The 55810-nt window shown below is 62.8% G+C and carries 57 protein-coding genes and 1 pseudogene (1 of these 58 only partly in view); 25 read left to right on the top strand and 33 right to left on the bottom strand.

The window, feature by feature from the left end; all coding sequences use genetic code 11:
- Nucleotides 1-141: 141 nt before the first annotated feature.
- Nucleotides 142-363 (top strand): hypothetical protein, encoded by a 222-nt coding sequence (locus CQ13_RS29985; RefSeq protein ID WP_057846422.1) that lies wholly within the window; start codon nt 142-144, stop codon nt 361-363.
- A gap of 178 nt (nt 364-541) precedes the next feature.
- Here the strand turns inward: CQ13_RS29985 and CQ13_RS29980 are convergent, their stop codons facing one another.
- The 3 genes and pseudogenes from CQ13_RS29980 to CQ13_RS29970 all read right to left on the bottom strand — a co-directional run bounded on the left by CQ13_RS29980 (nt 542) and on the right by CQ13_RS29970 (nt 2834).
- Nucleotides 542-895: a hypothetical protein gene (locus CQ13_RS29980; RefSeq protein ID WP_156433986.1), complete on the bottom strand. Its 354-nt coding sequence runs from the start codon at nt 893-895 to the stop codon at nt 542-544.
- Between the two features lie 215 nt (nt 896-1110).
- A pseudogene (locus CQ13_RS29975) lies at nt 1111-1835 on the bottom strand (class I SAM-dependent methyltransferase).
- A 93-nt stretch (nt 1836-1928) separates the two neighbouring features.
- Complete coding sequence (locus CQ13_RS29970) at nt 1929-2834, bottom strand: LysR family transcriptional regulator (protein ID WP_057846420.1); 906 nt, start codon at nt 2832-2834, stop codon at nt 1929-1931.
- A 222-nt stretch (nt 2835-3056) separates the two neighbouring features.
- Between CQ13_RS29970 and CQ13_RS29965 the strand changes: the two genes are divergently transcribed.
- The 3 genes from CQ13_RS29965 to CQ13_RS29955 all read left to right on the top strand — a co-directional run bounded on the left by CQ13_RS29965 (nt 3057) and on the right by CQ13_RS29955 (nt 4928).
- Nucleotides 3057-3839, top strand: coding sequence for a carboxymuconolactone decarboxylase family protein (locus tag CQ13_RS29965; RefSeq protein WP_057846419.1), 783 nt, complete (start codon nt 3057-3059; stop codon nt 3837-3839).
- A 123-nt stretch (nt 3840-3962) separates the two neighbouring features.
- Nucleotides 3963-4358: a (R)-mandelonitrile lyase gene (locus tag CQ13_RS29960; RefSeq protein WP_057846534.1), complete on the top strand. Its 396-nt coding sequence runs from the start codon at nt 3963-3965 to the stop codon at nt 4356-4358.
- 180 nt (nt 4359-4538) lie between these two features.
- Entirely contained in the window at nt 4539-4928 is a 390-nt protein-coding gene (locus CQ13_RS29955; protein ID WP_057846533.1) for a putative quinol monooxygenase, read from the top strand.
- A 97-nt stretch (nt 4929-5025) separates the two neighbouring features.
- Here the strand turns inward: CQ13_RS29955 and CQ13_RS29950 are convergent, their stop codons facing one another.
- Nucleotides 5026-5775 carry an SGNH/GDSL hydrolase family protein gene (locus CQ13_RS29950; RefSeq protein WP_057846418.1) on the bottom strand — a complete coding sequence of 250 codons (750 nt, stop codon included), beginning with the start codon at nt 5773-5775 and terminating at the stop codon, nt 5026-5028.
- A 1030-nt stretch (nt 5776-6805) separates the two neighbouring features.
- Here CQ13_RS29950 and CQ13_RS29945 point away from each other — a divergent pair.
- Nucleotides 6806-7906: a hypothetical protein gene (locus tag CQ13_RS29945; RefSeq protein ID WP_197427483.1), complete on the top strand. Its 1101-nt coding sequence runs from the start codon at nt 6806-6808 to the stop codon at nt 7904-7906.
- A gap of 18 nt (nt 7907-7924) precedes the next feature.
- On the opposite strand, the gene gmk is transcribed toward CQ13_RS29945, so the two are convergent.
- The 10 genes from gmk to CQ13_RS29895 all read right to left on the bottom strand — a co-directional run bounded on the left by gmk (nt 7925) and on the right by CQ13_RS29895 (nt 17142).
- On the bottom strand, nt 7925-8578 hold the full coding sequence (gmk, locus tag CQ13_RS29940; RefSeq protein WP_057846416.1) for a guanylate kinase: 654 nt from the start codon (nt 8576-8578) through the stop codon (nt 7925-7927).
- A gap of 3 nt (nt 8579-8581) precedes the next feature.
- Nucleotides 8582-9469, bottom strand: coding sequence for a YicC/YloC family endoribonuclease (locus tag CQ13_RS29935; protein WP_057846415.1), 888 nt, complete (start codon nt 9467-9469; stop codon nt 8582-8584).
- 127 nt (nt 9470-9596) lie between these two features.
- Nucleotides 9597-10880 (bottom strand): endolytic transglycosylase MltG, encoded by a 1284-nt coding sequence (gene mltG / locus CQ13_RS29930; RefSeq protein ID WP_057846414.1) that lies wholly within the window; start codon nt 10878-10880, stop codon nt 9597-9599.
- Nucleotides 10881-11006: 126 nt separating this feature from the next.
- The gene (fabF, locus tag CQ13_RS29925; protein ID WP_057846413.1) at nt 11007-12272 is read right to left on the bottom strand and encodes a beta-ketoacyl-ACP synthase II; all 1266 of its coding nucleotides are present in this window, start codon (nt 12270-12272) and stop codon (nt 11007-11009) included.
- Nucleotides 12273-12368: 96 nt separating this feature from the next.
- A complete protein-coding gene (locus CQ13_RS29920) occupies nt 12369-12608 on the bottom strand; it encodes an acyl carrier protein (protein WP_008969609.1) in 240 nt (79 codons plus the stop codon).
- A gap of 302 nt (nt 12609-12910) precedes the next feature.
- Nucleotides 12911-13648 (bottom strand): 3-oxoacyl-[acyl-carrier-protein] reductase, encoded by a 738-nt coding sequence (fabG, locus tag CQ13_RS29915; RefSeq protein ID WP_057846412.1) that lies wholly within the window; start codon nt 13646-13648, stop codon nt 12911-12913.
- 22 nt (nt 13649-13670) lie between these two features.
- Complete coding sequence (gene fabD / locus CQ13_RS29910; protein ID WP_057846411.1) at nt 13671-14624, bottom strand: ACP S-malonyltransferase; 954 nt, start codon at nt 14622-14624, stop codon at nt 13671-13673.
- A gap of 111 nt (nt 14625-14735) precedes the next feature.
- Nucleotides 14736-15362 (bottom strand): LysE family translocator, encoded by a 627-nt coding sequence (locus tag CQ13_RS29905; protein ID WP_057846410.1) that lies wholly within the window; start codon nt 15360-15362, stop codon nt 14736-14738.
- Nucleotides 15363-15415: 53 nt separating this feature from the next.
- Complete coding sequence (locus CQ13_RS29900) at nt 15416-16441, bottom strand: fatty acid desaturase family protein (RefSeq protein WP_057846409.1); 1026 nt, start codon at nt 16439-16441, stop codon at nt 15416-15418.
- Entirely contained in the window at nt 16438-17142 is a 705-nt protein-coding gene (locus CQ13_RS29895) for a TetR/AcrR family transcriptional regulator C-terminal domain-containing protein (protein WP_057846408.1), read from the bottom strand. The genes CQ13_RS29900 and CQ13_RS29895 overlap by 4 nt, the downstream gene beginning before the upstream one ends.
- 341 nt (nt 17143-17483) lie before the next feature.
- Between CQ13_RS29895 and rpsF the strand changes: the two genes are divergently transcribed.
- The 6 genes from rpsF (at nt 17484) to rplI (ending at nt 23420) form a co-directional block, all read left to right on the top strand.
- Nucleotides 17484-17954 (top strand): 30S ribosomal protein S6, encoded by a 471-nt coding sequence (gene rpsF / locus CQ13_RS29890; protein WP_028346501.1) that lies wholly within the window; start codon nt 17484-17486, stop codon nt 17952-17954.
- Nucleotides 17955-17959: 5 nt separating this feature from the next.
- Entirely contained in the window at nt 17960-18199 is a 240-nt protein-coding gene (gene rpsR, locus CQ13_RS29885; RefSeq protein WP_002711478.1) for a 30S ribosomal protein S18, read from the top strand.
- Between the two features lie 363 nt (nt 18200-18562).
- A complete protein-coding gene (locus tag CQ13_RS29880; RefSeq protein WP_057846407.1) occupies nt 18563-19552 on the top strand; it encodes a TAXI family TRAP transporter solute-binding subunit in 990 nt (329 codons plus the stop codon).
- Nucleotides 19553-19561: 9 nt separating this feature from the next.
- Nucleotides 19562-21448 carry a TRAP transporter permease gene (locus tag CQ13_RS29875; protein WP_057846406.1) on the top strand — a complete coding sequence of 629 codons (1887 nt, stop codon included), beginning with the start codon at nt 19562-19564 and terminating at the stop codon, nt 21446-21448.
- A gap of 348 nt (nt 21449-21796) precedes the next feature.
- Nucleotides 21797-22768, top strand: coding sequence for a hypothetical protein (locus tag CQ13_RS29870; RefSeq protein ID WP_057846405.1), 972 nt, complete (start codon nt 21797-21799; stop codon nt 22766-22768).
- A 52-nt stretch (nt 22769-22820) separates the two neighbouring features.
- Nucleotides 22821-23420, top strand: coding sequence for a 50S ribosomal protein L9 (gene rplI / locus CQ13_RS29865; protein WP_057846404.1), 600 nt, complete (start codon nt 22821-22823; stop codon nt 23418-23420).
- A gap of 46 nt (nt 23421-23466) precedes the next feature.
- Here the strand turns inward: rplI and CQ13_RS29860 are convergent, their stop codons facing one another.
- From CQ13_RS29860 to CQ13_RS29850, 3 genes are all read right to left on the bottom strand, one after another.
- Nucleotides 23467-23931, bottom strand: a complete 465-nt coding sequence (locus CQ13_RS29860; protein ID WP_057846403.1) for a PaaI family thioesterase — start codon at nt 23929-23931, stop codon at nt 23467-23469.
- Complete coding sequence (locus CQ13_RS29855; protein WP_057846402.1) at nt 23928-24533, bottom strand: TetR/AcrR family transcriptional regulator; 606 nt, start codon at nt 24531-24533, stop codon at nt 23928-23930. The genes CQ13_RS29860 and CQ13_RS29855 overlap by 4 nt, the downstream gene beginning before the upstream one ends.
- A gap of 94 nt (nt 24534-24627) precedes the next feature.
- A complete protein-coding gene (locus CQ13_RS29850; RefSeq protein WP_057846401.1) occupies nt 24628-25728 on the bottom strand; it encodes a hypothetical protein in 1101 nt (366 codons plus the stop codon).
- A gap of 268 nt (nt 25729-25996) precedes the next feature.
- On the opposite strand from CQ13_RS29850, the gene CQ13_RS29845 reads away from it, so the two are divergent.
- Nucleotides 25997-27247: a cyclopropane fatty acid synthase gene (locus CQ13_RS29845; protein WP_057846400.1), complete on the top strand. Its 1251-nt coding sequence runs from the start codon at nt 25997-25999 to the stop codon at nt 27245-27247.
- 18 nt (nt 27248-27265) lie between these two features.
- On the opposite strand, the gene CQ13_RS29840 is transcribed toward CQ13_RS29845, so the two are convergent.
- Entirely contained in the window at nt 27266-27466 is a 201-nt protein-coding gene (locus tag CQ13_RS29840; RefSeq protein WP_063800186.1) for a hypothetical protein, read from the bottom strand.
- 578 nt (nt 27467-28044) lie between these two features.
- Between CQ13_RS29840 and CQ13_RS29835 the strand changes: the two genes are divergently transcribed.
- Nucleotides 28045-29544 (top strand): replicative DNA helicase, encoded by a 1500-nt coding sequence (locus CQ13_RS29835; RefSeq protein ID WP_057846398.1) that lies wholly within the window; start codon nt 28045-28047, stop codon nt 29542-29544.
- 48 nt (nt 29545-29592) lie between these two features.
- Nucleotides 29593-30828, top strand: a complete 1236-nt coding sequence (alr, locus tag CQ13_RS29830) for an alanine racemase (RefSeq protein WP_156433984.1) — start codon at nt 29593-29595, stop codon at nt 30826-30828.
- Nucleotides 30829-31038: 210 nt separating this feature from the next.
- On the opposite strand, the gene CQ13_RS29825 is transcribed toward alr, so the two are convergent.
- Entirely contained in the window at nt 31039-31257 is a 219-nt protein-coding gene (locus CQ13_RS29825; RefSeq protein WP_057846397.1) for a cysteine rich repeat-containing protein, read from the bottom strand.
- A 48-nt stretch (nt 31258-31305) separates the two neighbouring features.
- On the opposite strand from CQ13_RS29825, the gene CQ13_RS29820 reads away from it, so the two are divergent.
- On the top strand, nt 31306-32073 hold the full coding sequence (locus tag CQ13_RS29820; RefSeq protein WP_057846396.1) for an exodeoxyribonuclease III: 768 nt from the start codon (nt 31306-31308) through the stop codon (nt 32071-32073).
- A 16-nt stretch (nt 32074-32089) separates the two neighbouring features.
- Here the strand turns inward: CQ13_RS29820 and CQ13_RS43550 are convergent, their stop codons facing one another.
- From CQ13_RS43550 to CQ13_RS29805, 3 genes are all read right to left on the bottom strand, one after another.
- Entirely contained in the window at nt 32090-32872 is a 783-nt protein-coding gene (locus CQ13_RS43550) for a spermidine synthase (RefSeq protein WP_057846395.1), read from the bottom strand.
- A gap of 81 nt (nt 32873-32953) precedes the next feature.
- Nucleotides 32954-33424 (bottom strand): hypothetical protein, encoded by a 471-nt coding sequence (locus CQ13_RS47295; RefSeq protein WP_057846394.1) that lies wholly within the window; start codon nt 33422-33424, stop codon nt 32954-32956.
- Nucleotides 33425-33542: 118 nt separating this feature from the next.
- Complete coding sequence (locus CQ13_RS29805) at nt 33543-33992, bottom strand: cupin domain-containing protein (RefSeq protein ID WP_057846393.1); 450 nt, start codon at nt 33990-33992, stop codon at nt 33543-33545.
- Between the two features lie 160 nt (nt 33993-34152).
- Here CQ13_RS29805 and CQ13_RS29800 point away from each other — a divergent pair, with 160 nt between their 5' ends.
- The 9 genes from CQ13_RS29800 (at nt 34153) to CQ13_RS29760 (ending at nt 44895) form a co-directional block, all read left to right on the top strand.
- Nucleotides 34153-34881 (top strand): adenylate/guanylate cyclase domain-containing protein, encoded by a 729-nt coding sequence (locus CQ13_RS29800; protein WP_057846531.1) that lies wholly within the window; start codon nt 34153-34155, stop codon nt 34879-34881.
- Between the two features lie 145 nt (nt 34882-35026).
- On the top strand, nt 35027-35749 hold the full coding sequence (locus CQ13_RS29795; protein WP_057846392.1) for a sulfite exporter TauE/SafE family protein: 723 nt from the start codon (nt 35027-35029) through the stop codon (nt 35747-35749).
- 133 nt (nt 35750-35882) lie between these two features.
- A complete protein-coding gene (locus tag CQ13_RS29790; protein ID WP_057846391.1) occupies nt 35883-36767 on the top strand; it encodes a prohibitin family protein in 885 nt (294 codons plus the stop codon).
- Between the two features lie 236 nt (nt 36768-37003).
- Nucleotides 37004-38401 (top strand): adenylate/guanylate cyclase domain-containing protein, encoded by a 1398-nt coding sequence (locus CQ13_RS29785; RefSeq protein WP_057846390.1) that lies wholly within the window; start codon nt 37004-37006, stop codon nt 38399-38401.
- A 94-nt stretch (nt 38402-38495) separates the two neighbouring features.
- Complete coding sequence (gene radA, locus CQ13_RS29780) at nt 38496-39959, top strand: DNA repair protein RadA (protein ID WP_057846389.1); 1464 nt, start codon at nt 38496-38498, stop codon at nt 39957-39959.
- 165 nt (nt 39960-40124) lie between these two features.
- Nucleotides 40125-40754, top strand: coding sequence for a CvpA family protein (locus tag CQ13_RS29775; RefSeq protein ID WP_057846388.1), 630 nt, complete (start codon nt 40125-40127; stop codon nt 40752-40754).
- Nucleotides 40755-40785: 31 nt separating this feature from the next.
- Nucleotides 40786-42291 (top strand): amidophosphoribosyltransferase, encoded by a 1506-nt coding sequence (gene purF, locus CQ13_RS29770; RefSeq protein WP_057846530.1) that lies wholly within the window; start codon nt 40786-40788, stop codon nt 42289-42291.
- Nucleotides 42292-42537: 246 nt separating this feature from the next.
- Nucleotides 42538-43278, top strand: coding sequence for an SDR family NAD(P)-dependent oxidoreductase (locus CQ13_RS29765; protein WP_057846387.1), 741 nt, complete (start codon nt 42538-42540; stop codon nt 43276-43278).
- Nucleotides 43279-43668: 390 nt separating this feature from the next.
- Entirely contained in the window at nt 43669-44895 is a 1227-nt protein-coding gene (locus CQ13_RS29760) for an ABC transporter substrate-binding protein (RefSeq protein WP_057846386.1), read from the top strand.
- An 83-nt stretch (nt 44896-44978) separates the two neighbouring features.
- Here the strand turns inward: CQ13_RS29760 and CQ13_RS29755 are convergent, their stop codons facing one another.
- The 4 genes from CQ13_RS29755 to CQ13_RS29740 are packed head-to-tail and all read right to left on the bottom strand — an operon-like array spanning nt 44979 to nt 48849.
- Entirely contained in the window at nt 44979-46220 is a 1242-nt protein-coding gene (locus CQ13_RS29755; protein WP_057846385.1) for a TCR/Tet family MFS transporter, read from the bottom strand.
- A complete protein-coding gene (der, locus tag CQ13_RS29750) occupies nt 46217-47599 on the bottom strand; it encodes a ribosome biogenesis GTPase Der (RefSeq protein ID WP_057846384.1) in 1383 nt (460 codons plus the stop codon). The genes CQ13_RS29755 and der overlap by 4 nt, the downstream gene beginning before the upstream one ends.
- 55 nt (nt 47600-47654) lie before the next feature.
- The gene (locus CQ13_RS29745) at nt 47655-48167 is read right to left on the bottom strand and encodes a hypothetical protein (RefSeq protein ID WP_057846383.1); all 513 of its coding nucleotides are present in this window, start codon (nt 48165-48167) and stop codon (nt 47655-47657) included.
- Between the two features lie 28 nt (nt 48168-48195).
- Nucleotides 48196-48849: a tetratricopeptide repeat protein gene (locus CQ13_RS29740; protein WP_057846382.1), complete on the bottom strand. Its 654-nt coding sequence runs from the start codon at nt 48847-48849 to the stop codon at nt 48196-48198.
- Between the two features lie 242 nt (nt 48850-49091).
- On the opposite strand from CQ13_RS29740, the gene CQ13_RS29735 reads away from it, so the two are divergent.
- The gene (locus tag CQ13_RS29735; RefSeq protein WP_057846381.1) at nt 49092-49949 is read left to right on the top strand and encodes a hypothetical protein; all 858 of its coding nucleotides are present in this window, start codon (nt 49092-49094) and stop codon (nt 49947-49949) included.
- Here the strand turns inward: CQ13_RS29735 and CQ13_RS29730 are convergent.
- From CQ13_RS29730 to CQ13_RS29700, 7 genes are all read right to left on the bottom strand, one after another.
- Nucleotides 49946-51541, bottom strand: a complete 1596-nt coding sequence (locus CQ13_RS29730; protein ID WP_057846380.1) for a class I adenylate-forming enzyme family protein — start codon at nt 51539-51541, stop codon at nt 49946-49948. The two genes, CQ13_RS29735 and CQ13_RS29730, sit on opposite strands and share 4 nt — an antisense overlap.
- Nucleotides 51542-51556: 15 nt before the next feature.
- A complete protein-coding gene (panB, locus tag CQ13_RS29725; RefSeq protein WP_057846379.1) occupies nt 51557-52378 on the bottom strand; it encodes a 3-methyl-2-oxobutanoate hydroxymethyltransferase in 822 nt (273 codons plus the stop codon).
- 1 nt (nt 52379) lies between these two features.
- On the bottom strand, nt 52380-52964 hold the full coding sequence (locus tag CQ13_RS29720; RefSeq protein ID WP_057846378.1) for an NnrU family protein: 585 nt from the start codon (nt 52962-52964) through the stop codon (nt 52380-52382).
- A gap of 84 nt (nt 52965-53048) precedes the next feature.
- Entirely contained in the window at nt 53049-53651 is a 603-nt protein-coding gene (locus CQ13_RS29715; protein WP_057846377.1) for a hypothetical protein, read from the bottom strand.
- A 72-nt stretch (nt 53652-53723) separates the two neighbouring features.
- Nucleotides 53724-54281 carry a TetR/AcrR family transcriptional regulator gene (locus CQ13_RS29710; protein ID WP_197427482.1) on the bottom strand — a complete coding sequence of 186 codons (558 nt, stop codon included), beginning with the start codon at nt 54279-54281 and terminating at the stop codon, nt 53724-53726.
- A 59-nt stretch (nt 54282-54340) separates the two neighbouring features.
- A complete protein-coding gene (locus CQ13_RS29705) occupies nt 54341-55066 on the bottom strand; it encodes a crotonase/enoyl-CoA hydratase family protein (RefSeq protein ID WP_057846375.1) in 726 nt (241 codons plus the stop codon).
- A 277-nt stretch (nt 55067-55343) separates the two neighbouring features.
- On the bottom strand, nt 55344-55810 hold the 3' portion of the coding sequence (locus CQ13_RS29700) for a peptide chain release factor 3 (protein ID WP_057846374.1). The gene runs 1153 nt beyond the window's last position; only the last 467 of its 1620 coding nucleotides appear in the window; the start codon falls outside the window, past its right edge; its stop codon occupies nt 55344-55346.

Here is a 55810-nt window from a genome sequence, read left to right as displayed (position 1 = left end):
GTGCACTGCCACCATAATGACGAGATGGCTCGCTGCGATGTTCCTTGGCGGAACCCAGGATGAGCGCGCTATCAAAATCGCCGCAGAGCGGAACGAATGGCTTCCGAAGCCTTTGGTTTTGATCGACAAGAGGAGGTAACTATGAGGCTATCTGTCTTGGCGATTGCGACACTGCTTACGGTCGGAAGCATCGCTTCGGCCAACGCTATCGAGTTCGGCGTCGGCCCGGGCGGCGTCTACGTTGGTCCCGGCTATGATCGCCCCTATTACCGTGATTACAGAGATGACTGCCGGATCGTTATCCGCGAACGCACCAACCGCTTTGGTGAACGCGTCAGGATCCGCGAGCGCATCTGCGACTAAACACGCGATCGACGGTTAGCGACGATCAGATCGGGGTCCGGCTGGGACGCTGGGCCGATCGGTAGGTCAGAAATTGGTGCGATGTCGCACCTCCCCTGCGACACCGTTCCCGCAAAGGAAGGGCATCAGCGCCGCTGGAGCCCTTCTCGCGTTTCTTGGATGCTGCCAGTCGGGGTAATCAATCAATTCGCTGCGCGTGGACGCGCTGCCGCGCCCGTGAATTGTCGTAGCGCGCCTGGTCGCGCGTCGCCGGCGTGACGCAGACCTTGTCGTCCGTCGTTGCTTCGCGCCATACGTAACCTTGCTTGCAAGTCTCGTATCCGTATTGTCCGCGCCCTGCCCGCCGAGCGTCCTGCCGCGCATTGTCGTTCCAGGCCTGCCGGCGGGTTTGGGGCGTGACGCACACGTAATCGCCGCGAGCAGCCTCCCTCCAAACATAACCTTGAGTGCATTTCGCCTGGGCGTAAGCTTGGGGCGCGTAGAGAATGATGCCGAACAGTAATGCCGGAAGCGAGAAAGAAAGCTGCTTCATCAAACCCTCCATTGACCAGAGATATCGCGTGAGATCTTCTCTGCACTAGCTAAACTTTAGCGTGTATGAACTGGTTCACACTGGGACGTCACGCTAACGTGACGGAGGGACTCCACTGTCATTGGCTTACACAAAACTTCGACCCATGTGCGCTATTTGGGCCTTCGGAATTACGGTGCCAGTGCTGGACTGCAATTGAAGGCCACGGCACCGGGTCAGCGCCGTTCTGTCTTTCGCGCTGAGATCAGGAGCATCATCGGCCGCTCCAGCTCTTCGGCCAGTTCGGGCAAGTGCTCGATCTGTTCGAGCGTCGGGGCGAACTCCTCAACCCGGCATCAATCAGCGTGTTGAGCGTCGTGCCGAGGGTCCGGTGATACTTCATCACGCCCTTGGCGAACCAGTCCGTGCGGCGCTCGCCCTCGACCGAGTAACCGTTGATCGGCCAGGTCTTGCGGCCGTCTTCATCGGCGATCCAGCGCGGATGCGCCGCGGCCATGAAGATCGGATGCTCAATCGTGAAGACCAGATCTCCGCCTGGGACCAGCGCCTCGTGGATCATGCGCGCGAGGTGCCGAAAATCCTCGACATAGTGAAAGGTCAAGGCGCTGTAGACGAGGTCGAATGCCGCTTCGGGCAGTTCCAGTGTCTCGAGATCGGCGAGCAGATATTCGATGGCCGGGTCCGAGGTATCGAGCTTGGCGCGCGCGATCATGTTCTGCGACAGATCGAGGCCAAGCACCGAGGCCGCGCCCTGTGCGCGCATCCAGCGCGCGGCCCAGCCGAAGCCGCAGCCCAGATCGGCCACGCGCTTGCCAGTTAGCGCGGGCAGCATGGCCTGGACAGCCGGCCATTCGGGCGCACCGTCCAGCCCATGCACTTGGCGAGGCAATTGGCTGTAGCTAGCGAAGAAATCGGGATTGTCGTAGATATTCTGTGCCACGTTTGTCTCTATGATGAAGGTCGGCCTTGGCGATGACGTCCGGCCTGTAGACCATCTCGGTCCAGTCCAAGGAGCGCTCCAACGTCTTTCGTCCTATCCGACTTGGCCTCGGAAGCGAAGCGCATCCACAATCAATGAGAACGCCGGGGAAACTTGTCGCCGGCTGGGATAGTACAGGTGATACCCGGAGAATGGTGGGCACCAATCCGAAAGAACGCGGACAAGTTGCCCCCTCGAAACGTACGGCTGCACGTGGCCTTCGGTGAGGTAGGCTAGTCCGAAGCCCCGCAGAGCTCCTTCCAGGAGGAGGCCCGCGCTGTTGAACACAAGCTGGCCTTCAACACGAACGTTGACCTCTCGCCCGTTCTTTTCGAATTCCCAAGCGTAAAGGCTGCCGCCGTGGGTCGGCAGGCGAAGGTTGAGGCAGTTGTGGTCTGTCAGGTCCTGTGGTGTCCGGGGCCGCTTGCGACCAGCGAAATAAGACGGCGAGCCGATGACGGCCATTCGCAAGTCGGGACTGACCCGAACAGCGATCATATCCTTTGCAACAAGTTCGCCTGGCCGGATACCTGCATCTACCTGCTGCGCCACGATGTTGGTGAGCCCGTAGTCAATAATCACCTCGACGTGAATCTCAGGGTACTGCGGTAGGATCTTGCGCAAGGCAGGCAACAAGATTTCCGTGGCAGCATACTCTGTCGCGGTGAAGCGGATGGTCCCGGCCGGCCTTTCGCGGAGTTCGCTCAGTGCAGCAAGCTCTGCGTCCATCTCGTTGAACTTGGGACCGATACTTAGGAACAGCCGTTCTCCGGCCTGCGTTGGTGTCACGCTGCGCGTCGTCCGGTTCAACAGCCTGAGGCCAATCCGGTCCTCCAGGCTGCGGATGATCTGGCTGAGCGCCGACTGAGTCATTCCGAGCTTCGCGGCAGCCCGGGTGAAACTGCGCTCCCGCGCCACTGCAAGGAAGGCGAGGAGGTCGCTCGCGTCTTCGCGTTTCATTGATAAGCCTGCCTAATGATTACAAGTAGCTTCTATCACCTAATCATCGGACGGCGAAAGGCTTAGGTTCGGATCAGCAATCGAGGCGCGGCACGCCTCGGCAAGCAGACAGGATCAATCTGGACTTCACTGAAATCCTCAATCCGCCTGCGCGCCAGGAGCTGTGAACGCGTTCGTATCGCCCGAGTCTCTGGGGCGCGCCCACTAACGAGGAGAGTCTCCATGAGAGTGCTTGCCGCCGCCGCCTTCTCATTCTGCCTGTTAGCTCAAGCGAATGCGCAGGCACCGACAACCCCTGAAGGAGCAAAGCCGATGCTCACATCCCAGGACATCCGGGCGATCGCGCCGGCCCTCGAAAGGTACGCGCAAGGTGTCATGCTTGGCGATCTCTGGAAGCGGCCCGGTCTTTCTCCCCGGGATCGTAGTATCGTCACCCTCGCCGCGCTCATTGCCCGCGACCAGACGATCGAGCTGCCGTACTATCTCAACCTTGCGATCGACAACGGCGTAAAGCCGGCGGAGATATCGGAGATCATCACACACCTGGCGTTCTATACCGGCTGGGCGAACGCAATGAATGCGATTCCGGCCGCCAGCGAGGTCTTCAGGAGCCGCAACATCGGGGCGGACCAAATCCCACAGGCATCAGGACCAAACCTTCCTCTGGACGAGGCGGCGGAGTCGCAGCGCGCGTCGCGCGTCGAACAGCAATTCGGCCAGATCACTCCAAGCCTCGTCCAATACACGACCGACGTGCTGTTTCGGGATCTCTGGCTGAGGCCGGGCCTGGCTCCGCGGGACCGCAGCCTGGTCACTGTCAGCGCCCTCGTCGCAACGGGACAGGTGGCTCAAATCACGTATCACTTGAACCGGGCGATGGATAACGGATTGAAACGGGAAGAAGCGGGAGAGCTGCTCGGCCATCTCGCCTTCTATACCGGCTGGCCTAACGCGTTCTCCGCCGCTCCCGTCGTCAAGGACGTGATCGACAAGCGGCTCCGATAGGAGACTTGGATGTACTCGCGCCGGGGAGTAGTTGCCGCTGTCGCGTGTGGTATTGCCGCCTTGACAACGCCGCGCCGGCTTGCGGCGCAAACGTCGGCTGAGCCAAGGAACAGGGACATGGATATAGACATCAAGCGAAACGGCTCGCGTCCCTCGGCCAAGGGTTCGCCGGATTGGTTCACCGGGTCCGTCCGCGTGGACCCATTGTTTCAGGCACCCGATCCGGCGCGGGCCGGCGCCGGCCAAGTCACGTTCGAGCCGGGCGCTCGCACCAACTGGCACACCCACCCGCTCGGCCAGACTTTGATCATCACCGCGGGGCTGGGATGGGTCCAGCGTGAAGGCGGACCGATCGAGGAGGTGCGCCCGGGCGATGTCGTGTGGTTTCCGGCAGGCCTCAAGCATTGGCATGGCGCGACGCCGACGACGGCAATGACACACATTGCCATTCAGGAGTCGCTTGACGGCAAGAACGTCGACTGGATGGAGAAGGTTGCGGACGAGCAGTACCGCAAGTGATGCCGAGGTCGCACGAGCCGTATGTCAACTATCAATGGCCGTCAGCGTGGATGGCACACTGATGAGCCGTTGGCGCGGAACGCGCTCCCATATTTCGCTCCCATGATCAGCGAACGCGCAAGGTCGGCGACAGTAAAGATCATTTTTCGCGCTCGGGGCGCGCGGGCGAAGGAGAGTGAAATGGAGATCAGGCAGCTTCTCGTCCTCGGTGCCACCATACTGGCGATGGGATGTGCGCCAGCTATCGCTCGGGATAGCAAAGAACCTTACGTGCGAGTGGCGGAAATCGAGATCGATCCGGCTCGACTCGAGGCCTACAAGGCGGCAGTGAAAGAGCAGATTGAAGCGGCTCTCCGGCTCGAACCCGGAGTGCTGGCTTTGTATGCTGTGACCGACAAGGAGAATCCAGCTCGCGTCTTTGTCTTCGAGATGTACGCCGATGTGGAAGCGTACAAAGCACACCTCGAAACTGATCATTTCAAGAAATACAAGGGCACCACTCAGGACATCGTGAAGTCACTCAAGCTTCGCGACACGGTGCCGATCCTGCTCGGCGCCAAGCCCAGATGAGGTCAACGTGGCTATGGCCTTCATCGGCACGTTTCAACGCCGAGCTAATGCTACCAATTTGCCCGACAGGCAAATCACTTGCGTGTTTTCCGTGCACTTAATTTATCGGTGGTGGTCGCGAAGGCACAGTTACCGATGACCGTGCCTTGTCGACGCCGTCGACGATCGCGAGCTTCATCGCCCACGCCACACGATGCGTGGTCCAGTCGCTGTCGTGCAGCCTGTGCTCATCCGTCCGGTCAACTATCCGATCGAACGAGACCTGTTCGACTTCATACAAGCTCTTCATGAATGCGAATCGGCGGAACACATTGACGCCAGCCTTCCGCGCCAGTTCGCTGATCGCCTCGACCATCGCGATCGCTTTGTCCTTCTTGGCCGGGGTCAGCACCGCCGGCACATATTGGGGGTCCATCAGGATGACGTCGGCCTGCGTCTGTTTGCGCAGTTTGACTAATCCATCGCGGATGGCGCTGGTGGTTTCGTCGAAGGAGGGAGGTGGAGGATTCAGGTCCGGCCTTTGCCAGATTGCATTCGTTCCGACCTGCCAGATTACCAGATCGGGCTTCTCGGCGATGACGTCGGTATCGAATCGCTGAAGCTCGATCGGCGCTTCCTGGCCGCCGATTCCCTGGTTGACCATTATGATCCTGGCGTTCGGATATACGGCCTGGAGAAACGGCAGCAACCGTTCCGGATAGGGCTTGATATTGCCGTGGCCCACCGTCGACGACGAGCCAATCGCGACGATCTTGGCCCGTCCTATGGTGAGCCTCTGCGCAAAGTGGGTCAGCCCGTGCACGAAGGGGATCGGCAAAACCGGTATCTGTGAGGGATCGCTGTCCATGGGTCACCAGTTTGTTGCGTGCCAGTGCACTCACCAGCCGCTTCGCGCTCGCGCGATTTTCGCTGAGCGGCCTCAGCACTGATTTGCCCGACATGACAAGAAGCTTATTTCACGCCTCGTGAAAATTTTTCGCTTAACGCGACACCCAAATCAATCCTACAACTCCCGCTGCCCGTCCCGCCAGAGGGGCGTTGGCCAGCGTCACTAACGTTGGGACGGGTTGCGGTGGACGCGGCAGCGTCAGGTGCGAGAAGTGTTCGCAGGGCGGTCTTTCCGTGAGCGGGCACGACCTACGCAGACGACCGGCGCTTAAACGCCTCGGCGAGGAACTTCTTCCGGCAGCATACGGGCCGGTCGAAGTGCTTCCGTCCGGGGAAGCTGCGGACGGCAAAACCGCGCGGTCCTGGCACCCGTTGCTGGTGTCAAGCCGATGGAGATTGTCGGGCCCAACCGGGACTTCGATCAATCGCCAATCCGTCGGCGACGGAGGCCAGAGGAATTCGGCTCCGGGGAGAACGCGGCATAAGCCGTTAAAACCACTGCGCAAGGAAAGCCGGGTGTTCCGGCGCACCTGCGGTCCACCGTGTGCATTCTTGCGCACGGCTGCGGGTGCGATGGGCACCCGGCTTTCCCTGCGCCCTCGTTTCCTGAGGGCTTCGTCGATGCACAACTTCGGGCGCACCCCGCGCCGCGAGATCGCAATGTCCTATCCGGCGCCGGCCACATCTGTTGAAACAACCATGCGTATCAGAGCACCGGCATAAGGCTGCCCCCCCCCCGCACCGGCTCATTCGTGCGATCCGATGGATGCACCGGACGCTGGACCGCTTCTAAACAGTAGCGCTTTCAACCCAAAGAAAGGCCGCTGTTTTCCACCGCTTTTTCATGAGCTTAGCCCGCCACATATGAGGCGGCGCGCGAGCCGCAATTATACCCCATCCGCTCCGAAATTGCGGCTCATTGCGACCCAAGTCTCTGACCAGATTGGGCGCATCAAGCGTCGTGTAGCGTAGCGTTGCCGGGGATGTAGATGTCGTACCGTTCCATGAAATTCGTCCCGGCTCTCCTTGCCTGCATTGTGGCAGGTACAAATCTGGCCACCGTGACGGATCTCCGGGCGCAGTCGGCCGAGCAGCAGGTAGCGGAAGCCAGAACGCGAGCGAGCCAGGCCGCAGCCGACAACTGCCTGTCCGCGCCGAAGGGGGCCACACCCTCGGGCAGCCATTGGTATTATCGCATCGACCGCACGACGAGACGTCAATGCTGGTATCTGCGCGAGGAGAACGAGAAGGCCGACGACAAGTTCGCGCGTGCCGCGCCGCCGCAGTCGGTGCCGGCGGCGTCTTCGGCCGAAGTGCCGCCGCAAATGGAGACGCGCAAGTCGTTCGACGACGCGCGCGCCGAATGGGTTGCCCAGCAAGCCCGCGCCGAGCAAAATCCGCCCGCCAAAGCCGAGCCGCAAACGGCTGGCGCTGCGCCCACCGATCAAAACGGCCCACGCGCAAACATGCCGAACGTGCTGGCGCCGGCGCCGCTGGCGACGATGCGGTGGAACGACGCGCCCGCCGCGAGCGCTTCGACAAATCCTACCAATCTCCAAGTCGCTGCCGCCGCCACGCCCGCAAACCAGCCGGTGCAGGCGGAGGAAGTGCAACAGCCCGCTGCGGATCAGACTGCGCCTCTCGCGGCAGAACCGGCAAAGCCAACCGCCTCACTGCAGAAGCTGCTTTTGGTGATGGCGGCAGCACTGGCGCTCGCCGGCCTCACGGTCAGCGCGATCGTCAGGATCGGGCGCATGCGGGCGCGCCGCGCCATGCGCCGCAAGCGACATGCGATGTGGGATGCCGCCCGCACCAAACGTCCCGCGCCGCCGGTGTTCCACGATGAAGACGCCCGGCTGCGGCGCACCGGCGCTGTGCAGCATACCCGCGTGCCCAAGGAGCGGCCCCGCGTGCCGCAGGAGCGCGCCCGCGCACCCCAGGAACGAGTACGCGTACCGCAAGAACGAGCGCGCATACCTCAGGAGCGAGTGCGGGCACCGCAGGAACGAGCGCGCGTCCCTCAGGAGCGAGAGCGTGATCAGCAGGTTACGGAAATGCTGGCCCGGCTCGCCCGCAGCGCGCAGACGTAACCGAAGTCCAAGCGGCAGTTATTTTTCCAACTGGCGCTGCAGTTTGCGAACGAACTCGGTCAGGCCGGTGCGGCGCTCGCGCTTGAGCCGCTCGGCCTTGAGGATCGACTGCACTTCGGCGAAGGCGTCATCGACGTTCTGGTTGACGACGATATAGTCGTATTCCGCCCAGTGACTGAGTTCATGGGTGGCGCGGCTCATGCGACCGCGAATGACCTCGTCGGAATCCTGCGCCCGCGTGTGCAGCCGTTTCTCGAGGTCGGCTGCCGAGGGCGGCAGGATGAATACGCTGACGACGTCGGCGCGGGCCTTTTCCCGCAATTGCTGCGTACCCTGCCAGTCGATGTCGAACAGCACGTCCTGCCCGGCCGACAAGGCGGTCTCGACCGGCGCACGCGGCGTGCCATAGCGGTTGTCGAACACGGTCGCCCACTCGAGCAATTCGCCCTGCGCGACCATCGCTTCGAACCTGAGCTTGTCGACGAAGAAATAGTCGCGGCCATCGACTTCGCCCGGCCGCATCGGCCGCGTGGTGGCGGATACCGACATCTTCAAACCCGGCATCCGCTCGATCAGGAGGCGCGACAGCGTGGTCTTGCCCGCGCCCGAGGGCGAGGAGAGCACGAACATCAGCCCGCGCCGTTCAACTCCGTCGAAACCACCAGCCGTCATCGGTCACTCCAGATTCTGGACCTGCTCGCGGAATTGCTCGACCACGTTTTTCATCTCGAGCCCGGTCTGGGTCAATTCCAGATCGTTCGATTTGGAGCAGCAGGTGTTGACCTCGCGATTGAATTCCTGGGCGAGGAAATCGAGCCGCCGCCCGACCGGGCCACCCTTGCCGATCATCTCGCGGGCCTGCGCGACGTGCGAGGCAATGCGGTCGAGCTCTTCGCGAATGTCGGCCTTGGTCGCAATCAGGATCGCTTCCTGATTGAGCCGGTCAGGATCGAAGCGTTCGGAAGTCTCCAGCAGCGCCGCCACCTGCTCGGCCAGGCGGGCCCTGATCGCCTCCGGCTTGCGGCCGGGCGCAGCCTCGGCCTTTTTCGCCAATCTTTCGATTTCATCCATGCGCTGGATCAGGATTTTCCCGAGCGTCACGCCCTCGCGGCGGCGCATCTCGACGAGATGGCCAAGCGCCTGCTCGAAGGCGGCCGCCGCCGCATCCTTTGCCGCCTTGTCCTCCGCCTCATCGCTTTCGGGTTCGACCACCTCGATGACACCCTTGATGCCGAGCAGTCCGTCGATGCTGGGCGCCACCGCGTCGATCTTGCCGGCGAGCACGCCTGCGACCTTCACGATCGAGGCGAGCACGTCTTCATTGATGCGCACGGTCGAAACCGCGTTGGCGCGCTTGACGTTGAGGTTGGCATACACCGTGCCCCGCGACAGCACCTCGCCGGCGCGTTTCTTGGCAAAGGCCTCCAGTTCGTCCCAGCCGGGCGGCAGGCGCAGGCGCAAATCAAAGCCCTTGGCGTTGACGGACTTCAGTTCCCATTCGAACGTATAGGGGCCGCTGGCGCCGTGGCTCCGGGCAAAACCGGTCATGCTCGATAGCGCCATCGCGTAACACTTTCCAAAAGACAGGGATTTCGAGACTCGAAATGAATGGCGGGACCATAAGCCGATTTCCGCCAAAGTGGAATTGCGTTTCGGCTGCGGCCTGGAACGCCTTCGCGACTGGCGGGCGTCAGCGCTGAACCACCGGCGGCGTCGTGGTCGATTGCGCGGCGCCCTGGCGGGCCGGCGCGGTTGCAGGTGCCGGAGGACGAGCGGGCGGCTTTTTAGCCGGCGCTGCCGGCCGCGGCGTCGTCGCTGTTGGATTGGTATCGGCCGGTGCTCCGGCCGCCGTCGGCGGCGGCGCGTCCTCCGATGGTTCGACAGTGTCGTTCTGAATCTGCTTTTCCAGCGACCGCAGCTTGGCAACGTTCTTCTGGTGCTGGTCGTAGGTCTCGGTAAAGGCGTGCCCACCCGTTCCATCAGCCACGAAGAACAGGTCGCGCGTGCGTGCCGGGTTGGCGGCGGCTTCGAGCGAGGCGCGGCCCGGATTGGCGATCGGCCCGGGCGGCAAACCGTCAATCACATAGGTGTTGTAGGGCGACGGCTGCGTAATCTCGGAGCGCTTGATCGGCCGGCCCAGCGTTCCCTTACCGCCGACGAGGCCATAGATGATCGTCGGATCCGACTGCAGCTTGATCCTTTGCCGCAGGCGATTGGCGAATACCGCCGCCACGCGGCTGCGCTCGTCGGCCCGGCCGGTTTCCTTCTCGATGATCGAGGCCAGCGTGATGAGTTGATCCAGCGACCTGACCGGAACGTCCGGGTTGCGGCGCTCCCAGATTTCCGTGAGCACCCGCTTCTGGGTCTGCTGCATGCGCTGGATCACCTGCTCGCGCGTGGTGCCGCGCGGAAACTTGTAGGTTTCGGGCAGCAACGTGCCTTCGCGGGGTATTTCCCGAACGGAGCCGGCGAAGATGTCGTTGTCGAGGAGCCGCGTCACGATCTGTTCGGAGGTCAGACCTTCCGGAATGGTGACGGCATGCTGCACCACCTTGCCTTCGACGATGGTGGCGATGACGTCGCGCAGGCTGGCGTTCTTCTGGAAGGAATATTCGCCGGGCTTGAGGTCGGAGCTCGCCTTCAGCGCAAACACGCCGCCGATGAATACCCAGGGATTGACGTTGATCACGCCTTCGCGCAGCAGCGCGTCGGCGATGTCGCGCTTTCCGGCACGCGAGGGAATGTTGACGATCTTGTCTTCCTTCAGCGGGCCGGGCGTTTCCAGGATTTGTCTGCCGTAATAGTACACCGCTCCCACCCCAATCATCAGAATGATCAGGAGAGTGAAGATGGCATTGCCGACCACCACGAATGGATTGCGGGCACGCTCCGACCGCTTCGGCGGCGGCGGCACCTGCTCGGGCTCCAACGCAGCGCGCGGGCTTCGTGGTGAAATGGGCGGCCTCTCACTCATCGATGCAACCTGAATCCTGTCGGTTCAATCGCGACTCGGCAATCCCTGCCCAGCCGATAGCATACGCCCGCATGTAGAAGTCATCGCCGAATACGGCAAAACGGTGGAGTCGCTCTAAACACTTTGCTAGTCGGCCACGCGCCGAATGATCACGGAGGCGTTGGTCCCCCCGAAACCGAAGGAATTCGACAGCGCGACGTTAATCTCGCGCTTGCGCGCGGTCTGCGGCACCAGATCGATCGCCGTTTGCACCGACGGATTTTCCAAATTGATGGTCGGTGGAGCAATGTTATCGCGAATCGCAAGGATACTGAAAATGGCCTCGATCGCACCGGCAGCGCCGAGCAGATGCCCGGTCGACGACTTGGTCGATGACATCGACACCTTGGAGGCGGCGTTGCCGAGCAGACGCTCCACCGCGCCGAGTTCGATCTCGTCGCCGATCTGCGTCGAAGTTCCGTGGGCGTTGATGTAGTCGATATCCGATACGGCTATGCCGGCGCGCTTGATCGCCGCGCTCATGCTGCGGAAGCCACCATCGCCATCCGGCGACGGCGAGGTGATGTGATAGGCGTCGCCCGACAGGCCATAGCCGATCACTTCGCAATAGATTCGCGCACCGCGCTTTTTCGCGTGCTCATATTCCTCGAGCACCACGACGCCGGCGCCCTCGCCCATGACGAATCCGTCGCGGTCCTTGTCGTAGGGCCGCGAGGCCTTTTGCGGGGCGTCGTTGAAGCCGGTCGAGAGCGCGCGCGCCGCGCAGAATCCGGCCATCCCCAGCCGGCAGATCGGCGATTCCGTGCCGCCCGCGACCATCACGTCGGCATCGCCGAGCGCAATGAGGCGGGCACCATCGCCGATCGCATGCGCGCCGGTCGAACAGGCCGTGACCACGGAATGATTGGGGCCCTTGAGGCCGTGCTCGATCGATACATAACCGGAAGCGAGATTGATCAGCCGCCCCGGAATGAAGAACGGCGAAACCCTGCGCGGCCCGCGTTCCTTTAACAGCAGCGACGTCTCGGCGATGCCGGACAGGCCGCCGATCCCCGAACCGATCAGGGTGCCGCTGGCGCATTTGTCTTCTTCGGTCGCCGGATGCCAGTTGGCGTCGTCGAGCGCCTGGCGCGCCGCAGCCATCGCAAAGATGATGAAGTCGTCGACCTTGCGCTGTTCCTTCGGCTCCATCCACTGATCGGGATTGAAAGTACCATCAGAGCCGTCGCCACGCGGAATCACGCAGGCGATCTGGCTGGCGAGGTCGGCGACTTCGAACGTGTCGATCTTCTTGGCGCCGCTCTGGCCGTTGAGGATACGCGTCCACGTTGTGTCAACGCCGCAGCCGAGCGGCGTAACCATGCCCAGCCCCGTGACGACAACCCGCCTCATGTCAAAACTCCAGCCCGAAACCGATGGCCCAAAACAAGAAACCGGGGGACCGTTTGATGACGGCCCGTCCGGCTCTGTCTCTACCCGCCCGGGACGTCAGCTCTTAGCGTTCTTCTCGAGAAACTTCGTCGCGTCGCCGACGGTCAAAATCGTCTCGGCGGCGTCATCGGGGATTTCACAGCCGAACTCTTCTTCAAATGCCATCACAAGCTCGACGGTGTCGAGGCTGTCGGCGCCGAGGTCGTCGATGAAACTTGCGTTGTCGACAACCTTATCGGGTTCAACACCGAGGTGCTCGACCACAATCTTCTTAACCCGCTCGCCAATCTCACTCATCTTTAACCTCGTGCTTGTTCCATTGGACCCGACCCCAAGACGCTACAGAGACGCTACGAGCTATCGTGGTCGTTAAACTTCCTTCGCTATCGCGCATAGTCTTGATTCGGCCCGGTGGTAGCCGACAAAGCCCCGGCGAACGGCAGGCGTCGCCACGCCAATATACAGGGTTTCAAAATCCTGCAATGGCCTTGTTGCCCATCCGTCGGGGGTTCGGTTACCATACTTCCCTAGCCTTGACTACAAGCCTCACCAGCCCCGGACCACGGCCTTTGGCCGCATAGATCAGGGCAACAACTCGCTCAAATCATGGCCATTCCGCCGTTGACGTGAATCGTCTGGCCGGTGACGTAGGCCGCCTCGTTGGAGGCGAGATAGACGGCTGCCGCCGCGATGTCCTCCGGTGTCCCCAGCCGCGCCGCAGGAACCTTCGCCAGGATGGTCTCGCGCTGCTTGTCGTTGAGCGCGTCGGTCATCGGCGTCTTGATGAATCCCGGCGCGATGCAATTGGCGGTCACGTTGCGCTTGGCGTACTCCGCACCCAGCGTCTTGATCAGGCCGATGATTCCGGCCTTCGACGCAGTGTAGTTGGCCTGGCCGGGGTTGCCGGTCACGCCGACGATCGAGGTGATCGCTATGATCCGGCCGAAGCGCTTGCGCATCATCAGCTTGGTTGCAGCGCGGGCAAGACGGAAGGTCGCAGTCAGGTTGACGTTGATGACGTCGTCCCAATCCTCGTCACGCAACTGAACAAACAGATTGTCGCGCGTGATACCAGCATTGGCGATCAGGATATCGACCTGCCCCATCGCAGCTTCCGCCGCGGGCACCAGCGCCTCGACCTCCGCGCTGTCGGAAAGGTTGCACGGCAGCACGTGGACGCGTTCGCCAAGCTTGGCGGCAAACGAATCCAGCACCTCGCGACGCGTGCCGGAGATCGCCACCGTCGCGCCTTGACCATGCAACGCCTGCGCGATCGCACCGCCGATGCCGCCGGTCGCGCCGGTCACCAGCGCCGTCCTGCCAGTTAAATCGAACATCAATGTCTCCTTCCGGGAGCTTTTAGGCCGACGCCGCCAATGCGTCCTTCGCGGCGGCAATATCGTTGGGTCCCCCGATCGCCACGCCGACCGCGCCGTCGGCGATCCGCTTGACCAGCCCGCTCAGCACCTTGCCGGCACCGATTTCGAAGAACCGCGTGACGCCATGTGCTGCCATATAGGCCACCGACTCGCGCCAGCGCACGGTGCCGGTGACCTGCTCGATCAGGCGGCGGCGAATCTCGTCGGGATCGGTGATCGGCGCCGCCAGCACGTTCGCCACCAGCGGCGAGGCCGGCGTCTTGATCGTTACACCTGCAAGCGCCTCTGCCATCGCATCGGCGGCGGGCTGCATCAGCTTGCAATGGAATGGCGCGGACACCGGCAGCAGCATTGCACGCTTGGCGCCTTTGGTTTTGGCGATTTCCACGGCGCGGTCGACAGCCGCCTTGTCGCCGGACACCACCACCTGCCCGCCGCCATTGTCGTTGGCGGCCTGACAGACCTGCCCTTGCGCGGCTTCTTTGGCGACGGCCATCGCCGCCTCATAGTCGAGCCCAAGCAGTGCCGCCATCGCGCCGGCGCCGACCGGCACCGCCTTTTGCATTGCAAGACCACGGGTGCGCAGCAGGCGGGCGGTATCGCTGATGCTGAGGCTGCCGGCCGCGGACAGCGCGGAATATTCGCCGAGCGAATGGCCGGCGACAAAAGCCGCATCCCGTCCGACGGAAAAGCCCGCATCGGTCTCCAGCACGCGCAGCGTGGCGATCGAAACCGCCATCAGAGCCGGCTGGGCATTTTCAGTGAGCTGGAGGGTTTCGGCCGGGCCATCCCAGATGATTGCGGTCAGCCTTTCGCCGAGCGCCGAATCAACCTCGTCGAACACAGCCCGCGCGGCCGGAAAGGCTTCCGCCAGGGCCTTGCCCATGCCGACCGCCTGGGACCCCTGCCCCGGAAATGTAAATGCAGCCGTCATCCGGTGCTCCCTCGTAAGATTGGGGCCGTAAGACACTGACGCGGGCCGGGATGTCAAGCCGCGGTGCGGTATCGCCGGGCCGTTTCCGGGTCATCAATGGGCCGGATCAGATCAGCGTTCTTGTAGCGCCAGCCGGATACCCAGAGCGCAGTAGAGACCGCCGATTGCCTTCCCCTGCCATTTCAGCACCGTAGGATTGCGGCGGAGGAAGGTCCCGAGACCTCCGGCGCCTACTGCAAAAACCGTCGTACTGACGAACCCCAATAAAACAAAGATGATCCCCAGAATCGTGAGCTGGAGCATGACCGAACCATTCTCGGGCCGTACGAACTGGGGGAGAAACGCGAGGAAGAAAAGCGCCGTCTTCGGGTTTAGCACCTCGGCCAAAATCGCTTGCCGAAATGCCTTTCCTGCTGAAATCGGCATTGCGCCGGCCGCGAGATTTGCTGGCGTCCTTTCGAGGACGGCACGAATGCCGAAGTAAACCAGATAGGCCGCGCCGAGGTACTTGATGATGCTGAACAGCATGGCCGAAGCGGCAATGATCGCCGAGATACCGACGATCGCCATAAAGGTGTGAATCATGTCGCCGGCCGCGATTCCGGCGCCCGTGGCGATGCCAACCGGGGTGCCTGAAGTCGTTGCCCGCGCAACCGTGAGAAGCGTCGCGGGGCCTGGAATGAACACAAAGCCAAGCACAACCGCGACATACGTAATCAATGTGGCCGGATCAATCATGCGTTGGCTCCGCTTGGTCGCCGACGGAAGCTACACCACCGTCAATCACCGCACTAGAAGCCGCCCGCCGCCTGGTCGCCACCAACTTCGGCGCCGGCCCGCGCGCGGCGTACGCTGCTTACAAGCTTGCCGGGCCGGTCCTTGTGGTCGGGCTTGGCGGTCGCAAGCCGCAGCACGGCGGCATAGCCCGGCTGTACCTCCATCCGGTCCGCATATCGGCTTTCAGAAAGGATGCGGTGGACGCGCGGCAGGTTGTAGCAGGGCACGTAGAACAACAGATGATGCTCGAGATGGTAGTTGACGTAATACGGTGCAATGAACAACCGCTCGAAAAAGCCCGCGCGCGTGGTGCGGGTGTTGCGCAAGGGATCGCTCGAATCGGGAACGACGGCGTGTTCGGCGATGTTGCGAATGCGGGTGATGACCATCTGCCAGGTGAGCAGCGGCAATAGCCACAATAGCGGATAGGCCCACCATATGCCGGCGGCGGTGAGGCCAGCAAACAACACCGCGTTGGCTGCAAATTGCGGGCCGAGCTTTTCCCAGAAATGCGCGGCGCGCCGCGCAAGCGGCCATTCCTTTGGGCCAAGCGCATTCAACAATTGCGCCTTGCGCTGCTGATAGCCGGTCTGCCCAGTGATATCGCGGAAGAATTTGCGGCGGTAGCTCATCTTGGTGATCGGGAACGGCGCCGACAAAATCAGATCGGGATCGTCGTCCTGCTGGGTGCGCGCATGATGCTGGAGATGGTAGCGCCGATAGGCGCGGGTCTCGGCGAAGATCGGATAGGCGCAGAACCACTGGCTGAGCGTCAGGTTGATTTTCTCATCTGCCGACAGGCATCCATGCGCCCCGTCATGCATCAGGATCGCAAGCCCGAGCTGGCGCGAGCCGATGATGCCGACCGCGAGCAGAAAGGTCAGCGGATTGGGCCACCACGCTACCAGCGCAATCGATCCCAATATCAGCGCCCACGCATGTGCGATCAGGGCTGCACCCTTCCATGTCACGCGCTGGCGTACGGCGACCAGTTGATCTTCGGTCAGAAAGTCGCGGGCACGCATGCGAAGCGCGGTCATGCTGATGTCTCCCTGTCGGGTTCATCGTTGTCGCCAACCAGGCGCAACCTGGCGCTGTCGGCCGCGGATGTTGTCGTGGCCTGATCGCCCAGCACGCGCAGCATCTCGCTGCACAATTCCTCGGCCGAACGACCCATGGCGTAGCCCTCCACCATCACGCCGATGGCCAGCGCCCAGAATCGCCGTGAGCTGGCGTCGGGATCGCGGAGGCTTTTCCAGCCGTGCCGCTCAATCTGACCGGCATAGGCGCGCATCCCCTCGCCGTGCAGCCGCTCGATGGTGCGTTCGACCAGCGGCGCGAGATCCTGGCGGCGGCGGGTGAGCGTCAGGGCTTCGGTAAAGAAGGCGACCGAATCCGTTGCCGTGACGGTCTCGACCAGCGCGCGCGTGTAGTCGCGCGGCGTACAGGCCTGCAACGCGGCCTCCTCGGCCGCGCGCGCCACGTACAGCATGTCGCGGCAGGCAGCTTCGACGAACAGGGCTTCCTTGGTGCGGAAGTAGTAGGTGATCTGACTCGGAAAGGCGTCGGCCGCCGCCGCGATGTCCGAGATTGACGCTCCGGCGAGGCCCCGCTCCTTGAACAGCCGGCTGGCGCCATCGAGCAGCCGCGACCGCATCTGGCGCCCGGCCGTACGCGTGGCGCGGGCGGCGTGCTTGGGATCGCTGGCTTTTGGCGCTGTCTGGACGGACTTTGGAGCCATCGCTTGCCCTCCGATCGTTATTTGTATGCTATACAAACAAATACGTCAACCATCCTCCATTGGGCCTACCGCCGCGCGTGCTGACGCCAGGACCCTTTCAGGCCTGCTCAAGAAGCCTTGCCAGCACGCTGAAAATCCTTATAAACCGCGCATCCGTGGATCCCGGCCGGGAGCTGAACGGACGGTCTCAGCAATCTCACCTTTGCAGGCGTTATTGATGTGGCAGGGCCAGTCGGCCCGTCGTCCCGTGCTTCCGCCTTCTGAGCTTATCCCCGAGTCCTTTCCGAAGGCCTCGAAGGGCTTGCCGCCGGGAACCGCGCCAACACTAGGAAAGGACACCCATGCCTCTTTACGAGCATGTTTTTCTCGCGCGCCAGGATGCGAGCACCCAGCAGGTCGAAGAGCTGACCACCCAGATGACGGGCATCGTCGAAGGGCTCGGCGGCAAGGTCACCAAGACCGAGAACTGGGGCGTACGCTCCCTCACCTATCGCATGAACAAGAATCGCAAAGCACATTTCGTGCTGATGAACATCGATGCGCCGTCTGCCGCGGTCACCGAGATCGAGCGGCAGGAGCGGATCTCTGAAGACGTCATCCGCTATCTCACCGTCCGCGTCGAAGAGCACGAGGAAGGTCCCTCGGCGATGATGCGCAAGGCCGATCGTGACCGCGAGCGCGACGATCGCGGCGGCGGTTTCCGCGGCGACCGCGAAGGCGGCTTCCGTGGCGATCGTGAAGGCGGTGGCTTCCGCGGCGACCGTGGCCCGCGCCGTCCGCGTGAAGACGAAGCTGCAGCGGTAGAGGAGTAAGAATTATGGCTGAAGCTGGTGCACGCCGTCCGTTTTTCCGTCGCCGCAAGACCTGCCCGTTCACGGGTCCAAATGCGCCGAAGATCGACTACAAGGATTCCAAGCTGTTGATGCGTTACGTCTCCGAGCGCGGCAAGATCGTGCCGAGCCGCATCACCGCCGTCTCCGCCAAGAAGCAGCGTGAGCTCGCCCGCGCCATCAAGCGCTCGCGTTTCCTCGGCCTGCTGCCCTACGTCATACGCTAATATCTTCGACCGGCGGCGTCCGCGCCGCCGGTCGCGGCTCTGCATTTCCAGGCGGTCCGACCGCCGATGGTTGGTCGAAGCGACCTCCGACCGCTCGTCAAACTCGTAAATTTTCCTCGTCTTGCAGTGCATCCTACGCCGGCTGTGGCGTCGGGTCTGAATGCCCGCGCTCCGCCAGCCGCGGTGCGGTAGCCGGAAGCACACCTCGTTGACAATCGCTGCGGCGGGCACGTACGCTGCCGACAGCAGAGCGGATGCCAAATTCCCGCGTGCTACGGGTGTCGAAGTTGCCGCCGATCACGTGCGAACACGAGCCCCAATAAGCGGCGCCAACGAGCGCAATCGCCAAAGGGAGTGCAAACGATGTCCGTCCACATCCGTGGTCTGCGGCCAGTCGTACGCTTGGCCGCTATTTTCACACTGACCGTGGCTGCAGCAGGCGCTGCACAAGCTCAACAGAAAACCGATGTCATCTTCAGCGCCGGCCCGACGGGCGGCAGTTGGACACCAATGGCGGCAGCAGCGTCGCAGGTAGTGAACAAGCGATATCCCGAGCTGAACGTGCAGGTCGAGCCGGGTGCCGCCCTCGTCAACATGGAGAAAATTCGCAACGACAAGGCCGATATCGGCTGGTCGATGACGACCGTCATGGCCGATGCGCAAAAGGGCGAAGGTCAGTTCGCCGGCAAGGCGACCGACAAGGGCCTGTTCGTGGCCAATTTCTATCCCAACGTCTGGCAGTTGGTGGTGCCCGCGAACAGCGACATCAAAAGCGTCAAGGATCTGAAGGGCCAGCCAGTGGCGCTGCCGGCACGTGGCAACACCAGCCTGGCGGCCGGCTGGGAGTACCTGCTCAAGGTGAACGGCATGACGCTGAACGACTTGGGCGCGAAGAGTTACGGCCCGGTGTCGTCCAATGCGGAGGCCGTGAAGAACCGGCAGGCGATGGCGGCCGGATGGTTCACCGTGGTGCCGGCATCCTTCGTCCTGGACCTTGGCTCGGCGATGCCGCTGCGCGTGCTTCCGGTCAGCGACGAGGAGTTCGCCGCACTCCGCAAGCTCAATTCGGGCTTTGTGCGCTACACCATCAAGGCCGGCACCTACAAGGACCAGGGCGTGACCGACGCTGTTCAAACCTTCCAGTCGCCGACCGTGCTGATTGCATCGTCCAACACGTCTCCCGAGGTGATCTACAAGATCACCAAGGCCATTGTCGAAGGGCGGGACGAGTTCGGTAACGTCACCAGCGAAATGAAGGGCGTGAAGGCGTCCGACATGGCTGAGAGCCTGGGCATGCCGTATCACCCCGGCGCGGAGAAATACTACCGCGAAGCTGGATTGCTCAAGCAGTAGAGGCGTGCCGTGCGCAAACTCTCCGGCTACGCGGGCCTGGTCGTCGGAGTGGTTGCGGTCGCAATGTCCGTGTACCACGTTTACGCGCGACTGACGGTATACGCTCCCGATCAGCAGGCCCTGCTCTACATAACGCTGGCCTTCAGCCTGGTGCTGTCGTTCCTGCTGTGGCCTCGCAGCAAGAACGCAACACTGGGTCGCGTGCCGTGGGAGGATCTCGCTTTGGCAGGTCTTTCGCTCGCGTGCATTGGCTACATGTTCGCGAACTACGACTACATCGTGAACCGTTTTCCCACCGCCGAGTCCCTCACCCGAATGGACATGGCGGTTGGAATTACCGCCACCCTGCTGGTTCTGGAGGCGACGCGACGCACAATCGGCGCCTCGCTGCCGATCGTGGCAATCGTCTTCCTGCTCTACGGGTTCACGGGCCCCTGGCTGTATGGCTGGCTTTACCATAGAGGTCTCAGCCTCGAGCTCACCATCGATCAGACCTATTTCACCACGGAGGGCATTTTCGGGGTGCCGATGACGGTGGCCGCGACCTACGTCATTCTTTTCATCATCTTCGGCACGTTCCTCGAGAAATCCGGGGCAGGTCAGTTCTTCATGAACTTCGCAAACGCGATCGCCGGCGGCGCCCGCGGCGGTCCCGGCAAGGTTTCGGTCGTCTCCTCCAGCCTGTTCGGCACGATCTCCGGCTCCGCGGTCGCCAACGTCATGGTCGACGGCTGGCTGACCATTCCGATGATGAAGAAGAGCGGCTTCAAGCCGGAGGCGGCAGCCGCCATCGAGGCGGTCGCCTCCACGGGCGGGCAGATCATGCCGCCGATCATGGGCGCGGCGGCGTTCGTGATGGCCGAGTTTCAGGGCGTCAGCTACACGCAGGTGATGATCGCGGCGGCGATACCTGCGCTCTTCTACTATGGGGCGCTGTTTGCTGCGATCCATTTTAACGCCGTGCGCTCGGGGCTCAAGGGCTTGCCGCGCGAAGAATTACCCGTCCTGGGCCACATCATGCTGCGCCAAGGGCACCTGTTCCTGCCGGTCATCGTGCTTCTGGCGCTGCTTCTATTCGGCTTCACGCCGACCTATGGCGCGATCATCGCCACTTTCGCACTGGTCGCTATCTCGTGGCTTCGTCCTTCCACGGCGTTGGGTTGGCGCGCGTGCCTTGAGGGCTTGCGCGACGGGGCGGTGCAAACCGTGCCGGTGGCGATGGCCTGTGCGTCCGCCGGTATCGTGATCGGAATCGTGCTGCAAACCGGGCTGGCGCTGCGGTTCACGGCTTTTCTCATCGACTTCACATACGGCTCTCTGCTGCCTGCACTGCTCATCACGATGGTCGCCGGCGTCATTCTCGGCATGGGCATGCCGACCACTCCCGCCTACATCATGCAGGCGGCGCTGCTCGTGCCCGCGATCATGAAGCTCGGTGTGGAGCCCATGGCGGCGCACATGTTCGCGTTCTACTTCTCCTGCCTGTCGGCCGTGACGCCGCCCGTGGCGCTGGCCGTGTATGCTGCGGCGTCGATCGGCGGGGCCGGCTTGTGGGCCTCGGGCGTGCAGGCGATGAAGTTCGCTGCCGCCGGCTTCATCGTGCCGTTTTTCTTCATCTACAACCCGGCACTCCTGTTCGAGGGACCGTGGCCCGAAATCCTTCGTGCGGTGCTGACCGGCACGATTGGCGTGATTGCGCTCGCAGCCAGTCTCGAGGGCTACTTCCTGCGCGTCGCCAACTGGTTCGAGCGGGGGCTTTTCTTTGTGGCCGCAATGCTGCTGATCGACCCCAATGCCATCACCGATGTCATCGGCTTGGGCCTGCTCGCCATCGGTTTGTTGGTGCAGAAGGTACGGACGACACGACCAACGATAGCGCCGGAAACCAGCACGTGACCCGCACACAGTTCGCCGCACTGACGCTTATCGCAGCCGCCCTCCTCGTCGGCACCGTGGCTTTCGGTGTTTTGCGTATCTACGCCTAAGCCAGGCGGGGCGTCACATCGCGCCCTGGCATGGAACGCCGGGAACTTGTGCTGGCAGGTTCGGCCAACACCCTTGATCGGGTAAGGCTCCTGATCTAAAAGGCCGCCAATCACGGCCCCCGGCGGGGCCCGTAAACGTTTGCGGGCCCAACTGCGCTCGGTACCGAGGTACCGATAAGCCCTCGGACCTCTAACTAGTTGGTAAAGGCGGCGTTTTTGCTGACCTCTATCTAACCGCTCGAAAGGGGCGGGACAGCTTATGATCGCGATTATCCTCATTGGTCTTGCGGCCGGCTGCGCGTCGGCGCTGATGTTCGTCTCGGTCGTCTCGGGCGCGCCGGTCTCGTTGCTGCTCTCTTTGCTGGCGCCGCTACCGCTGATGGTGACGGCGCTCAGCTGGGGACCACTCAGCGCAACCATCGGCGGCATCGCGGCGGCTTCCGCCTTCGGTGCAATTTTCGGTCTGCGCTTCTGCCTCGCCTTTGCGGTTGCCGTGGCGCTGCCGGCCTGGTGGCTTGGCCATCTCGCGTTGCTGGGACGGCCAACGGCTGCGGTCGAAACCGACAACAGCACGAGTCCTAAGGCAGAGAATCTCGAGTGGTATCCGACCGGGCGGATCCTGCTTTGGATCGCCGGCTTTGCCATCCTGTCCTCCTTCGCGTCGTGGCTGGTCTTCGGCAAGGATGCCGATGCCATCGCTGCGGCCCTGCGAAGCGGGCTGACGAAAGTTCTTTCTGACCGTGAAGGGTTATCGTCTGGCGACATCGAGCGGTTGGCTGACGCGCTTGTAACGATATTTCGCGGCTTGTCGGCAATGCTCGTCGTGACGACGCTTACGCTCAACCTCTGGCTTGCCGCGAAGATTTCAGCGATGTCGGGCCGGCTGCGCCGCCCCTGGCCAGACTTGAAGAGCACAGCGTTGCCGCCGATGACGCTCGTAGCACTCTGCGCGACACTGGCATTTTGCTTTGCCGGTGGAGCGTTTTCGATAGCGGCGCAGATCATGACAGCCGCGCTCTTCATGGCTTACGCGCTCGTCGGCCTTGCCGCCGTTCACACGCTCACGCTGGCGTTGAAGAGCCGCGCGTTTGTGCTGAGTTGCACCTACGGGATGCTGGTGCTGTTGCCATGGACGGTCGCTCTGATGATCGCCTTGGGTCTTACGGACGCAATTTTCGGATTGCGCCAACGTTATCTGGGCGGAAAGCCTCCGCCTTTGCCCACAGCCTGAAATCCAACCATTCACCTAAACCCGAGATCGAACACGAATAAGGAGAACGAAAATGGAAGTCATCTTGCTGGAACGCGTCGCCAAGCTTGGTCAGATGGGCGAAGTCGTCCGCGTCAGGGACGGGTATGCCCGCAACTTTCTGCTCAAGCGCGGCAAGGCACTGCGCGCCACCGCCGACAACCGCGCCAAGTTCGACGGCATGAAGGCCGAGCTCGAGGCCAACAACCTCAAGGCCAAGGGCGAAGCAACGAAGGTCGCGGAGAAGATCAACGGCCGCAACGTGATCGTGCTGCGCCAGGCGTCGGAATCCGGACAGTTGTTCGGATCGGTGAGCGTGCGCGATATCATTGCCTCGTTCGAAGCCGATGGCGTCACCATCAGCCGCAGCCAGGTCATGCTGGACGCGCCGATCAAGACCATCGGCAAGCACGAGATCAACATCGCCGTGCACCCGGAAGTCGAAGTCAGCGTCAGCGTCACGGTCGCGCGCAGCGCCGATGAAGCCGAGCGCATCAACCGCGGCGAAGACATCTCGACCCGCCAGGAAGACCAGGATGCCGCCGCCGAGGCAATCGCCGCCGCCGGCGAGTTCTTCGATCCGGACGCCCAGCATGAGGAAGCCGCGCCGGCGCCGGCCGCGACCGAGAAGTAACGCGCTTCGCTCCAAACGTTTTGACGACCTTCAAGCCCGGCCCCGATCAGGCCGGGCTTGGGATTCTGGCGGCCGTCTTCTCGTCGAGCATTGCGATCGAGGCCAGCGCCGTTGCGGTATGCTTCTCGACCCCATCGGTTACGCAAAACACGTCGGCCGCAACCACGGCGACCTGACGTCCGGGCTTGATCACGCGCGCCCGACAAATCAACCGATCGCCGATCGCCGGCGACAGCAGATTCAGTTTGTATTCCGCCGTCAGCGCCGGTTGCCCGCGCGATGTCGCGGCCGCGATCGTGGTGGCGTTGTCGACCAGGAAGGCCGTAACGCCGCCATGGAACAGGCCGTGCTGCTGCAACAACTCGGGTCGGCGGTCGACCGCAAGCGTGCAGGTGCCGCGCGTCAGCTCGGACAATTCGGCCCCGACATGGGTCATGAAGCCCTGGAGGCCGACGTTGTCGCGAATGCGTGTGGCGATCGGAGCGAAGTCTGGGTCGGCATTCGCATTCATGCAGTTTCTCCGGTTTTCTGGATCGCATCGGGCGCGACCACCGCGCGGATAGCGCAGGCGATCAGGATTTCGGCCTGCTCTCGCGGATCGGTGCGGTCGCGGCCCGACAACCATGCGCGGCAAAAAATCTGCGCCGGTCCGATGATCTGGCTGAAGAAAACCGATGAAGTCATCGGCAGCAATTCGCCGCGCTCAACCAGCGGCGCGCGCCATCGTTCAACGGCTTCCGCAAGCCGCGAATTCTGCGTGCGCTGCGCGCCGCGGACCTTCTCGGTCCATTCGCTGCGGGAAATCTCGAAGAGATAGCGCGCCTCACGCCGGGAATTGACGACCCAGTCCAGATGTGCGCGGATCAGCCGCGCCACGCCTTCCCGCGCGCCGCAGGATTCATCGACCGCCGCTACGATGGCAGCGTGATAACGGGCGAGGATTTCCAGGAACAGCGTGCCGGCGAGCTCCTTCTTCGATCCGAAGAAATGGAAGAAGCTGCCGTTGGACGCTCGCGCGCGAGTTCTGATGGCGGCCACCGTGGCGCCCTCGAAACCGTCGCGGTCGAACACCGCCAACCCCGCCGCCAGCAGATCGTCCCGTGCCGTAGCCACCTGCGCAGCCTTTCGCCCGTTAGACCGCTACTCTAGAGTGACACTCTAGAAATGGTCAAGCGGGTCACCGGCAGGGCATTTGGAAATCTGTATCCTATCGCGAGATGGGAGGCGTGGGGGGACCTACGTGCCCGGCCGGCGGCGTTACGGGCGCCGCAGTAGCTGTCACTGGCGGTGACGTCGCAGGTCCTGCCGCCTGGGGGCTCGCGGCCGGCTCAGGGGTAGTCGCGGCGGGAGCCGGCGGCGCAGGCGTCACCGGGTCGGGCCGGGGCGCGGTCGGCTCGCTGTCGGCGCTCTCCTTGGGAGGACTGACCTTGGAGGTCTCGGATCCGCCCTCGCTGGCCGGCTTTTCCGGCTCGCCGACCGGCTTCGCGGCCTCCGTGGTGGCTGGCTTGTCGGCCTCACCCTTGGCGGAGTCGGTCCTGTCGGTATCAGGCTTGGCAGGATAGGGCCCGCCAGAATCGGTCTTGGCAGAATCAGGCTTGGCAGAATCAGGCTTGGCAGAATCAGGCTGCTCGGCTGTTCCGGGCTTCGCAGTTTCGGATTTGGCGGCATCCCGAGACGCATCTTCCTTTGCGGCGTCGCCGCGGGCGGCTTGGTCGGGTTTCGGCGGTTCTTCGGCAGCGGGCTTGCCACGCCTGCCCTGCTTCTGCCTGACGCCCGATTTGCTGTCGGTGGCGGTCTGCCCATCATCTGCGGGCTTAGCAGCCTCGGGCGCCGTTTGCGGCCGTGCAAGCCGCTTCGCGTCGCGGCCCGGGCGCGCGCCTTCGCCCTGCGGCGGCGCTCCGTCGGCACCCGGCCGGGCGGCCTCCTGGGCCGGTGCGGCGGACGGCTGCCGGCGACCAAGGCGGTCGGGCGGATCCGACCTTCCATCCTGCTTGGCGTCCTTCTGCTTGGACTGATCCTTAGCTTGATACCGGGGATCTGCGGCCCCGTTGGATATCAAGTAGGAAGAAAGCACCGAGGCCATGTTGGAGCCGGTGGTATAGTGCTGGCGCAGAAAGCCCGGCAACGATGAAGCCGACGTGTTCTTCAACAGGCCACGCGGGCTCCTGTGGCAGGCGCTGCAGGTGCCCGAAAATATCTGGGAAGGGCTCTTGCCGGCGTCAAGATTTTCTACGGCCCATACCACGTCTGCTGTGAGGCAGCCGAACAGGAGCGTCACCGTCGCTAAACTGAGCGCTCGGCTCAACATTCCTTGCTTCTCCGACGTGGAATCGCTGCCTGCGTCGCACAACGCGGGCCAACGGCGGGTCACCTTTTAGCCGATTATGACGCGAATGGAAGCGCGCTTATTGCGGATGTGCGTGACTGTGCGTGACTGTGGCATTTGAGAATATCCGCTCTGACACCAGCGCAGTAGTGCTGCGGCATCATCATACTTATGATGTTCCTGGTGTACATGGAACCGTCCGTTCCATGGTGCATTGGTGTAACGGGCTGGTCGTTCCATTGGTGCTTCGATGGATCGTTTGTTGCGTTATTTCCTGGGTCAATTCATTCGCCGCGGCACGATGAATTTCACATCCGCGAGTGGCGCGAGATTTACCTGCGGGGATGGAACCGGCCGTCCGGTGTCAGCGCGGTTCCTGAGTAAGCGGACGCAACTCCGGATTCTCCTCAATCCCGAACTGGCGCTTGGCGAAGCCTATATGGACGGCTCGTTCGTGGTCGAGGACGGCTCGATCGCCGACACGCTGGAAATCCTGCTTGGCCAGCCCGAAATGCTGCCACGCTGGGCCAAGCTGCAATGGTGGCTGCGCTACTTCAGCAGGCACGCGAGACAGTTCAATTGGCGGGGCCGGGCGAAAAACAATGTCGCCCACCACTATGATCTGGACGGTCGGCTCTATTCCCTCTTCCTCGACGCCGACCGGCAATATAGCTGCGCGTATTTCGAAGCGCCGGATATGACGCTCGACGACGCCCAACTCGCCAAAAAGCGTCACCTTGCTGCCAAGCTTCTCGTTAGGGCTGGCGACCGCGTGCTCGACATCGGCTCGGGCTGGGGTGGCCTTGGCCTCTACCTGGCCGAAATGACGGGCGCCCACGTCACCGGAATCACGCTGTCGTCGGAACAATTGCAGGCCTCGAATGCCCGCGCTACCGAGAAGAACCTGACGGGGTCGGCAAGATTCCTGCTGAACGACTACCGCGATGTTGCCGGCCCGTTCGACCGGATCGTGTCCGTCGGGATGTTCGAGCATGTCGGCATCGACTTCTATGAAACCTACTTCCGGCGCTGCGCCGAACTTCTCAGCGACGACGGCATCATGGTGCTGCACTCGATCGGCCGCTCCACGGGACCCGATGTGACGAGCCCATGGATCACGAAATACATCTTCCCGGGCGGCTATATCCCCGCCCTGTCAGAGGTCATCCCCGCGATCGAGAAAGCCGGCCTTCTGGTCTGCGACATCGAAATCCTGCGGCTGCACTATGCGGAAACCCTGAAGGCCTGGCGGGAGCGCTTCATGGCGCGGCGCGAAGAGGCGGTGCGTCTCTATGACGAGCGTTTCGCCCGGATGTGGGAATTTTATCTGGCGGCGTCGGAAATGTCGTTCCGGAAACAGAACCTGATGAATTTCCAGATCCAGCTCACTAGGCGGCAAGGAATTGTGCCGATGACGCGCGACTACATCGCCCGGGAAGAAGCAAGGCTGCGCGGGATGGAAATCGGAAAGCAGCCGCGACTGCAGTTGGCCGGCGAATAGGCCGCAAAGGCGGTGGAGTCAGTTTCTCAGGCTGTAGGCCGAGGCGTAAGGCGTGCAGGCCGGGCGGGCGAGCTGGGCTCGCAACGCGGCAAGCACCTGAGCATCACAGGGTTCGTCACGCCGCTCCGGGCGCGAAATCTCTTCCATGGCGTCGATCAGCATAGACAGCCACAAACGCTGGGCGCTTGCCGATCGCCATCCCTGGAGTTGCTGACCCATCGCCTGTCCCTTTTGGTCGGTGCAACTGGCAACTCGAAAATCGCCGGCCCGTTCCCGATTTGGTAACCAATCCATCCTGAGCGAAGAAAATCACATCCGATGTGATCTACTTCACAGAGCCGCTCGGCGGTCCGTCGTACATCTCCGCCCATGAGCCGGCAGACCTACCCAGCCCCGTTCGATTCCGACATCAGGATCGACTACGCCTTGATCGCAATCGGCGTAGCTGCCGCCCTGTTCGCGTTCGTCTATCTGATCCTGATTTGATCAACGCTTAAGATCAGGGCGCAAAACGCCTCCTGCCTTCGGATATGTCGGCCCAAGTCGCGGCAAGGTTCAGATTCCCCTAAGTTCTTGTCTGGCTTTTTCACAAAAGCCACTACGGTACCGTCGGACGGCGGGCTGCTTTTTGGTCCAAATCCGTCAAGGGGCCAACTCGGGATTCACACATGGCATTGTGTGAATCGGGCATAAGGCCTACTCGGACTTTCGGATCGCCTGCACGTGGCGCTTTATCGCGGCCCCACTTCCGCAAGCGATCTGACAAAAACCAAAAACCTAAAGAACATTTACAAACTATGGCTCTAACTGATTCGAACGTCCTCAAGCTCGCCCCGGACGCGGGAACTCCGGCCTACCGGAGCGCGCCGCACAATATCGAGGCGGAACAGAGTTTGCTGGGCGCCATTCTGGTCAACAATGACGCGTTCTACCGGGTTTCCGATTTTCTGGAACCGAAACACTTCTTCGAGCCGATCCACCAGACCATTTTCGAGACTGCCGGCAGCCTGATCCGGATGGGCAAGGTTGCGACGCCCGTGACGTTGAAGACCTTCCTGCCGGCCGATACCGATATCGGCGGGATGACGGTTGGTCAGTACCTCGCGCGTCTTGCGGCCGAGGCCACCACGATCATCAACGCGCAGGACTATGGCCGCACGGTCTACGACATGTCGCTGCGCCGCGACCTGATCCGGATCGGCGAGGACATGGTCAACGTTGCCTTCGATGCGCCGGTGGATTTTGCCCCGCGCGCGCAGATCGAGGATGCCGAGCGCCAGCTCTATGAGCTCGCCGAATCCGGCCGTTATGACGGCGGTTTCCAGCGCTTCTCGCAGGCGCTGACGACCGCCGTCGACATGGCGGCCAAAGCCTTCCAGCGTGACGGAAATCTGTCAGGCATCGCGACTGGCTTGCGCGACCTCGACAGCAAGATGGGCGGGCTGCAGGCGTCCGACTTGATCATCGTCGCCGGCCGCCCCGGCATGGGCAAGACGTCGCTTGCCACCAACATCGCCTACAACATCGCCAAGGCGCACCGCGCCGAGGTTCAGGCCGATGGCACGATGAAGACCGTCAATGGCGGTATCGTGGGCTTCTTCTCCTGCGAAATGTCCGGCGAACAGCTCGCCACCCGTATTCTGGCCGAACAGACCAGCATCGCCTCCAGCATGATCCGACGCGGCGGCATTACCGAGGCCGACTTCGAGAAGATCCGCGATTATTCGATCGAGCTGCAGTCGCTGCCGCTCTATGTCGACGAGACCGGCGGTCTGTCGATCTCGCAACTCACGGCCCGTGCGCGCCGGCTGAAGCGACAGAGGGGCCTCGACCTGATCGTGATCGATTACATCCAGTTGCTGCAGGGCTCGGGCAAGCGCTCGGACAATCGCGTGCAGGAAGTGACTGAAATCACCACGGGTCTCAAGGCGCTCGCCAAGGAACTCAACGTTCCGATCATCGCCTTGTCGCAGCTCTCGCGTCAGGTGGAAAACCGCGACGACAAGCGCCCGCAACTGGCCGACTTGCGTGAATCCGGTTCGATCGAGCAAGACGCCGACGTCGTGATCTTCGTGTACCGCGAGGAGTATTACCTCGCCAACAAGGAGCCGCGGATCGGCACCCCCGAATACGAAAAATGGCAGCTCGATATGTCGCTGGTGCACGGTAAGGCCGAAATCATCATCGGCAAACAGCGCCACGGCCCCACCGGAACGGTGGAAGTCCAGTTCGAGGGCCAGTTCACCCGGTTCAGCGATCTGGCGCAGGACGGCAACCTGCCGACCGGCGGCTATTAAGGCGCGGCCACGGTTGAACCGCAGCGTTCCGCCGCGTAGAACTGTGGCATGAACGTGGCCCCTGATCCCAAGTCCATGCCGCAAGGCACCCTGCTCTCGCCCGAGGCGAACCAGGCTGCCGCGCTCGCGACCGCAACCGGCGTGCTGACGGTCGATCTCGACGCCATTGTCGCCAACTGGCGCAAGCTCGAGAAGACGGCGGTGCCGGCCGAATGCGCAGCCGTGGTCAAGGCGGACGCCTATGGCTGCGGCGCCGAGCAGGTCGCGCGCGCCCTCGCGGGCGCCGGCTGCAAGACGTTCTTCGTCGCTACCCTAGACGAGGCCCGCGTGGTTCGCGCCGCGGCGCCTGCGGCCGCGATCTACGTGCTCGGCGGCTTCTTCCAGAACACCGGCAACGCCTACGCCAAGTTTGACTGCAAGCCCGTCATCGGCGATCTCAACGAGCTCGCCGAATGGGACGTGTTCTGTCGTCGTTCCGGTTGGTCCGGCGGCGCCGCCATTCACATCGACACTGGCATGAACCGGCTCGGCCTCACCGTCACCGAGGCGCAGGGCATCATCCCACGCATCAATGCCGGAGATCACGGCATCACGCTCGTGATGAGCCATCTTGCCTCCGCGGAAATGCTCAACAATCCCGCCAACGCCAGGCAGCTCGCGGCCTTCCGCGAGATCGCGAGCCTGTTCTCCGGCGTCCCGGCCTCGCTGGCAAATTCGTCCGGCATCTTCCTGGGCGCCCACTTCCAGTTCGATCTGGTGCGACCGGGCTGCGCCCTCTATGGCATCAACCCGACGCCCGAAGCCGACAACCCGATGCAGCCGGTCGTCGAGCTGAAGGCGCGCATCGTGCAGATCCGCAACGTCGAGCGCGGCGATACCGTCGGCTATGGCGGCACCTGGACGGCGCGGCGTCCAACCAGAATAGCGGTCGTTTCCGCCGGCTATGCCGATGGCTATTTCCGCGCGGCCAGCGCCAATGACGGCACCCGAGGCGCCGAGGTGATAGTCGCCGGCAAGCGCTGCCCGATCGCGGGACGGATTTCGATGGACCTGACGGCGGTCGATGTCACCGATCTCGACAAGAATGCGGTGCGGCGCGGCCATTGGGTGACGCTGGTGGGCGAAGGCATCACGGCCGACGAACTTGCCCATCATTTCGGCACCATCGGCTACGAAGTGCTGACTAGCCTCGGCAAGCGCTACGCGCGGGTTTACAAGGGCGGCAATGCCACTCCAGCGCCCCCTGCTCCGCCTCCAGCGGAGCCGGTCGCCACACCCACTTAAGCCTTCGTTCCGAATGTTCCTTCGCGGCGTTTCCTGTCGACGCCGTCCGCGGTCCCTTTTCAGGCGTCGCTTATCCGATAGTTCACACGTTCGGCGGACAGCACCGGGCCGCCGAACTATTTGTCGAAGTCAGGCTTGGAGGCCGCAAGTTGCCGAGGACGCGACCATCAATAACGGCGAAATCCGACGCTTGAGCGTTGTCCGGTCCTACTATTTCTTCCGGCTAGCCAGCACTTGCTTGCAGGCGTCGCTGAGTTGGTGTTGCTGCTTGTTCAGACATGCGACGACACGGCCGCCGCCGGGCAGCGTGCCGGCGCAATATTTGTCATAGTCGGCCTTGCAGGCGCCGCGCTGGTCGGTGGCTTGAGCGGCTGCGGATCCGGAGTATCCGATGGCAAGCACGAGAAAGGCGAAGCGTAGTTTCGACATGGATTCTCCAAGTGTCGGGCGAAGCACAGTGATGCCAGCCAGCTCTACATGAAGATCGCGACCTTCAACATTAATAATGTCAACCGCCGGCTGCCCAACCTGCTGCGCTGGCTGCGCGCGGCGAAGCCCGACGTCGTTGCCTTACAGGAATTGAAATCGACCGACGCCGAGTTCCCGATTCTGGCAATCGAGAAAGCCGGCTACGGCGCGGTGTGGCACGGACAAAAAACTTGGAATGGCGTCGCCATCCTGGCGCGGAACGCCGAGCCGGTATTGACCCGGACCGGGCTCCCCGGCGAAGGGGATGTCGAGGCCCGCTATATCGAAGCCGCCATTAACGGCATCCTCGTCACCAGCATCTATCTCCCGAACGGCAATCCGCAGCCGGGACCGAAATTCGACTACAAGCTCGACTGGTTCAAGCGACTGCGATCCCACGCCGGCAAGCTGCTCAAGCAGGACATCCCCGTGGTGTTGGCCGGCGACTACAACGTCGCGCCGACTGAGTTCGATATCTACCCGACAAAGTCCTGGGACAAGGACGCGCTGATCCAGCCGAAGAGCCGCGCCGCGTTCAAGGCGCTGGTGGATCAAGGCTGGACCGATGCGATCCGGACGATTCATCCATCTAAACCGATGTTCACGTTCTGGGACTACAAGCGCAACCGCTGGCCACGCGATGCCGGATTGCGGCTCGATCATCTGCTGCTGAGCCCGTCGATAGCGCCGCGTCTGCTCAAGGCCGGCGTCGATCGAAAGATCCGCGGGGAAGAAGGCGCCAGCGATCATGCGCCGGCGTGGATCGTGCTGCGCTAGCGCGGCCGCAGGTCTTCTACCCGCCAAACTTCCTGCGCAACATGATGCCGAGAATGTTGGAATAGTCGTCGGTCCATCGCGCGCTTGTCTGGTCAGGGGATAACGGCGTCCAGCTATCCGCGACACGTCCAGTATCGCCGGCATCGCGCGCCGTCACGACGACCCGGGCATTGGCCGCGAAAGTCGTCATGAAATCGCCGGCGCGGTCATCCTCGCGAAGAAAGGTAACCAGCCCCTGCGACCGGGCGACATTGGCCACCACTGGCGCGAGATCGAGGTGGCGGTTGGAAATATGCGCAATGATCACGCCGCGGTCGGACAGCTTCGAGAGATAACCCGCGAGCGCCTCGCGCGTCAGCAGATGCACCGGAATGATGTCAGACGAAAAGGCGTCCAGAACGATCAAGTCATAGCGATCGGGTGATGCTTCCAGCGTCAGGCGCGCGTCTCCGGCAACGACGGGTGCGTCCGGCGCGCATTTCGACAGGAACGTGAAGAGATTTGGATCCCGTGCTATGCGGATCACTCCCGGGTCGATCTCGAAAAACGCCCAGCGCTCTCCGGCCTTGCGGTGGCAGGCCAACGATCCCGTGCCGAGCCCGACGATGGCGACGTGCTCGAAATCGCCATGGGCGGCGCGCGCGGCTCGGATCGCTTCTGCCAACGCGCCTTCCGGATAATAGTAAGTCAATGGCGTCGGCACCCGGTCGACCGCTGTGCCGTCCTCATTGCGCAAGCGTTGAGCGCCATGGATCGTGGTGCCGTGATTGAGCGCGCGCCTTGCCGTCGGCGATTTCAACCACCCTGTGAACGCCGAAGAAACTGCGCGCCGTCTCGATCGGCGCAATTCCCGGCCGCCAAAAAGCGGTAACGGCAAAACTCAGGACGACAAGCCCGAAAAGGCGCATCGGCTGCTGCCGTTGAAACAGCATCGCCGCCACCAATAGCGCGAGCAGGAGTTGAAATGGCAATTCCAGGGTCCCGGGAAGCTGTACGATGGCGGAGCTATCCATCCTGGCGCGATGGCGATCGGCAGGGTCATCGCCGTTATCCCGACCAGCAGCAGATGGACCATCGCCGCACGGCCGGGCCGCAGCAGGCGGTTCAGGAAATGGGCGTAGGCATATCCCGCCAGCAGCACGGTTTGAAAGAACACCATCGCAACCGACCACACGGCCGGAGCGCCGCCGAGCTTCGGCAGCACCATCTTTGCAAACATCGGCTGGATCGAGAAGAGAAGCAGCGCCGAAACGAACAGCGTCAGGCCGTAGAGCAACGGTATGAGCCGGACGCTGGCAGCCTGCCGATCGAGGGCGAACGATACCCGGTCCGAAGCTTGGAAGAGCGACATCGATATCTCCGGCACCGGCAATTGCCTGCACAGTATCGAGCCGCCCCTAAACAAGGCTTAAAAGATGGCCGGAAATGGCGGACTACACGTCACCTTGATCCGGGCAGGAGGGACCCGCTCAGCCCTTTCGCGTGTGACCCCACGCCGCGTCCCAGTCTTCGCCCGCAGCATCGATGACGCGGCCGTCAGCCTCGAAGAACTTGTTCGGCACCTGGAAGATTGCGAGCATCAGCCCGCCTTGCGGACACCACGCGACGTGGCGGCTGCCCTCTTCGCGCCAGATGAACTCACCGGCCTTGCATTCGATGCCCTGCGCCGGACCTTCCTTGTCGACGAGCGACCCCTCAAGCACGTAGGTCTGCTCGATGTTGACGTGTTCGTGGTCGGGGAGCACCGCGCCGGGCGCGAACCGCATCAGCGCGGTCATCAAACCGGTTTTGCGATCGAACAGCAGCGTCTTGGCCTCGCAGCCGGGAAAGCGGGTCTTCTGCCATTCCATGCTGTCGGGTCGAACCAGATGGGAATGCGTGCCTGCAGTCTGCGCATTCGCCGGCGTCGCAGCGTCCATGGCAATCCTCCGTTCTGCTTGTTTTGACGCGATCCTAGCAGCTTTACCTCTCGCCGCCAGCCGGCAGATGTGCGCTGCGGTGTCCTTGCCCGCACCTGCGGCCAACTGTAGGATCGACCCGCCAGCCAAACGCGCAATGTACGGATGGACAATGGCGGCTCTGCAACAGGCAAGAATCTGCAAGGGGTGCTGGGAGCAGATGCATGTTCCGGTGCCGCTTCGCGGCGTGATCTCGGCGCCATTTCGCGCGTTCGGCATTCGTCCGAGCCGGATGAATCCCAATACCTGCACCATCTGCGAGCTGATGTTCACGAAGGTGATGCGGGCCCGCAAGATCACCATCGACGCAACCATCATGTTTGCCGATCTGCGCGGCTACACCAGCCTGTCGCAGTCGCAATCGCCGGATGTTGTGTCAGGTCTGCTCGATGCATTCTACGATGAATGCGCCAACGCGATCTGGGAGCATGACGGGCTCCTCAACAAGACGATCGGCGACGCCGTCATGGCCGTCTTCAACTTTCCCCTGCAGCGGGAGGAGCATGCCAAAAACGCCGTGCTGTCGGCGCGGCAAATTCAGACGAACTGGCGCGAGCGGCGTGAAACTCTTGTTGAAGCGCATGGCCTCACCGCGGACAAACTGGGGATCGGCATCGGCATCCATTCCGGCGAACTCAGCTTTGGCGAGTTCGGTCACTCGCATCGCGACCTGACGGCGATCGGTACCGTCGTCAACACCGCCTCCCGGGCCCAGTCGGTCGCCGAAGCCGACCAGATACTCGTGACAAAGGCCGTCTTCGAGCGCTTCCAGCCGGATATGAAAGACAGCCAATCAAGGGCATTCCAGCTCAAGGGATTTGACGTCCCGATAGAGCTTTACGTCGCCTAAGGTGAGCTGGTGGCGCTGCAATCACCGTAATTGCCGCTTCGCTTGATCGGTACGCTCGGCTCCGTTCCGAGTGATATTTAGGCCTCGTAACCCGAGCCTGCTGACACCATGATGTCGGCGTCAGGGAATCGCGAAAGATTGCAGCGTGGGCTTCCTTTTTGTCCTCATTGTCGGCCTGCTCGCCGGCACCATCTCAGGCATTGTCGGCACGGGCTCGTCGATCATGCTGATGCCGGTACTGGTCTATCAATATGGCCCGAAGGAAGCGGTGCCGATCATGGCGGTCGCCGCCGTGATGGCGAACTTGTCGCGCATTCTCGCCTGGTGGCGCGAGGTTGACTGGCGCGCCTGCCTCGCTTATTCGGCAACTGGGATTCCGGCTGCTGCGCTTGGCGCGCGGACGTTGCTCGCCCTGCCCTCGCACGCGGTGGATATCGCGATCGGCCTGTTTCTCATCGCGATGGTGCCGGCGCGGCACTGGCTCGCCCGCCACCAGTTCAAGGCGCAACTTTGGCACCTTGCAGTGGGCGGCGCCGTTATCGGCTTTCTGACCGGCATCGTGGTTTCGACCGGGCCGCTCAGCGTGCCGCTGTTTCTGTTCTACGGGTTGACCAAAGGCGCTTTCCTCGCCACCGAAGCCGCAAGCTCGCTCGGGCTTTACCTGAGCAAGTCGGTCACGTTCGAACGCTTCGGCGCGCTGACGCCTGATATCGCGTTGAAAGGCCTGATTGCGGGCTCCTCCCTCATGTTCGGCGCCTTCATCGCCAAAAGCTTTGTGCTGCGGCTTACGCCCGACGTCTTTCGGCTGTTGATGGATGGCATCATGCTGGCCGCTGGTCTCACCCTGCTGTGGACGGCATTTTCATGAGGAGTCGGCGCGCACCGCCTGAACCATTCCCCATCAGCGGCCGACCAAGTGACGCGTGTCACATCCATTCGGCAGGTGACCATAGATCAGTGCCGGGCATGGAATTGCATCACACACGTCTGGAGAGACTGAAATGCCCAGGGGAATCATCGGCGCCATCGTCGCCGTCATTGTCGTCGCCATCATCGCCGCAGGAAGCTGGTACACCGTCGATCAAACCGAGCGCGGCGTGAAGCTGCGCTACGGTGCGGTCATCGGCACCGCGCAGCCGGGCCTTGGCTTCAAGGTCCCGCTGATCGACAGCGTCGAAAAGGTCAGCGTGAAGACCTTCACCTATACCTGGGACAAGATGAATTCGTATTCATACGACCAGCAGCCGGCCGACCTCAAGATCAGCGTCACCTTGCGAGCCTCGCCGGACAAGGTGGCCGATCTCTATGCCAAGTTTGGCGGGCTGGACACAGCGGTCAAACAAGTGGTCAGCCCGGCCGTCAATCAGCAGGTCAAAATCGTGTTCGGCCGCTACACGGCCGTGAAAGCGATCCAGGAGCGCGGGCCGCTGAACTCCGCGATCAAGGACGCCATCACCGCTTCGCTGAAGGACGATCCGATGATCACGATCGAAAGCGTCCAACTCGAAAACATCGAGTTCAGCGCAAACTATCTGCATTCGATCGAGCAGCGCATGCTGGCCGAGGTCGAGGTGCAGAAGCTGCAACAGAACGCCGAGCGCGAGAAGGTGCAGGCGCAGATCACCGTCACGCAGGCGACCGCCAAGGCCAACGCCGTCCGCGCCGAGGCGCAAGCCGCGGCCGACGCGCTGCGGCTGAACGGCGAAGCCCGCGCCACCAATATCAGGATCACCGGCGAGGCCGAAGCCACCGCCATCGAAGCCCGCGCCAAGGCGCTCGGCACCAATCCGAATCTGGTGACGCTGGTGCAGGCCGAACGCTGGAACGGCGTCCTGCCGACCACGATGGTGCCGGGCTCGTCTGTGCCGTTCGTGTCGGTGAAGTGACCGCCGAATAGTGTGGAGGGCGATACCGCGCGGAAGCGGTATCGCACTTCGCCGTTCCGATCCGGACCGCGCCGCAGGCTGATGTTCAAATTTGCTCGATGGCCTGACTGGCGCAACTATTATCCGCTATGACGCCATCGATCGGTGACCGCAGGTTCTCAGACGTGTCACCTTGACCGACCATACCGTGCAGGTTGCACGGCCTGGTTCTCGATTCGGGAGAATGCGTCTTGAGCATGGTGGCAGAAGCGGCTGATGTCCCCTATCTGGGAGATCAGCGAACCGGACGAACCGAAGCCCGACAAGATACCCTGAAATTCGCGGAAGCCGCCCTTGTCGACAGCAAGCGTGAAGGTCTGCTGCTCGCCGTCCGGGCACGCTGGGTCGCGCTGGCCGTCACTGCCGTTACCCTGCCGGTCATCAATCCGAACTGGGACGTGATCTATTACGTCCTGATGCTCGGCTTCTTTGCCCTGATCGGCTGGGCCCAACTCAAAGTCGGCAAGGTCGGCCGTTCGCCGCTCGAGGTTTTCCTGATCATTTGCGATCTCGGGCTGCTGACCTTCCTCAGCGTCGTCCCCAATCCGTGGAGTGACGTTCACTGGCCAATCGGAATGCAATTCCGGTTCGACAGTTTCATCTATTTCTTCATCTTCCTTTCTACCGCCACTCTCGCCTATTCGTGGCGAACGGTCGTCGCGATGGGCGGATGGACTGCTGCCCTGTGGGCCATTGCCGTCGGTTGGGCGTATCTGCAGCCCGAAACCCATGCCGCGCTGTCGGAGCGCGTCAGGGAAGCTGTCGGCGCCGATATTCGCTTGTTCGAGATCATCGATCCTTCGTCGATCGGTTTCGGCGCTCGTTTCCAGCAAGTGACGGTGTTCATCATCGTGGCCGGGATCCTGGCGCTGGCGGTCCGCCGTTCGAATGCGCTTCTGATCAGCCACGCCGGCATCGAACGCGAGCGCGCCAATTTGGCGCGTTATTTTTCGCCCAATGTCGTCAATGAATTGTCAGGCAATGACGAGCCGCTCACGCGCGTTCGCACGCAAGACGTCGCGGTGTTGTTCGCCGATATCGTGGGTTTCACCGCCTACGCCGACGGACGAGACCCGAAAGAGGTCATCGACACGCTGCGGCAATTCCATGAACGAATGGAACGCGAAGTATTCCAGCACGGCGGAACGCTCGACAAATACCTCGGCGATGGCCTGATGGCGACGTTCGGTACGCCATTCGCCGGCGATTCCGACGCGTTGAACGCCTTGCGTTGCGCGAGGGGTATGATCGGCTCGATTGCCGAGTTGAATAGCGAACGGAAGGCCCGCAACGAGCCGCCGATCCAGGTCAGCGTCGGATTGCACTATGGCCAAGTCGTGCTGGGAGATATCGGCCTCAACCAGCTCGAATTCGCCGTGATCGGCACCACCGTCAATGCGGCGAGCCGCCTCGAGGCACTCACCCGCGAATTCGGATGCGCCATCGTCGTCAGCGACTTGCTGGTGCGGCAGGCGCGAGCCGAATCGAAGCAGTCGAGCGCCGACTTCGCATTGCTTGTCGAGCAGCCGGCACAGATCATTCGTGGTCTCGAGCAACCGGTTGCCATCTGGACATGTGCCAACGTCGCTTCCTGATGCCCTGAGCATTCGATGAATGCATCGCGCCCCCATGGCTTCTTTTCGTGCTAGGAAGTCCCTGCCCGTTCCACCGAGACTGCAATTCCCCCTCATGGCCAAATCCACCCTCTCCTTCGTCTGCCAGAACTGCGGGGCGGCGTATAACCGCTGGCAGGGCAAGTGCGATTCCTGCGGCGAGTGGAACACGCTTGCCGAGGAAGACACGACCGGCGCGACCTCGATGCCGGTCTCGGTCCGCTCGCGGCGCAAGGGCCGGACGTTTGCGCTGGAATCGCTGACAGGAAAAAGCAACGACGCCCCCCGCCTGCCGTCCGGCATGACTGAGCTCGACCGCGTGACCGGCGGCGGTTTTGTCCGCGGCTCGGTGCTGTTGGTCGGCGGCGATCCCGGCATCGGAAAATCGACGCTGCTCACGCAGGCTACCAGCATGCTGGCGCGCGCAGGCCACCGCGCGGTCTATATTTCGGGCGAAGAGGCCGTGGCGCAGGTGCGGCTGCGTGCCGAACGGCTCGGATTGGCGGACGCGCCGGTGCAGCTCGCCGCCGAAACCTCGGTGGAAGACATCGTCTCGACGCTGTCGGAAGGTGCGGTGCCGCGGTTAATTGTGATCGATTCGATCCAGACCATGTGGACCGACACGGTGGAGTCGGCGCCGGGAACGGTGACGCAGGTCCGCGCCTCGGCGCAGGCGCTCATCCGTTTCGCCAAGAAAACCGGCGCGGCGATCATTCTGGTCGGGCACGTCACCAAGGACGGCCAGATCGCCGGCCCCCGCGTGGTCGAGCACATGGTCGACGCGGTGCTGTCGTTCGAAGGCGAAGGCTCGCAGCATTTCCGCATTTTGCGCGCGATGAAGAATCGTTTTGGCCCGACCGATGAAATCGGCGTGTTCGAGATGACGGGGCTCGGCCTTCGCGAGGTCTCCAACCCCTCGGAATTGTTCCTCTCTGAACGCGATCTGGGCAGCCCGGGAACCGCGGTTTTCGCCGGGATCGAAGGCACCCGCCCGGTACTGGTGGAATTGCAGGCGTTGGTGGCGCCGACCACGCTCGGTACCCCCCGGCGGGCCGTGGTGGGTTGGGATCCGAGCCGGCTGTCGATGGTGCTGGCGGTGCTCGAGGCCCATTGCGGGGTCAAACTGTCCGGCTACGACGTCTATCTAAACGTGGCTGGCGGCCTGAGAATCCAGGAGCCTGCGGCCGATCTCGCGGCGGCCGCCGCCCTGGTGTCGTCGTTGGTAAATGCGCCGTTACCGACGGACGCGGTCTATTTCGGCGAGATTTCGCTCTCGGGCGCGGTCCGGCCGGTGGCGCAGACCTCCGCCCGATTGAAGGAGGCCGCGAAACTGGGCTTTGGCCGCGCCGTTCTACCCGAATCGGCGCGCGGCGAGGTCGGCGGCGATGGAGGGCTTGCGCTGAACAGCATCGGCGGACTAACCAGTCTGGTGGCCGAAATCGCGGCGCGCGGCAGTCCGAGAGGCAACCGCGACACCGGTCGCGAGGGCGCGGCAGAGAAAAATGCCACACCAGCGCGATTCCGTCGTGAAAACAGCTAAAGCGGCGTGACGCGACCGCCCCTCGCCGCTATACAACGCGCGCGAAAGGCGGACGGGATGGCACGATTTCCGGCCTTGCGGGATACGCCGTCTGCCCCTCACTTGGGGTGACCCTGAGCCGCCGATTCGCTGCCTAAAGGACTTACGAGCGGACCTGACCAGCCGATGCCGATAACGATACTCGATCTCGTCCTGCTCGGAGTGATGCTGATTTCGGGGCTGCTCGCTATGGTGCGCGGCTTCATGCGCGAGATTCTGTCGATTGCGGCCTGGGGCGCGGCGGCGCTGGTGACGCTCTACGCCTTCTCGAAGCTGCTGCCGACCGCCAAAGCCTATTTCAACAACGACACGGTCGCAGCCGTCGCGGTCGTGGCCGGCACCTTCATCGGCACCCTGATTGTGGTCTCCGTGATCACGGTGCGGATTTCGGACATGATCCTGGATTCCCGGATCGGCGCGCTGGATCGCACGCTCGGCTTCCTGTTTGGGCTCGGCCGCGGGCTGCTGATCGTGGTGGTGGCCTTTCTGTTCTTTAGCTGGCTGGTCCCGGACAAGCAGCGGCCGGACTGGATCACCGGTGCAAAATCCCGGGTGGTGCTGCAGGGAACCGGCGATTGGTTAATGTCGCTCTTGCCTGATGACCCTGAGAACACCATTTTAAAGAGATTCAAGAAGAATAAACCGGAAGACGATCAAACTGACGCCGACCAGGCAGCCCCTGCATCCGGCGATGGCTACAGCAAACCTGCCCGCGACAGTCTTAAAAAGCTGATCGAAAAACCCGCGGGCCGCTAATTCTGGCCAAAATAGAGAGGCGATGGACGCGATGCAAAACCCTTCCGATCCCGCCGGGCAACTCGATCTAAATCCTGGCATCGAGTTGCAGGACGATCTCGAGGGCGACGCGCTACGCGAAGAGTGCGGCGTGTTCGGCATCTTCGGCCACCCCGAAGCCGCTGCCATCACGGCGCTCGGACTACATGCCCTCCAGCATCGCGGCCAGGAAGCCGCCGGCATTGTCTCCTTCGACGGTAGCCGTTTCCATTCCGAACGCCGCCTTGGCCTCGTCGGCGATACCTTCTCCCGCCGCGAGGTGATCGAGCGCCTGCCCGGCATCGTGGCGGTCGGCCATGTCCGCTATTCCACGACCGGCGCGACCATCCTGCGCAACGTGCAGCCGCTGTTCGCCGAGCTCAATGCCGGCGGTTTTGCGGTCGGCCATAATGGCAATCTCACCAACGGGCTGACGCTGCGCCGCGAGCTGGTGAGGAACGGCGCCATGATGCAGTCGACCACGGACACCGAAGTGATCCTGCACCTGGTCGCACAGTCCAAACGCAGCCGCTTCATCGATCGCTTTATCGAGGCGCTGCGCGCCATCGAAGGCGCCTATTCGCTGGTATCGCTGACCAACAAGAAGCTGGTCGGCGCTCGCGATCCGCTCGGTATCCGTCCGCTGGTGCTTGGTGATCTTGACGGCTGTCCGATCCTGACTTCGGAGACCTGCGCGCTTGACATGATCGGCGCGAAATATGTGCGCGACGTCGAGCCCGGCGAAATTGTCGTGTTCGACGAAGAGGGCGCCCACAGCCACAAGCCGTTTCCGCCGAAACCGCCGCGGCCCTGCATTTTCGAATACATCTACTTCTCACGGCCGGATTCGATCGTCGGCGGCCGTTCGGTCTATGAGGTCCGAAAGGCCTTCGGCGCGCAGCTTGCCCGCGAAAGCCATGTCGAGGTCGACGTCGTCGTGCCGGTGCCGGATTCCGGCGTGCCGGCGGCGGTCGGCTACAGCCAGCATTCCGGCGTGCCGTTCGAACTCGGCATCATCCGCAACCACTATGTCGGCCGCACCTTCATCCAGCCGACGCAGAGCGTGCGCGAGCTCGGCGTGCGCATGAAGCACTCGGCCAATCGCGCCGCGATCGAGGGCAAGCGGATCATCCTGATCGACGACTCGCTGGTGCGCGGTACCACGTCGAAGAAGATCGTGCGCATGATGCGCGACGCCGGCGCGCGCGAGGTGCATTTCCGGCTCGCCTCGCCCCCGATCCTCTATCCCGATTATTACGGCATCGACCTGCCGGACCGCGGCGGACTTCTCGCGGCCACCCATACGCTGGAAGAGATGCGCGACATCATCGGGGCGGACTCGCTGGCATTCCTGTCGATCGACGGCCTGTACCGCGCGATGGGCGAACCTGGGCGCGATCCCGCCAATCCCAAATTCTCCGATCATTGCTTCACGGGTGCCTATCCGACGCACCTCACCGACCAGACTCAGGTCGAACCGCAGCCCCGACAATTGTCGCTGCTAGCGGAAGCGAGCTGACGCGAAGCGTCATTCCGTGGCGATGCGCAGCATCAAACTATGGCGCGCAATTGCGCACCTGAGAATCTCGATGTGGCACTACCACATTTCCTAAGCTCCAGATTCCGGGTCTGGCCCTTCGGGCCATCCCGGAATGACGATGCTTTTCATTGCATCCGGGCTTGTCCCGGCCATCCACGTCTGTAAAACCCGCCGCGAAGACGTGGATGCCCGGGACAAGCTCGGGCATGACGAAAGTGGCACGACATGACCAAACCCCTCGCCTCTCGCATCGCGCTCGTGACAGGCGCCTCCCGCGGCATCGGCTATGCCACGGCGCGCGCGCTCGCCCGCGCCGGCGCGCACATTATTGCCGTCGCTCGCACGCAAGGCGGCCTTGAGGAACTCGATGACGAGATCAGCAAGAACGGCGGCAGCGCCACGCTGGTGCCACTCAATCTCACCGATTTCGACGGCATCGCGCGGCTCGGCGCGGCGCTGCATGAACGCCATGGCAAGCTCGACATTCTCGTCGGCAATGCCGGGGTCGCCGGTCCCTCCTCGCCACTCGGACATATCGAGCTGAAGCCGTGGAACGACGTGTTCGCCGTAAACGTCACCGCGAACTTCCAGCTCATCCGCTGCATGGACCCGCTGCTCAAGGTGTCAGACGCCGGCCGCGCCGTGTTCGTCACTTCGGGCGCCGCCAGCAAGGCGAACGCGTATCAGGGCCCCTACGCTGCATCGAAGGCGGCGCTGGATACGCTGGTACGCTCATGGGCCAACGAGACCGTAAGCACGAAGCTGCGCGTCAACCTGTTCAGCCCCGGCCCGATCCGCACCCGCATGCGCGCCAGCGTCTTTCCCGGCGAAGATCCGATGACGCTGGATACGCCGGAACAGGCCGCGGAATTGATCGTGCCGATGTGCGCGCCGGAATGGACCGAGACCGGCAAGCTCTATGACTACAAGACACGTACGCTGATGAGTTTTCATCCGCCGGCATGAGCATCTTACGAGCTCTCTCATTTTCATTTTAAGCGGAGCGAGTTGTCCGCCGAAGCTTTAGCGAAGGGGGAAAGCAATCCATTTCGCCGCTTGTTGAGACATGAATTCGCCATCCCCGTGCATTGCGTGAAGCTCGCCAATGACGGGTTGCTCTATGTCTGCGATCGCATCAACAACCGCGTGCTCAGAAAAGATGGAACCTTCGTTAAGGAATGGTTTTGCGAAAAGAATACCCTGGGGCCAACGGTGCGGTGTGGGACATCGCGATCTGGCCCGACGTCGGGCGCGCGACGATAGGTGCATTGCCCGCGGCTCCGAGAAGGACTATCGCAGGACTGCTGGCAGGTTCCGAAAAGAGAGCCGGCGAACAACATTTCTGGAGGAATACCCATGACGACTGGAATTGCGCGGCACTTCGCCGCTTCCGTGGCGCTTGCCGCACTCGCCCTCGCGACGCCAGCACTGGCCCAGGACAAGACCGTCAAGATCGGCGTGCTGAATGACATGTCGAGCCTCTATGCCGACATTGGCGGACCAAACTCGGTGGTTGCGGTCAAGATGGCTGTAGAAGATTCCGGCCTCACGAAGAAGGGCTGGAAGATCGAGGTGGTGAGCGGCGACCACCAAAACAAGCCGGACGTCGGCGTCAACATCGCAAGGCAGTGGATCGACAACGACAAAGTCGATGCAATCGCGGATACGCCGAACTCCGGCGTCGCGCTCGCCATCAGCAACCTCGTTAAGGAAAAGAACGCGGTGCTGCTCAACTCGGGTGCGGCCACGGCCGACCTCACAGGGAAAGCCTGCACACCGAATACGATTTCCTTTACCTATGACACCTACATGCTCGCGACCGGCACCGGCAAGGCGCTGACCAAGGCGGGCGGCGATAGCTGGTTCTTCCTGACCGCCGACTATGCCTTCGGCCACGCGCTCGAACGCGACACGTCGGCGGTCGTGACCGCCAACGGCGGCAAGGTGCTCGGCGGCGTGAGGCATCCGCTGAACACGTCGGACTTCTCATCCTTCCTGCTGCAGGCGCAGGCATCCAAGGCCAAGGTCGTCGGCCTTGCCAACGCCGGTGGCGACACCACCAACTCGATCAAGCAGGCTTCCGAATTCGGCATCGTCGCGGCCGGCCAGAAGCTCGCCGCGCTGCTCCTGTTCATCAACGACGTGCATTCGCTGGGACTGAAGACCGCGCAGGGTCTGACGTTCACGGAATCCTTCTACTGGGACATGAACGAGCAGACGCGCGCCTGGTCGAAACGCTTCTCTGCACAGGCCAACAAGAACGCGATGCCGTCGATGACCCAAGCCGGCAACTACGCCATGGTGCTGCATTATCTGAAGGCGATGGAAGCGCTCGGCGGCAATCCGCATGACGGCGCCAAGGTCGTCGCCAAGATGAAGGAATTGCCGACCGACGATCCGCTGTTCGGCAAAGGCCCGCTGCGTGCCGACGGCCGCCGTCTCATTCCGGCCTATCTGTTCGAGGTGAAAAAGCCGGAAGAGTCGAAGGGACCGTGGGACTACTACAAGCAGATCGCCACGATCTCGGCGGAAGATGCCGCCAAGCCGCTCGAAGCCAGCGAGTGTCCGCTGGTGAAGAAGTAAGAATTGTAGGGTGGGTTAGCGAAGCGTAACCCACCTCTTTTCAGGCAAAGCGAGCGGTGGGTTACGCCTTCGGCTAACCCACCCTACTTTTTCAGCGTGCGCCACGCAATCAACAGCGCGAGCCCCAACAGTGCCGCCGCCAGCAGGAACGGCGCGCCTGGCAATTTCACCGGCGCCTGATCGCTGATGAAATGGGCGAAGGTCAGGGTGAACAGGAACGGACCTGCCATCTGCGCGATGCTGTTGACGCTGTTGGTCGCTCCCTGCAATTGGCCCTGCTGATCCGGCGCAACGAGCTGCGTGGTCAGCGCCTGGATTGCGGCGCCCGCCACGCCCCACAGCGCCATCACGGGAATGCCGATCCAGAACAGCGGTCCGGTCGGTGCCGTACCATAGATGAAGAAGCCGAGCGCACCACAGGCAAGCCCGAGCAATAGCGCCCGGCGCTCGCCAAGACGCGTAACTATCGGCCCGACGCCCGCGCCCTGCACCACCATGGCGCACACGCCCACCAGAGCCAGCGTGAGCCCCACCGTTGTCGTGTCCCAGCCATACCGATAGGTGGCATAGAGCACGAAGGTGGAAGGCAGCACCACATGCGCGACCTGGCCAAAGAAATTCGCCAACGACAGGCCAGCGAGAATCCGGTTCGAGCGCAACAGATGCAATGCGCCGAGCGGACTGGCGCTCTTCCAGTGGAACGGCGCGCGCCGGTCCTGTGGCAGCGACTCCGGGAGGATCAGCCAGCCGTAGAGCGCGTTCGCAAAGCTCAGGCCCGCCGCGACCCAGAACGGCAGACGCGGATCCATACCGCCGAGCAGGCCGCCGACGGCGGGGCCGAGAATGAATCCGGCGCCAAAGGCCGCGCCGATCTTGCCGAACACCGCGGCGCGCCGTTCCGGCGGCGTAACATCTGCAATATAGGCAAAGGCCGTGGAGATGCTGGCCGAGGTGATGCCTGAGATCACCCGCCCGATAAACAGCCAGGTCAGCGACGGCGCCAGCGCCATCAACACGTAATCCAGCGCCAGCCCGAAATTCGATAGCAACACCACCGGCCGGCGGCCGAAGCGGTCCGAGAGCGCGCCAAGGATCGGCGAGAACAGGAACTGCATCAGCGCCCAGGCGGTGCCGAACAGGCCGAAGATCCGCGCCGCCGTCGCGGTGTCGTTGTCGACAAAACTCTCCACGATCTTGGGCAGGATCGGCAGGATCAGGCCGAGCGCGAGCATGTCGAGCAGGATGGTGACGAAGATGAAGGCAGCCGCGCCGCTGCGTACCGGCGGCCTATCGTCGGCAGCAGCGGTGGACGCCCGTTCGCTCATGACGGCCGCTTGCGCTTGTGCGCGAACGGATTGGCTTTTTCGCGCAGCGTGATGCGGATCGGCGTGCCCGGCAGGTCAAAAGCCTCGCGCAGGCTGTTGGTGAGATAGCGCAAGTAAGATTGCGGCACGGCGTCCGCACGCGAGCAGAACAGCACGAAGCTCGGCGGGCGTCCCTTGGTCTGCGTGATGTAGTTCAGCTTCAGCCGGCGGCCCGACACTGCGGGCGGCGGGTTGGCATCGACTGCCTGCTCGAACCAGCGATTAAGCGTGGCCGTGGGCACGCGCTTGTTCCAGACTGCGTAGGCATCCTGGATTGCGGTCATCAGGCGATCGATGCCCTCGCCCAGCAAGCCGGACACGGCGACGATGGGGGCACCTTTCACCTGCGGCAACCAGTGATCGGCATCGCTGCGCAGCGCCGAAATCAGATGCGGCTTGCGCTCCATCAAATCCCATTTGTTGACCGCCAGCACGATCGCCCGCCCCTCGCGCTCGATCAGATCGGCGATTCGCAAATCCTGTTCCTCGAACCGGTTCTGCGCATCCATCATCATCACGACGACTTCGGCAAAGCGCACGGCGCGCAGCGCGTCCGCCACCGACAATTTTTCCAGCTTCTCCTCGATCCGCGATCGCCGCCTTAAGCCCGCTGTATCGAACACGCGAAAGTCGCGCCCCTGCCAGGTGATCTCCACCGAAATGGAATCGCGCGTGGTGCCCGCCTCGGCGCTGGTCAACAGCCGCTCCTCGCCGAGCAGATGATTGATCAGCGTAGACTTGCCGGCATTGGGACGGCCGACGATGGCGACGCGGATCGGACGCTGAGCGAGATCCTCGTCCGATACGATATCGTCGTCGTCGAACTCCTCCCGCTCTTCAGCCGGCTCCGGTATCAGTGCGGCGAGCGCGTCGTAGAGATCGCTCATGCCCTCGCCATGCTCGGCCGAAATCTGCACGGGATCGCCGAGCCCCAGCGCGTAGGATTCCATCGCGCCGATTTCGCCGTGCTTGCCCTCGCTCTTGTTGGCGACCAGCACCACCGGCTTGTTGGCGCGGCGTGCGAAATCGGCAAAGGCGCGATCGTTCGGCGTCAGGCCCGCACGGGCGTCGATCACGAACATCAGCGCATCGGCCAGACCGATCGCGGCCTCGGTCTGCTCCTGCATTCGTGCCGTGAGCGAGCCCTTGGCGCCCTCGTCGAGGCCTGCGGTGTCGATCACGGTGAATTCGAGATCGCCGAGACGCGCGCTTCCCTCACGGCGATCGCGGGTGACACCGGGCTCGTCGTCCACCAGCGCAAGCTTCTGCCCGACCAGCCGGTTGAACAGCGTCGACTTGCCGACGTTGGGTCGGCCGATGATGGCGATCGTAAAGGACATAAATGATCCAAACGCCCGTTTCTGAAGGGCGTGTCAATCGAACGAAAACAACAAATCAGCGCGAGAAACTGCCGCTCGGCATCGGAGCCGGGAAAGCCGATTGTTGCGAGGATTGCGCGGGTGCGGCCGATTGGTCGGGCGGTGGAGCCGTGGTGCGCTTGCGCACGATCCTGGCCGGCTTGGGCGCAGGCGGCGCAGCGGCGGTGCTGCCTTCCTCCTCGGGCACGGCGTCGAGGTCTGCAGCGGCGGGTGCGGCAGCCTGCTTGCCACTGGATTTCGCGCCACGCTTCGACTTGGGCTCTTCGGGCGGAGGGGCTGCAGCCGCTACCGCGTTAGGATCATCAACTTGCTGATTGGCACCCTTGTAGAGATCCTTCGGCACGCCCTGCTCAAGGCCCGGCACCCCCTCGGGGAACACCGGTTTGCGCTCACCGGGCAGCTTCTTCTTGGTGTCGAGGAAGTCGAGCAGATCGGACGGATCGAAATTGCCCATGCTGCCACAGCCTGCCAGCGCGCCTGAAAGGGCGATAAGGACGGCGGTTGCGATCAAACGTTGCGGGCGGCGCATAGCGGTTTCCCAACTCGTTTTGCTGGCGTCAGCTCTTGGCGACCGGCGGCAGCAAGGCCTGAAGCGCTTCGGCACGCGAGCGCATGCTCGGCGGCGTTTCGCCGTCATTGGCGATCATATCCAGCCATTGCCGTGTCGCCGCGGCATCATTGGCACGCCAGGCCGATAGCGCCAGCAATTCGCGCGCGGTATGGCGGAAGGTGGCGCCCGGCGCAGCAGCGGCTTCGAGGCGCTCTTTCATGTTGGGATAGCTGGTGCTGTCCAACAGCAGCTGGGCCGCGCGAATCCGCGCAAGGTCCTGCTCGGCGACACCGACGCTGCGGTCAGCGGCAATCTCGTCGAACAGCTTTGCCGCGGCCTGCGGATCGCGGTTGGCGACTTCCGCCGCCAGGCGTAACCGTGCCAGCACGCGGTAGCCGAACGGCGCCTTCGCAACGAGATCGGCAAACGCCGCTTCGGCCTCGGCGTGCTTGTTGGCTTCCGAAAGCTCGACCGCCTTGTCGAACGCCGCCCCTGCCTCGGCCGCCTTCTTGGACTCCAGATATTGATAGCCGCGCCAGCCACCCACGGCGGCGATGATCAAAATCAGGCCGGCGATGATCAGAAGCGAATACCGGTCCCACAGCCTTTTGAGCTGCTCGCGACGGACCTCCTCGTCTACTTCATCAAATAATTCAGACACTTAAAGATATCCCATCCCGGGGAACCGCAACTTCGGCGGCAGTATCGCACGCCCGATCCCGCATGGCCGGGGCGTAGCCTATCGATATGGCGGTGGCAAGGCAAAGCGAGACGGATCAAAGCGTTAACAGTGGGCCGCAATCGCCTTCGAAATCGGCTGGCAATGTTGACATCGCGGTTCAAAGTTTGGCGTAATCCCGGCCGCTTCCATTGTCGATCCCTACCCGATTTTTCAGGTGTTTCATGCCTCGCCACGCGCTGGTTTCGATGCTGCTTGCCATTGGCCTGGTACCCCTGGCCGGAGCGTCTCTGGCCGACGACTTCAAACCGAAGGCGCCCGAGACGGCCTTCTCGGGCAAGCTGCGCCCCGACATTTTGGGTATCTCGACCGAATCGAACGCCGAATCCGCGCGCGCCATCTTTGATTCACTGTTCAAGGGCCGGACCGACACCAAGACCGACATCCAGCAGCACAAGTTCGGCGGTGCCGGCTACGTCGCCGCCTTGAATTTCAGCCTTCCTGCCGGCTCGAAACAGAACGGCGAGATGCTCTCGACCAGCTTCTCCTCACCCGCGAGCGCCAACCGCGCCTATTTCGTCGCCCGCAACCTGACCTTCGCACCGGACCAGCAGCCGTCGAAGGCCGACATGATCAAGGAGATCATGGGCAAATACGGCGTGCCGACCATCGTCGGCGACCAGCATCTGTACTACATCTATCGCAAGGGCTCGATCATGTCGGTCGGCGGCAAGTACAAGGAAGCGACTGCGCTCGAAGCGATCGGCAAGCCGCTCGACCCAAGGGTCGCCGTCAAGCTCAACGGCGACACCGTGCGCGGCAGTTGCGTGGCGGTCGTCAAGCGCGCCCAGACCAAAGCCAAGCAACTGGGCGCCATGCTCACCGAGGCCAAGGGCGCGAACTGCGACGGCGTGTTGAGTGTGCAGCTCGTTCCGGGCACGCTGGCCGACCGCGTCGGTATCGCCCAATTCACCCTGCTGGACGTCAAGCAGCTCGTCAGCGCCGCCGCGATCGACAGTGCCGCGCTCGCCGCCGGGCCAAGCGAGAGCGCGATGCCCAAAGGCAGCGCGCCGAAGCTCTAAGCCGCCGTGAAAGCCTCGCGGAGCTGCCGCTTCATCACTTTGCCGTTGGCGTTGCGCGGCAACGGGTCCGTCCGCAGATCGATGGTTTCCGGCACTTTGTAGTCCGACAGCCGTTCGGCGCACCAGGCGCGCAGCGCCTCGCCGCTGACGGCATTCCGCGTCACGACGACAGCATGCACGCGCTCGCCGAGCACCGGGCACGGTTTCGCGATGATCGCGCTCTCGACCACGTCGGAATGGCCTGAAAGCACCGACTCGACCTCGGCGGAATAGATCTTGAGCCCGCCGCGGTTGATCATGTCCTTCTGACGATCGAACACGCGCACGAAATTCTCTTCGTCGATCGAGCCGAGATCGCCGGAATGCCAGAAGCCGGCCGTAAAACTCTCCGCCGTCGCCTTCGGATTGTTCCAGTAGCCCTTGATGACAGACCCACCGTGAATCCAGATTTCGCCGATCTGGCCGCGCGGCAGTTCGCGGCCCTCGGCATCCATCACCGCGATCTGCGCGCCGGGACAGGGCAAGCCGACGCTGTCGATGTGGCTCGCGGTCAATTCGCCCGGCATCATGGTCGAGGGCGACGTGGTCTCAGTCGCGCCGTAGCAATTCATCAGCTTCAGGCCGGGAATCTTGGCATCGAGTTTCTCAATGGTGGCGATCGGCATCGGCGCGCCGCCAAAGCCGCCGATCCGCCAGCTCGACAGATCGTAGCTGTCGAAATCCGGCTGCAGCAGGCAGAGATTGTACATCGCCGGCACCATCACGGTGTAGGTGACTCGCTCGCGCGCGGCCAGCTTCAAATATTCCGCCGCCTTGAACTCCGCCATGATGATCAGCGCGCCTGCGCAACGGACCATGGTCATGAGGTTGGCGACCACGCCGGTGACATGCCCGAGCGGCACCGCGGCGATCGAGCGATCCGCGGCAGTGAGCTTCAGGCACGAGACGAACACCATGGCCGAATGAATGATGGTGCAATGGGCGAGCATCGCGCCCTTTGGCCGCCCCGTGGTGCCCGACGTATAGAGGATCATGGCAGTGTCCTCTTCGCCGACCTCGATTGGTGCGGCCAGCGGCGCGTTGTCAGCGAGTTCGGAAAAACGCGAAACTCGCGGGTCGTCGTCGACAACAATCCGGCGCATCACATCGGGAATGTCGCCGGCATCGGGCACACGATCGGCCAAGGCCGCCTCGTGGATCAGGAGCTTTGCGCCGCAATCGGTGAGCACATAGGCGATCTCGGGCTTTTGCTGGCGGATCGAAAGCAGCACTGTCACCAGCCCGGCATGGGCCGCACCCAGCATCGTCAGCACGAATTCGATTCTATTGCCGAGCAGTAGCGCGACGCGGTCGCCGCGCTGCAGGCCGAGTTTTTGAAATCCTGCTGCGATTTGCGCCAATTGCTGCGCGACCTCGCGCCATGTCATTCGCGTGGCGCCGCAGAGCAGCGCCTCGCCGTCCGGGTTGGTCGCAACCGCTTCGGCCACCATCGCCGGAATGCTCTTTGGCCGTTCACAAAAGACCGGAACGATTCGGTCGCCAAAGCGCGGCTCGAGCCGCATCGCCGGGATAGTGTGCTGCGACCAGTCCATGGATGGCGCGCCCCGTCAGCTCTTCTTCATCTCGTAGACGTGCTCGGGTCCCGGGAAAGCGCGCGAGCGCACGTCGCTGGCGTAGCCCTGGATCGCCGCTTCGATCGCGGGGCCGAGATCGCCATAGCGGCGCACGAATTTCGGCGTCCGCGGCGATAAACCCAGCATGTCCTCGAGCACCAGTACCTGGCCGTCGCAGGCCGCGCTGGCGCCGATTCCGATGGTCGGAATGGCGATGGTTTCCGTGATCTTGCGCGCCAGCGGCTCGGCGACCGCTTCGACCACGACCGAAAACGCACCGGCATCCGAGATCGCCTGGGCGTCCTTCAGGATCGGATCCCAACTGCCCTCGTCGCGGCCCTGCGCGCGAAACGAGCCGAGCGTGTTGATCGATTGCGGCGTCAGTCCGATGTGACCCATGACCGGCACGCCGCGCTCGGACAGGAACGCGACGGTTTCCGCCATGCGCACGCCGCCTTCGAGCTTTACCGCGCCGCAATGGGTCTCCTTCAATATCCGCACCGCGGAATGAAACGCCTGCTCCTTCGAGGCCTCATAGGAGCCGAACGGCATGTCGACCACGACGAGGGCATGCTTCGAGCCGCGCATCACCGCATGGCCCTGCAGGATCATCATATCGAGCGTCACCGGCACCGTGGTCTCGAAACCGTGCATGACGTTACCGAGGGAATCGCCGACCAGGATGACGTCGCAGTGTCGATCCACCAGCGCCGCGGTATGCGCATGGTAGGACGTCAGCATCACGATTGGCTCGCCGTTCTTGCGCGCACGGATATCCGGCGCCGTTTTGCGCTTGATGGCAGATTGCACAGACATATTAGGCTCCAACCACGGGGACGCCGATCACGACCGGATGGAACGCGAAGGCGAGCGCTAGATAGGCGACGAGACCGACCGCAATCGCGATCAAATCGTTGCCGGGACCGCCGACGGGAATCGGTGGGGCGCCAGCGTCGGAACGATATTTCAGCGAAATGCGATCATACACCGCCCATGCGAGAAACGAGCCGAACAGGATGATCGAGCCGAGATCGCCATTGGCGAGCAGATGCGCCGCCGCCCACAGCTTGATGCCCGTCAGCATCGGATGTTTCAGCGTCGTATAGATCCGGCCGCGGATGTAGGATGCGACAACCATGATGACCGCGGGCAGCATCAGCGCCGTAGTGACGTGCTTGAGCGCCACTGGCGGGTTCCAGAGGGCGATCCAGCCCGTTTGGCGATAAAGCGCAAAGCCCCAGATGATCAGCGCCAGACCAGCGATCGAAGCCAGCGCATAGCCGATCTTGTAGCCGCTCTCGCCCGTCGCGGAGATCACCCGCGCGCGCAGCTTGCGCTGCGTGGTGAGCGTGTGGACGCCGAAGAACAGGATCAGGCCCAGGATCAACACCAGCAGTCCCATGACGTGCCTCCCGTTGCGCGGCTGGTTTTCCGGATTATCCGGGTATCATTTTAAGGGCTTGGTGCGCAATGCGCCACGCGGCCGTTACGGCCTCTCCGCCTGCTTGCGCAGATCGCGGTTGTCGACGTAGCGGATCGCGATCGGCCGCCCGGCAAGCGCGCCGCCAAGCCCGCCGGTAAACTTCAACGGCGTACAGGCCGCCAGCGACGCATTGATCGCGTTGAGATAAATAGCGCGGGTGTCGGCCGGAACGCCTGCCGTGGCATAGGTCACGCGGGGCGTAGCGATGATCTCGCCCGAGCGCTTGAAGCTGAACCGAACCGACATCTGCATGCCCTGGCGCGCGATGTCGGAAGGTGGTGGCGACCAACAGGAGCGCAACGCCGCAAAGAGGTCGCCGATCGTATCGAGATCATGATCCGGCTTCCGGTATTTCGCGGCCTGATCCTGTGGAGGCACGCTTTCGATCGTGAGTTGCAGATTCTGGCCGTACGGATAATCGATCTCGGGAATACAGGGACCTTCGTTGAACACGCTGCAAAATGACGGCGTGCACGGCTGGCCGTCGAGCACGCTGCAGGGCGCGTGCGAAAATGGCGTGGCGTCGATCTGGCGCCGCGACTGGGCGTCGGCGGCGCTCATCCCGACGAATGTGGTAATCAGGCATAGGATGATGCACCGGAACATGCGGCCCTAAGTCCTAAGAGGCGACCCAACTAAGCTGATGCGCGGTTCGTCCCGCATCAAGGCGGACGGTGTTCACATCCCTGCGTTCATGGCGGACAGTTCCGCAATCAGGGCCTTCTCGCTGGGCTGGTCGAGGACGCCGGCGGTATAGAGCGAGATGCCGCCATAGAGCGTAATGTAGACCTTCATCACCGCGCGGCGACGCTCGGCCGGGCTCTCGATATCCTGGCAGAATATCCGCATGGCCTGGGCGATGACCTTATGAACCGCGGCCTGCAGCGGCGGATTGTGCTTCATCGTGGCGTGCGGGCGGCTGGTCATCAGGGCGTACAGCGCGCGGTTGGCGAGCGCGAAGCGGACATATTTCGCGGTGTAGTCCTGTGGCGTCTCTGCCTTGACGAGGATGGCGGCGAGCCTCGTGTAGGCCTCGGCCGCGACCGCGTCGAGCAGCGCTTCGCGGTCAGCGAAATGATTGTACAGCGAGCGATGCGCGACGCCGACGGCCTCCGCGACCTCGCGCAGGCTCAGTTGCTCATGGCCGGCCGCGGCCACCAAACGGGTGGCGGCCTTCAGCGCTTCGGATTTCAGATTGCCATGGCGATAGGTCGCCCGGCGCGGCTTTGCGGTCATGTCGCCTTCATACAAAGGCATGAGACGCAACGCCACTGCCGGGCGGCCGAAGCTTTCCGTCAGGCCGATGCCCGTTTGGCAACGCGGTCCTCGCCGTACTGCGGCGTAATGTCCTCGTCGATCATGGCGCGGATCATCTTGATCAGCGCCCCGCGCGCCCGCGCCTTGGTGGCGGCATGGGCGGCCATGTTGAGCGCGGCAAGCGCCTGTGCGGTCTCCTCGGCGCTGCGCTCCAGCGCATCCGCCGGGACGAGGCGGTCAAAGAAGCCGGCGGTGACGGCCTCCATGGGGCCGAACATCTCCCCGGTCATCACTGCCCTGCTGAAGTAGGCCGGCGTCAGCCGCTGCCGTGCGATCTCGATCGCAAAACGCGGCACGGTGAGCCCGATCGCGACCTCGTTCATGCCGATCCGGTAGTCGCCCTCGGCGGCAATCCGGTGGTCGCTGGACATGATGAGGAAAGCCCCCATCGGGTAGGCGTTACCATGGCAGGCCGCCACTACCGGCGTCGGGAACGAGAGGATGCGCAAGGCCAGTTCCGCGCCCGCTTTCACCATCAGATATTGGTCCTGGGCGCTGCCCTTGGCGAATACGTTAAGGTCGAATCCTCCTGAAAAATGCTTTCCTCGCGCTTTCAGGATCACCACCGTCTTGTCCTTTTCCGCCTGGTCGAATGCCGCATGCAGGGCGTTGAGCATGGCAAGCGACATCACATTGGCCTTGCCATCGTCGATCACGATGGTGCCGACCGGGCCGGAACGGGAATAGGTTGCGAGATCAGTCATGGGCGGTCTCCCTTTTTTGTTTCAAAAGCATCCGATGGATACTTTTACGGAAGCGCGGGGTGACGCAAGAGATTTATTCGGGCTTGGAATGCATGCAGGCATCCACCGGATGCATAAGTTTAGGTGAGCAACCAGCCTCACCCCAACTGTCATCGTCCGGCTCGACCGGACGATCCAGTATTCCAGAGACGGATAGATGGACGGAGAGGCCGCGGCGTACTGTGTCCCCCGCCTTCGCAGAGGACAACAGCGGAGGCCGGCGCAAAAGCGAGGCCGCCTACGCCTTCTTCTTCACGTCCTTGACGTTGGAGAAGGTGATCCCTTCGGCGCGCTCCCTGGTATAGCCCAGGTAAAACTCGTTCCTGGCCATGAACACGGGATCGCCGTCGACGTCGTCGGCGATGCCCGAGCCGTTGGCCGCGATGAAGGCGTCGAGCCTCTTGCGGTCGTCGGACGAGACCCAGCGGGCGAGCTGGAATTCCGAAACCTCGAATTCCACCGGCAGCGAATATTCCGCGTCGAGCCGTGCCTTCAGCACGTCGAGCTGCAGCGGACCGACAACGCCGACCAGCGCTGGTGCGCCGTCGCGGGGCCGAAACACTTGCACCACGCCCTCTTCCGACATCTGCTGCAGCGCCTCTTTCAGCTTCTTGGCCTTCATCGCATCCGTCAACCGCACGCGGCGGACGATTTCCGGCGCAAAACTGGGGACGCCGACGAAGGTGATGTCCTCGCCTTCCGTCA

Source organism: Bradyrhizobium retamae (genome assembly GCF_001440415.1).
Taxonomy (GTDB): domain Bacteria; phylum Pseudomonadota; class Alphaproteobacteria; order Rhizobiales; family Xanthobacteraceae; genus Bradyrhizobium; species Bradyrhizobium retamae.
Note: the sequence above shows the minus strand (reverse complement) of the source record. Positions and strands in the feature narration are given on the sequence as shown.

Excerpts from the sequence above, each read along its gene's own strand:
- CQ13_RS29965 (WP_057846419.1), top strand. The coding sequence starts at position 3,057 with ATGAGAGTGCTTGCCGCCGCCGCCTTCTCATTCTGCCTGTTAGCTCAA.
- CQ13_RS29955 (WP_057846533.1), top strand. The coding sequence starts at position 4,539 with ATGGAGATCAGGCAGCTTCTCGTCCTCGGTGCCACCATACTGGCGATG.
- CQ13_RS29845 (WP_057846400.1), top strand. The coding sequence starts at position 25,997 with ATGGATCGTTTGTTGCGTTATTTCCTGGGTCAATTCATTCGCCGCGGC.
- CQ13_RS29765 (WP_057846387.1), top strand. The coding sequence starts at position 42,538 with ATGACCAAACCCCTCGCCTCTCGCATCGCGCTCGTGACAGGCGCCTCC.
- CQ13_RS29840 (WP_063800186.1), bottom strand. The coding sequence starts at position 27,466 with ATGGGTCAGCAACTCCAGGGATGGCGATCGGCAAGCGCCCAGCGTTTG.
- CQ13_RS29900 (WP_057846409.1), bottom strand. The coding sequence starts at position 16,441 with ATGACCGCGCTTCGCATGCGTGCCCGCGACTTTCTGACCGAAGATCAA.
- rpsR (WP_002711478.1), top strand. The coding sequence starts at position 17,960 with ATGGCTGAAGCTGGTGCACGCCGTCCGTTTTTCCGTCGCCGCAAGACC.
- CQ13_RS29920 (WP_008969609.1), bottom strand. The coding sequence starts at position 12,608 with ATGAGTGAGATTGGCGAGCGGGTTAAGAAGATTGTGGTCGAGCACCTC.
- rpsF (WP_028346501.1), top strand. The coding sequence starts at position 17,484 with ATGCCTCTTTACGAGCATGTTTTTCTCGCGCGCCAGGATGCGAGCACC.
- CQ13_RS29985 (WP_057846422.1), top strand. The coding sequence starts at position 142 with ATGAGGCTATCTGTCTTGGCGATTGCGACACTGCTTACGGTCGGAAGC.
- CQ13_RS29870 (WP_057846405.1), top strand. The coding sequence starts at position 21,797 with ATGATCGCGATTATCCTCATTGGTCTTGCGGCCGGCTGCGCGTCGGCG.
- gmk (WP_057846416.1), bottom strand. The coding sequence starts at position 8,578 with ATGACGGCTGGTGGTTTCGACGGAGTTGAACGGCGCGGGCTGATGTTC.
- CQ13_RS29820 (WP_057846396.1), top strand. The coding sequence starts at position 31,306 with ATGAAGATCGCGACCTTCAACATTAATAATGTCAACCGCCGGCTGCCC.
- CQ13_RS47295 (WP_057846394.1), bottom strand. The coding sequence starts at position 33,424 with ATGTCGCTCTTCCAAGCTTCGGACCGGGTATCGTTCGCCCTCGATCGG.
- CQ13_RS29825 (WP_057846397.1), bottom strand. The coding sequence starts at position 31,257 with ATGTCGAAACTACGCTTCGCCTTTCTCGTGCTTGCCATCGGATACTCC.
- fabD (WP_057846411.1), bottom strand. The coding sequence starts at position 14,624 with ATGACGGCTGCATTTACATTTCCGGGGCAGGGGTCCCAGGCGGTCGGC.
- CQ13_RS29860 (WP_057846403.1), bottom strand. The coding sequence starts at position 23,931 with ATGAATGCGAATGCCGACCCAGACTTCGCTCCGATCGCCACACGCATT.
- radA (WP_057846389.1), top strand. The coding sequence starts at position 38,496 with ATGGCCAAATCCACCCTCTCCTTCGTCTGCCAGAACTGCGGGGCGGCG.
- purF (WP_057846530.1), top strand. The coding sequence starts at position 40,786 with ATGCAAAACCCTTCCGATCCCGCCGGGCAACTCGATCTAAATCCTGGC.
- CQ13_RS29895 (WP_057846408.1), bottom strand. The coding sequence starts at position 17,142 with ATGGCTCCAAAGTCCGTCCAGACAGCGCCAAAAGCCAGCGATCCCAAG.
- CQ13_RS29935 (WP_057846415.1), bottom strand. The coding sequence starts at position 9,469 with ATGGCGCTATCGAGCATGACCGGTTTTGCCCGGAGCCACGGCGCCAGC.
- CQ13_RS29705 (WP_057846375.1), bottom strand. The coding sequence starts at position 55,066 with ATGACTGATCTCGCAACCTATTCCCGTTCCGGCCCGGTCGGCACCATC.
- CQ13_RS29805 (WP_057846393.1), bottom strand. The coding sequence starts at position 33,992 with ATGGACGCTGCGACGCCGGCGAATGCGCAGACTGCAGGCACGCATTCC.
- CQ13_RS29760 (WP_057846386.1), top strand. The coding sequence starts at position 43,669 with ATGACGACTGGAATTGCGCGGCACTTCGCCGCTTCCGTGGCGCTTGCC.
- rplI (WP_057846404.1), top strand. The coding sequence starts at position 22,821 with ATGGAAGTCATCTTGCTGGAACGCGTCGCCAAGCTTGGTCAGATGGGC.
- alr (WP_156433984.1), top strand. The coding sequence starts at position 29,593 with ATGAACGTGGCCCCTGATCCCAAGTCCATGCCGCAAGGCACCCTGCTC.
- mltG (WP_057846414.1), bottom strand. The coding sequence starts at position 10,880 with ATGAGTGAGAGGCCGCCCATTTCACCACGAAGCCCGCGCGCTGCGTTG.
- CQ13_RS29715 (WP_057846377.1), bottom strand. The coding sequence starts at position 53,651 with ATGTTCCGGTGCATCATCCTATGCCTGATTACCACATTCGTCGGGATG.
- CQ13_RS29835 (WP_057846398.1), top strand. The coding sequence starts at position 28,045 with ATGGCTCTAACTGATTCGAACGTCCTCAAGCTCGCCCCGGACGCGGGA.
- CQ13_RS29755 (WP_057846385.1), bottom strand. The coding sequence starts at position 46,220 with ATGAGCGAACGGGCGTCCACCGCTGCTGCCGACGATAGGCCGCCGGTA.
- CQ13_RS29850 (WP_057846401.1), bottom strand. The coding sequence starts at position 25,728 with ATGTTGAGCCGAGCGCTCAGTTTAGCGACGGTGACGCTCCTGTTCGGC.
- CQ13_RS29745 (WP_057846383.1), bottom strand. The coding sequence starts at position 48,167 with ATGCGCCGCCCGCAACGTTTGATCGCAACCGCCGTCCTTATCGCCCTT.
- CQ13_RS29905 (WP_057846410.1), bottom strand. The coding sequence starts at position 15,362 with ATGATTGATCCGGCCACATTGATTACGTATGTCGCGGTTGTGCTTGGC.
- CQ13_RS29945 (WP_197427483.1), top strand. The coding sequence starts at position 6,806 with ATGTCGTACCGTTCCATGAAATTCGTCCCGGCTCTCCTTGCCTGCATT.
- CQ13_RS29735 (WP_057846381.1), top strand. The coding sequence starts at position 49,092 with ATGCCTCGCCACGCGCTGGTTTCGATGCTGCTTGCCATTGGCCTGGTA.
- fabG (WP_057846412.1), bottom strand. The coding sequence starts at position 13,648 with ATGTTCGATTTAACTGGCAGGACGGCGCTGGTGACCGGCGCGACCGGC.
- CQ13_RS29720 (WP_057846378.1), bottom strand. The coding sequence starts at position 52,964 with ATGGGACTGCTGGTGTTGATCCTGGGCCTGATCCTGTTCTTCGGCGTC.
- CQ13_RS29730 (WP_057846380.1), bottom strand. The coding sequence starts at position 51,541 with ATGGACTGGTCGCAGCACACTATCCCGGCGATGCGGCTCGAGCCGCGC.
- CQ13_RS29785 (WP_057846390.1), top strand. The coding sequence starts at position 37,004 with ATGGTGGCAGAAGCGGCTGATGTCCCCTATCTGGGAGATCAGCGAACC.
- CQ13_RS29880 (WP_057846407.1), top strand. The coding sequence starts at position 18,563 with ATGTCCGTCCACATCCGTGGTCTGCGGCCAGTCGTACGCTTGGCCGCT.
- CQ13_RS29790 (WP_057846391.1), top strand. The coding sequence starts at position 35,883 with ATGCCCAGGGGAATCATCGGCGCCATCGTCGCCGTCATTGTCGTCGCC.
- CQ13_RS29980 (WP_156433986.1), bottom strand. The coding sequence starts at position 895 with ATGAAGCAGCTTTCTTTCTCGCTTCCGGCATTACTGTTCGGCATCATT.
- fabF (WP_057846413.1), bottom strand. The coding sequence starts at position 12,272 with ATGAGGCGGGTTGTCGTCACGGGGCTGGGCATGGTTACGCCGCTCGGC.
- CQ13_RS29775 (WP_057846388.1), top strand. The coding sequence starts at position 40,125 with ATGCCGATAACGATACTCGATCTCGTCCTGCTCGGAGTGATGCTGATT.
- CQ13_RS29950 (WP_057846418.1), bottom strand. The coding sequence starts at position 5,775 with ATGGACAGCGATCCCTCACAGATACCGGTTTTGCCGATCCCCTTCGTG.
- CQ13_RS29970 (WP_057846420.1), bottom strand. The coding sequence starts at position 2,834 with ATGAAACGCGAAGACGCGAGCGACCTCCTCGCCTTCCTTGCAGTGGCG.
- der (WP_057846384.1), bottom strand. The coding sequence starts at position 47,599 with ATGTCCTTTACGATCGCCATCATCGGCCGACCCAACGTCGGCAAGTCG.
- CQ13_RS29710 (WP_197427482.1), bottom strand. The coding sequence starts at position 54,281 with ATGACCGCAAAGCCGCGCCGGGCGACCTATCGCCATGGCAATCTGAAA.
- panB (WP_057846379.1), bottom strand. The coding sequence starts at position 52,378 with ATGTCTGTGCAATCTGCCATCAAGCGCAAAACGGCGCCGGATATCCGT.